The organism is Thermus islandicus DSM 21543, from assembly GCF_000421625.1.
GTDB classification, from domain to species: Bacteria; Deinococcota; Deinococci; order Deinococcales; family Thermaceae; genus Thermus; species Thermus islandicus.
Map to the genome: position 1 here is coordinate 1 of NZ_ATXJ01000003.1, position 53,737 is coordinate 53,737.

The window sequence follows — 53,737 nt, forward strand, 5'->3', positions numbered from 1 at the left end:
TGGGTGGCCACGGGGAGGTCCGGGTTCACCCGGAGGAGGACCCGGGCCCCCGGAAGGAGGCGGGCTACCCGCAGGAGGTCGCCCTCGGAATCCAACACCACCCAAGGGGCCTTCTCCCGAAGCGTTCCCAGGGCTTCTTCCGTCTTCACTGGGCCGTTCCAGAGCACCTCCTCGGGGCCAAACCCTGCCCGGTACGCCCGGAGGACCTCCCCCAGGGAGACGGCCTCGGCTCCCAGGCCCAGGGCGCGCAGGCGGCGTAGGAGGCCCAGACGGGGGTTGGCCTTGAGGGCGTAAAAGAGCCTGGCCTCGGGGAAGGCTTGCCTGAGCCTCTTTACCTGGGTGGCGATGCGGGTCCAGTCGTAAGCGTAGAACGGGGTGGGAAAGCGCCCTAGGGCTTCCCGAAGGGCCGCTTCAAAGACGGGGTTAAGGGGCTGCACCTCCTACCTCCCCCGGGGGTCCAGGGCATCCCGCAGGCCGTCTCCTATGAGGTTGAAGGCCAAAACCGTGAGGAGGATGCCTACCGCCGGAACCGTGGCCGCCCAAGGGGCCTCGGCCATGTAGTTCCGGGTCTCGGCCACCATGGCCCCCCATTCAGGGGTGGGGGGCTGGGCCCCGAAGCCGATGAAAGAAAGGCCTGAAGCGGTGAGGATGGCCGCGCCCACCTCGTAGCTGGCTTGGATCAACACGGGGGTTAGGCTGTTGGGTAGGAGGTGGCGCAGGAGGATACGGCCCCTTCCCGCGCCCAGGGCCCGGGCCGCCTCCACAAACTCCCGTTCCCTGAGGGCGAGGGTCTGGGCTCGCACCAACCTGGCGTAGATGGGCCAGGTAACCAGGGCTACCGCGAGGACCGTGTTGGTGAGATTGGGCCCCAAGGCGGCGGCGATGGCCATGGCCAAGATGAGGGAAGGGAAAGCAAAGAAGACGTCGGTGAGGCGCATGAGCAGGTTGTCCCAAGCCCCACCCAGCCCCCCGGCCAAGAGGCCCATGCCCACTCCCAGGAGGACGGCCAGAACCACGACTCCGAAGCCTACCCCCAGACTGATCCGCGCTCCATGGACCGCCCGGGCCAAGATGTCCCGCCCCAATTGGTCGGTTCCTAGAGGATGGGCAGGCCCCGGGGGTTGTAGGCGCGCCTCTAGGTTCTGGGCCAGGGGATCCCCCACGAGAGCTGGCCCTAGGAGGGCCACCAAGAGGATGGCTGCCAGAAGGGCTAGTCCCAAAAGCCCCCCGGGGTTTCTTAAGAAGCGGCGGAGGGGCCTAGGCATAGCGGATCCTCGGGTCTAGGAGGGCGTAGAGGAGATCCACCACTAGGTTGAGGAGAGCATAGATCACCCCTACCAGCAGGGTTACCCCCATGACCGCAGGGAAGTCTAGGCTGGTGGCGGACTGGGTGACGTACCGCCCCAGGCCCGGCCAGGAGAAGACGGTTTCGGTCAGGACCGCCCCCGAGAGGAGGCCTCCCAAAAGCCCACCCAGGAGGGTTAGGACGGGAAGGGCGGCGTTCTTGAGGACATGGCGGAAGACCACCTGGCCTTCGGAAAGCCCTTTAGCCCAGGCAGTGCGCACGTAGTCTTGGGCCAGAACCTCCAATACCGCTGCCCGAACCATGCGGGCGAGGAGTGCGGCTGAGGCCGAGCCCAGGACGAAGGCAGGGAGGAAGAGGTGGGCCAAGGCATCCTTAAGGGTGGTCCAATCCCTGGCGAGAAGCGCGTCTAGGCTCATTATCCCGGTGACGCTCTTCGGGGGTATAAGGAAGGGGTCAAGCCTGCCAGGGCCGGGCAGAAGTCCCAGCTTGCGGTGGAGCAAATCCAAAAGCAGCACAGCCAGAAAGAATACAGGAGTGGAGCCAAAAAGAAGGGCCAAGAGGCGCACGGCGAGGTCGGGAATCCGGTTTTGGTGCAGGGCGGCCCAGAGGCCTGCGGGAAGGCCTAGGGCCAGGGCCACCACAAAGGCGGCTAGAGCCAGCTCTAAGGTGGCGGGAAAGAACTCTTTCAGGTCCTCCACCACCGGTCGGCCTGTGCGCAGGGAGCGGCCGAGGTCCAGCTGAAGGAGCCGCTTGAGGTAGAGGGCGTACTGAACGGGGAGGGGTTCGTCCAATCCGTACCGCTCCCGAAACTCCCGAATCTGCTCCTCTCGGGCGTTTTCCCCTAAGGCTGCTACCGCCGGGTCTATGGGGATGACTTGGGCGATGAAGAAGGTGACAAAGGTTACGCCCAAGCCCACAAGGAGGACATAGAGGAGGCGCCTAAGCAAGTAACCCGCCACGGTAGGCCTCCGGACCTGCCCTGCCTTAGGGCACTTTGCTCACCTGCCAGAAAGGAGAGGACATCATCGGGTTTTTCAGGAAACCCTCCACCTTAGCTGAAAGGGCGATAGGCTGGGTGGGTTGGTAGAGGACCACGTAGGGGCCATCCCGGAGCACCTTTTCCGTGAGTACCTTGTAGAGGGCCTTCCGCTTGGCCACATCGGGCTCGAGGGCCGCCTGCCGGGCCAGCTTGGCCGCTGTTTCATCTACGTAGCTGTTCCTCCACGCCAAGGACCGGGCACCGTAGTCCGCCCATGGGGTGGCGTTGCCGTCGGGATCGGGGAAGTCCGGACTCCAGCCGGCCAGGACCATCTGGTGGTTTTGGGCCCGGTAGGTGTTGAGAAGCTCGGCGTTGGCGATGGTCCGGATCTTGGCCCTAAGCCCTGCTTTGGCCATGTCCGCCTGGAGCTTGGCCGCCACATCCGAACAGGGCACGCCGCCGCCGCAGATGCCCGTGCTGGCCAAAAGCTCAAACTCCAAGCCCTGGGGGTAGCCGGCTTCTGCCAGGAGCCTCTTGGCGCGAGCGGGGTCATACCTATAGGGGGTTGCCGGGTTGTACCCCAGAAGCCCCTTGGGGATAAAGGTCTGGATCTTAAGGGCGTTGCCCTGAAGAAGCGCCTCAATGAGCTCGTCCTGGTTCACCGCCCAGCGCACTGCCTCCCGCACCTTGGGGTTGGCAAAGGGGCTTCCCGCCTTCATGTTCATGCCCAAGTACTGGAGGCGCAGGGTCTCGGCCCGGATTACCTTGAACCTTGGGTTGTTCGCCAGCGCCCTCAGCGCCTCGGGGGTCAGCCCCTCGGCAATGTCTACCTCCCCGGACTCCAAGGCGGTGCGGAGCACTGCGGGCTCCTGGATGTAACGGAGGACCACCCGGGGGAGTTTGGGCTTTACCCGAGCATAGGGGTTGGCCTCGAGGAGCACCTGGCTCCCCCGGTCCCAGCGGACCAGCCGGTAGGGTCCGGAGCCCGCCGAGGCGTTGGCGAGGAAGTCCTTTCCGTAGTCCCCGCTCTTAGCGTTCTTCTGCACCTCCTCGGAGTCCACCACACCGCCGAGGGTGAAGGTGAGGATGGAGAGAAAGGACTGGGGCGAAGCGGTCTTGGGCAGGCGCACTTCCACGGTATAAGGGTCCAACGCCTTGGTGGCTCCAGGCCTGAGCTGGGCGATTTCCGTGAAGAGGAAGGAGCCGGGGCCCTTGAGGGCCAGGGCTCGTTCAAAGCTATAGACCACATCCTTGGCCGTGACCTCACGCCCTGTGGAAAAACGGCTCCCTCGGCGGAGCTTGAAGGTGAGGACCCAGGCGTCTTTGCCCCGTTCCACACTCCAGCTTTCTGCCAACCCTGGGCGCAGGGTGGAAAGGTCGTTCCCCTCAAAGCGCACCAGGGTTTCATAAAGGTTGTCGGCGATCATCACCCCGCTGAACTCATAAACCAGCTGGGGGTCCAGGGTGATGAGGTCGGTTAGATCCCCACCGTACACCAGGACCTGGGTGCGATCCTGGGCAAGGGCGGGGACAAGGGCAAGGAGTCCAAGGACTAGAGCCTTATGGATCGTCCACCTCATGACCATCCCTCCTTTCCTAAAACTATCATCCCTTCAGGCTTCCCAGGGTCAGGCCCTGGATAAAGTACCGCTGGGCCAAGAGAAAAACCAAAATGGGAGGAAGGGTTCCCAAGGTGAGGCCAGCCATGAGGACCGTCCATTCCGTGGAGAACTGGCCCTGAAATACGGCAAGGCCCACGGTCAGGGGGCGCATCTCTAGGGAGTTGGTGACGATAAGAGGCCAAAGAAAACTGTTCCAACCAGCCAGAAAGGTGAAGGTGCCTAAAGTGGCCAAGGCAGGGGCTGCTAGGGGAAGGGCCACCTTCCAGTAGATCTGCCACGGGGTAGCCCCGTCCACGATGGCGGCTTCCTCCAGCTCCCGGGGAAGCTGGAGGAAGTGCTGCCGCATGAGGAAGATGGCGAAGGCATCAAAAAGCCCAGGAAGGATCAAGGCGTAGTAGGTGTCCACCCAGCCCAGGTTCCGCATGAGGATGAAGAGGGGAATGATGAGGACGTGGACGGGGATCATCAGGGTAGCCAGGAACAGGAGGAAGAGCAGGGCCTGTCCCCGGAAGCGGAAACGAGCGAAGGCGTAGCCTGCCATGGCCCCGCTGGTGAGATTGAGAAGGGTAAGCCCGAGGGCCAAGATCAGAGAGTTCAGGTACCAGCGCCCGAAGGGCACGGTCGTGAGGACCCGGGAGTAGTTTTCCCAATGGAGTTCGCTGGGCCAGAGCTGCACGGGGAGATCAAAGACCGTACCTGGGGCCTTGAGGCTGGTGGACACCATCCAGAGAAAGGGGACGATCATGGTAAGCCCTCCGAGGAGGAGGAGCAGGAAGACCACGGCGTCCCAGAGTTTGGTCCAGAGCTTCACGCTTCCTCCAAAACCCAACGTCTTCTGAGGACCCACTGGAGGTAGGTGAGGGTGAAGAGGAGGAGGAAGAGAACCCAGGCGATGGCTGAGGCGTAACCCATTTCAAAGGGGAAGGTGCCGAAGGCCTTGCGGTACAGGTAGAGCATCAGCACGTTGGTGCTGTCCAAGGGGCCGCCCCCAGTCATGGTGTAGACGAGGCCGAAGACCTGAAACCCCCCGATCATGGCCAAGAGGGTGTTGAGGAAGAGAGTGGGGGAAAGAAGGGGGAGGACCACATAGAGGAACCGCTGGAAGGAGCTGGCCCCGTCCAAGCTCGCAGCCTCCAGGTATTCCCGATTGATGTTTTGAAGCCCAGCCAGGAAGATGAGCATCCTCAGGCCGACTCCTGCCCACACGGAGGCGAGGATCACCCCCCAAAGGGCCCAACCGGGGTCGGCGAGCCAACCTGGACCCTCACGGGCCAGCCAGACCACCCAGCTAGGGGCTTCGGCCCCAAAGCGGTGCCAAAGACCTTCCAGTTGCTGCCCAAGGTAGCGGAGGAAGAGGTTCACGGGCCCTACTGTAGGGTTCAAGACCCAGCGCCAAAGGAGGCCCACCGCGACCACGCTCGTCACCGTAGGCAGGAGGTAAAGGGTGCGCAGTATCCGTACACCCCGCCAAGGGCGGTTCAGGCCCAGGGCCAGGAGAAGAGCCAGGAGGATTTCTAAGGGTACCGCCACCCCCACGTAGAGGAAGGTGTTCCAAAAAGCCCGGTGGAAGCTCGGATCCTCTAAGAGGCGGTGGTAGTTGGCCAACCCGACCCAATGTTCCCTAAGGGTTTTTAGGGTGAGGGGCTCTAACCCATCATAGGAGACAAAGGAGAGGAGAAAGCTTACCAGAATGGGTCCAAGGTTAAAGGCCAGGAAGCCCGCTAAGGAGGGGAGGAGGAAGAGAATAGGGAAGCGAAAGTAGGCGCGCATAGGGGCTCCTGGCCTTTGGGCTAGCGGCGTTTCCGCTCGGCCTGTACCTCCTCCAGGATCTTTTGCACCTGGGGGGCCACCCCGTCCAGGGCGGGTTTCAGTTCGGCCTTACCCTGCCAAACAGGCTCCAGGGCCTTGTTGATGAGCTGAAGAGCCTCGTTCCAGCGCTCGAAGGTTTCGGTGGGACGGGCAGTCTTGTTGACTGTAAGGAAGAAATGCTGGTTCTTAGGCGGTGGGGGGACAAAGAAGCTCTTGAGGCTTTGCAGGCTTTTTTCCACATTTTTGACGTCCACGCCCCGAGCAGGGATAATAAGGCCGGTTTTGGTGAAGATTTGGCTGGCCTCGGGGCCTGCGAGGAACGCGAGGAGTTTCCAGGCTGCTTCGGGGTTCTTGGTGTTGGCCGCCATAACCCAGCCGGAGCCGTCGATGTCCACGATGCTCCCGGCCTTGCCTCGGGGGAAGGGTACCACATCAAAGTCAAACTTGGCCCGGGCCTTCAGGGTGGGCACTCGCCAGCGGCCATCCACAATCATGCCCGTCTGGCCATTGAGGAACATGGTGAAGGCCCCGCGGTCCTGTGCCTCTTCGGGGGTCGGTGCCACGTGATGCTTGTAGCGGAGGTCCAAATAAAACTGCAATCCCTCCAGAGAAGCTGGGCTATTCAGAAGGAAGCGGGAGTGATCTGGACTGTAGAAGCGCCCCCCTGCCGACCATACCCAAGGTTGCCAGAACAAGTAGAAGGTCTGGAAGGAAACCCCCCACTGGATCCGGCGCCCGTCTTTCTCCACGGTGAGGGCTTTGGCGTACCGCAGGAAGTCGTCCCAGGTCCACTCAGGTTTGGGATCGGGCAGACCGGCCTTTTTGAGCAGGTTGCGGTTGTAAAAGACCACCAGGTTGGATACGTCGCGCGGCAGGCCGTATTGGGCCCCGTTCCACTGGAAGGCCTTTAGGATGCCAGGGAAGATGTCCCCCGTAGGGTAATTGTCACGTTTGAGGAAGGGCTCCAAAGGCTTGAGGACCCCCCTCGAGGCCATCCCTGGGAAGTCTATGTTGTTCAGGAAGAAGACGTCTGGAGGGGTACCTGCGGCGATCATGGCCGTGATCTTGGTCAGGTACTCGCCTGAGGGGATGTTGATGTACTCCACCTGGATCCCCGGGTTCCGCTCCTGGAAGAGGCGGATCACCTGCTGATAGGCCTGAATCTCCTCCTGGCTGCCCCAGCTCGCTAAGACCAGCTTCTGGGCTGTAGCGAAGGCCATGAGTACCCATAGGACGCTCAACCACCTTCTCATGGTACACCTCCAAAGACCCATTGTCCCCGGGGGGTATATTTCCCCGCCAGGGCCTCCAACGCAGCCCGTACTTGGACCGCGCGGTGGCCGTGGGTTGCTAGGTAGCCTTGGGGCCGCCCGGGCAGGAGCCGCAGGTCATCTGGATTGCCCAGAGCCACCACGTAAAGGGGCTTGCCCGTTTCAGCAAGCCGTTTGAACAAGGCCTTCTGCCCCTCTTTGAACCCCCCTAGCCAGCGGTAAGTGGAAAGGACCACCCGTTCTGCCCCCATCGCTAGGTAAGCAGCCCGGTCCACTTCCTCCAAGGTGGGGTTCTCGGAAAGGTTGAACCCCTGGCTTCCTGGGAGGTGGGTGGGGGCGAGGTCGGCAAGGGTGGGCTCGGCCCCATAACGATCACTGATCCTTAGGCCCAAAACCAGGGTGCCGGGCCCGGGGAGGGGGAGGCTTCCGAAGAGATGCACCACTCCCCTCCGGGCGGCCTCGAGGGCCAAGGCTTCTTCCTCCTTAGGGGTGAAGGGGCAATCCCCCTTATGAGCCAGCAGGGCCAAGGCGCGGCGCCGCGCCGCCTCAGCCCGCTCCCTGCCGATCTCCTGGCCCAAAGCCCGGGCCAAGCGGGCATGCACCTCCAGGAGAGCCCTTTCGTCGGGCTCCACTAAGAGGAGGTCCGCTCCAGCCTTTACCGCCAAAAATGCGGCCTCCCCGGCGCCAAAGTTCTTCTTGATGGCGCCCATGGCCATGTCGTCGGTGAGGATGGCTCCCTGGAATCCCATCTCCTTGCGCAAAAGACCGGTAAGCACTCGCTCCGAAAGGGTAGCGGGGAGGACCGGATCCAAGGCAGGGAAGAGGATGTGAGCGGTCATGAGGGCCGGCATCCCCGCCGCCACATAGCGGCGAAAAGGGAGGAGCTCCGCCTGCTCCAGGGCCTCCCGGGGTTTGTCTACCCTGGGAAGGTCCAGATGGGAGTCGGTGGCCGTGTCCCCATGGCCGGGAAAATGCTTGCCTACCGGCTTGGCTCCTGAACGCAAGATCCCCCGGGCAAAGGCCAGACCCATGCGGGCCACCCGTTCCGGATCCGCCCCAAAGGAGCGAAGGCCGATGATGGGGTTTTGGGGATTGAGGTTGACGTCCAAAACCGGGGCCAGGTTCACGTCAGCCCCCAAGCGGCGCACCTGGCACCCCAGCGCCCAGCCCACCCGCTCCACCAGACCCTCGTCCCCACTGGCAGAAAGGGCCATGGCCGAGGGGAAGCGCACCACCCCCTCGCGGTAGGTGGTAAAGGGGCCTCCCTCCTGGTCCAGCATCACCACCAGCTGAGGGTCAAAAGCCTTCAGGCGTCGTACAAGGTCCACAGGATCCCGGCGCAGGTTGGATGGGTAGAGGATCACCCCGCTGGGCCGGACCCGGCGCAAAAGCTCGTAGGGAACCTCTTCTCCCTTAAAGCTCATCACCAGAAAGCTTCCCGCCTGCGCCGCTGCTGTACCGAGGCCCAGGGCTAAGGCCAAAAGCCTCACCTCCTCACCTCCTGGAGGGCTTCCCGTACACCTTTTTCCTCTAGAAGCCGCTCGGCCTCTTCAGGGGGAAGGCCTAAGGCCACCAAGGAGGCCAGTGCCGGGTCGGGATGGACCTTTAGCAAACGGAGGGCCTCTTCCTCCGATACACCCGCCATGGCCTCCACCATCTGGGCTCCCCGCTTACGCAGCTTCTCGTTCTCTGCCCGCATGCGGGCCATAAGGTTTCCATAGGTGCGACCCAAAAGGAGCATGACCAGAGTGGAGAAAAGGTTCAGCGCCGCCTTCTGAGCCGTTCCTGCTCCCAGACGGGTGCTCCCAGCGAGCACCTCGGGGCCGGTATCCAGCAGGATGGGGTGGTGGGCTTCTTGTAGGAGGGGGGTCTCGGGGTTGTTGGCCATGGCTATCGTGAGGGCCCCTGCTTCCTTGGCACCCCGGAGGACCCCAAGGGTGTAGGGGGTGCGGCCGCTGGCGGCCACCGCCACCAGGACATCCTGAGGATCCAGGCCTGCTCCTAGGCGATACCCTTCCTCGGCCCGGTCCTCCGCTCCCTCTAGGGAGGAAAGGAGTCCCTTCTCCCCTCCAGCCAGGAAGAAGCGCACCCGCGCGAAGCTGAAGGTGGGCCAGAGCTCCACCCCGTCGGCTACCGCTAGGCGGCCGCTGGTGCCCGCTCCAGCATAGACGAGGTAACCGCCCCGGCGGAGGCGTTCCGCCGCCCCCCTGGCGGCGGCCTCGAGGGAGGGCAGGGCCGCTTTGAGGGCAGAGAGGGCGCGGAGCTGGCCCTCGTATAGGGCTTCCAGCGCTTCCCTGGGAGGCCAGCGATCCAGGTCTTGGTAGCGGAACGCTTTCTCCTCCGTCATGATACCTCCGCAGCCAGCGTGTTGCCCACGGCCCGCCGCAAGGGAGCGATAGAGGGGCGGTGCCGGGTTGGGTGCACAGCGTTGGTAAGGAGGGCCCAGGCATACCCCCGTTCGGGGTCCAGGAACACGCTTACGCCGGTGAACCCCGTATGGCCGAAGGAGCCCCCTGAGGCCAGGCTTCCGCCGTGCCACCCAGGATGCTTTCGCTCCCATCCGAGGAACCGCTCGCCGTGAGGCGTGAGCATTTCCTCCCAAGCGGCCCGGGAAAGCCAGCGGCCCTGGAGGAGGGCTTGAAGCTCGCCCAGGACCCCCTCCAGCGTCCCAAAAAGCCCCGCGTGCCCCGCGGCTCCGCCAAGGGCAAAGGCGTTTTCATCGTGTACCTGCCCCCGCAACACTCTTCCCCGCCAAGGGCATCGCTCCGTGGCTGCGCTCTGCTCTGGGGGTGGGGAAAAGGTGAGGCCAGGTGGTAGGGCGAACTCCCCCAGGGGTTTGCCCCGAACCCGCTCCAAGAGGATGCCTAAGAGCATGTACCCAATGTCGGAATAGGTGGGCCGCCCCAGGGGCCAGGGGTATTGGAGGAGGCGAGCCTTCAACTTCTGCCCTTCCCCCCAGGTGTACACAGCCTCCCAGGCGGGGAGGCCTGAGGTGTGGGCCAGGAGCTCCCGTATGGTTTTGCCCTTAAGAGGGTGGTCCTTGAGCCAAAGGAGTTCAGGAAGGTGGAGGGAGAGGGGATCGTCCAGATCCAAAAGCCCCTCCTCCACGGCCCGGAGCACCTCCTTTAGGGTGAAAAGGGGCTTGGTCAGACTGGCAAGGTCGAAGAAGGTACCAGCCTCCAAAGGGACGGGCTCGGGCTCCTTTTGGGCTAGGCCCAGATGGAGGCTTTCCCGGCGACCATCGGCAAAGACCACTCCGAAGGCCGCTCCGGGCACTGTACCCCTTGCTATAGCCTCCTCGAGGATGGCCCTTACCCGCATGCCTCTGAGTCTAACCTGTAGGCGATTGGTATGCAAGTGGTATGCTAAGAGGGCCGGCACCCTGGGTAGGTGGTCCTTCCGGAGGTGTTCCGCGGAAGGTGCTCCTGGGGCCCGGACGGAGGTTGGCGCTTGGGCCGTTCAGGACCTAGGTACATCTTGGTGGCGGAGCGCTTGCGGGAGGGGCTTTGGCGCAAGGAGTACGGGACAAGCCTTCCCCCCGAAAGGGAGCTGGCCCGGATCATGGGCGTATCGCGGGATACCCTTCGCCGGGCCCTGGAGGTTTTGGAGGAGGAGGGGCTCGTCTACCGGCGGCAGGGGAGTGGAACCTTCGTGGCGCGGAGGGCCACCTTCCGTGCCCGCCTTTTAGGGTTCACCGAAGAGATGCGGGCCCTAGGCCTGATTCCCTCTTCCCGCTTCCTTGGGGGGGGACGTGGCCCGGCTACGGCGGAAGAGGCTTTTCAGCTCCGCCTCTCCCCTGGAGAGGAGGTGCTCCGCCTGGAACGTTTGCGCTTAGCCGATGAGGAACCTATGGCCCTGGAGCGGGCCGCCCTACCTGTTTGGGCTCTGGAGGAGATTCCCGAAGGCTCCCTCTACCAGGCCCTCGAGGCCCGCGGGCTTCGTCCTGTGCGAGCGCTTCAGCGGTTGCGGGCCGTGGTTGCTCGGGAAGAGGACCGCCTCCTTGGGGTGGAGCCTGGGGCCCCGCTCCTCTACCTTGAACGGGTGAGCTTTCTCCCAGACGGCCGCCCTGTGGAGTTCGTGAAGAGCCGCTACCGGGGGGACCGGTACGAGCTCCTGGTGGAACTCTTCTGCGCTACTCCCGGGCCCCCCTGATGGGGGGAGCGTGGGGTGTGGGAAAGGAGGCGTAATCCAATGAGGGTGCTCGGGCTGATGTCCGGTACCAGCGCGGATGGGGTGGACCTCGTTCTGGCGGAGTTTTATGGGGGAGGGAGAGAGCTTCGTTACCGCCTTGTTGGCTACCAGGAGGTGCCCTATCCTGCGGATCTGCGCCGGCGGATCCTGGCTGCCATGCGAGGCGCAGAAACGCGGGAAATTGCTCTCCTGCACCACGATCTAGGCCGGTTTTACCGCCAGGCGGCGGCCGGGTTCCAGGGTCAAGCCCAGCTGGTAGGGCTTTCGGGCCAGACCGTCTGGCACGAACCGCCGGAGGCCACCTTCCAGTTGGGGGAGCCCAGCTACTTGGCCGAATCCCTCGGGGTTCCCGTGGTCTACGGCTTCCGGGCGGTGGACCTGGCGGCGGGGGGGCAGGGGGCACCCCTGGTGGCCTACCCAGACCTCCTTCTTTACGGGGAGGAGGGCAAGCGAGTGAGCGTGCACAACCTAGGGGGGATCTCCAACCTTTCTGCTTTTCAGGGGCGGGATCCCGCCACGCTGATCGCCTTTGACACCGGCCCCGGGGTCTGCCTCTTTGACGAGGCGGTGGCGGCCCTGGGCCTCACCCTGGATAAGGCGGTGGAGTTGGCCGAGGCGGGGAGGGTGGATCAGGAGGCTCTTTCCCTATGGCTTGGCCACCCTTATTTCCAGCTTCCCCCACCTAAGACCACGGGCCGGGAGGTGTGGCGCCTCGAGGCGCTCCCCTCGAGGCCCCACGACCCTCCTACCCTCCTCAGGACCCTCCTCGCCCTTACGGCCGCCAGTATCCGCCTGGCTTATGAGCGGTTCGTGGGTCCGGTGGACCGGGTGCTCCTGGCCGGGGGTGGGGCGAGAAACCGTCTCCTGGTAGCCCTTTTAAAGGAGGTCCTTCCCATAGAGGTTATGGACAACCCCAAGGTGCGGGAGCCTTTGGCCTTTGCTCTACTGGCCTACCTTTACGTTCGGGGTGAGGTGAACGTCTTGGGGCGGGCCACGGGGGGACGGGATGTGCGCGCAGGTCAGGTGGTAGAACCCTTTTGACGGAGGCACCATGACCTTGGAAGGCCGAATCCTCACGGAACGAGGTTTTGTGGAAGGGAAGCTGTACTTCTCCTCTCACATCGAGGCCTTGGAGGAGAGGGAGGTGGGGGGACCCTATGTCCTTCCCGGCTTTTTGGACCTTCATGTCCATGGGGGAGGGGGGGCGGACGCCATGGAGGGCAAAGAGGCCGTCTTGGCCATGGCCCGCTTCCATCTCCGCCACGGCACCACCGGTCTGCTTCCCACCACTGTCACCGCTCCGATAGGAGACCTAAAGCGGGCCCTAGAGGGACTGCGCGAAGCCATTGGGGCCTGCCAGGCCCTTCTTGGGGTTCACCTGGAGGGTCCTTTCCTCAGCCCGAGGCGGCTTGGAGCCCAGCCCCCCTTTCCCCGCTTACCGGATCTGGACCTCATGGAGGAACTCCTGGCCCTGGCCCCGGTGCGGGTGGTTACCCTAGCCCCTGAGCTCCCCGGGTCCTTAGAGCTGGTCCGGTTTCTGGCGGAGAGGGGAGTGCGGGTCCAGCTGGGCCATACCGCCGCCAGTTACGAGGAGGGTCTAGCTGCCCTAGAGGCCGGTGCCTCGGGCTTTACCCACCTCTACAACGCCATGACCGGCCTGCACCACCGGGAGCCTGGGGTGGTGGGGCTTGCCCTGGAACGGGGGATGTGGGCCGAGGTAATCCCCGATGGGTTGCATGTGCACGTGGCGGCCCTCCGCTTGGCCCTGAAGGCTATTCCTGGCCTTTACTTTGTCAGCGATGCGGTGGCGGCAGCGGGGATGCCAGACGGGTTCTACGCCTTGGGGGCCCATCGGGTGGAGAAGCGGGGGGAGGGGGTGTGGCTAGGGGAAAGCCTGGCGGGGAGTGCCCTTACCCTAGACCAGGCTTTAAGGAACCTGGTGGCCTGGGGTTTCCCTCTGGAGGAGGTGGCCCGGAGGCTTTCCACCTGGCCTGCCCGGTATCTTGGCCTTAAGGATAGGGGAGAGATTGCTTTGGGGAAGCGGGCCGACCTAGTGGTGCTGGACGAGGGGCTTAGGGTACAGGCGGTTTACCTGGCGGGGAAGCGGGTAGCCTAATATCACCCCATGGGGGCCCCGGTAGAAAGTCCCGGAGGGGTTATTGGAGCTTAGGAGCGAAAGTTGTTCTTGGGCTCACAAGGTTGGCTTTTGTTAGCCCCTTGACTTAAAGGAAATCCCCTTGATACACTCGGGGCTGGCACTTGGAGAGGTGCCCGAGTGGCTGAAGGGACACGACTGGAAATCGTGTAGGCGGGCTTAAACCTGCCTCGCGGGTTCGAATCCCGCCCTCTCCGCCAAGCTTGCCCTCGGCCCTGGTGCCGGGGTTTTTTGCTGAGCGGGGAAAGGCCCCCACCTCGAGGGGGATATCATGGGGAGCGTGGTGCGCTTCCGCAGGGAAGGCCTGCGCCTGGACCAGGCGGTGGCCGAGGTCTGCGGCGTGAGCCGGGCCAAGGCCCAAGACTGGATCGCCCGGGGCCTGGTGCGGGTGGGGGAACAGGTGGTGGTCAAACCCGCCTATCGCCTGAAGGGCGAGGAGGTGGTGGTGAAGCCCCTGGAGGAGCGTCCCCTGGTGGTGCCGGAGGACTTCGCCTTGCCCGTCCTTTACGAGGACGAGGACCTCCTGGTCCTGAACAAACCCCCGGGGCTCTTAAGCCACCCCGCGCCGGGGGTCTACACCGGCACGGTGGTGAACGCCCTCTTGGGGCGCTACTTCCCCCCTCCCGAGGGCGAGATGCCCCCCGAGAGGGTACGCCCGGGCATCGTTCACCGCTTGGACAAGGATACGAGCGGGGTTCTGGTGGTGGCCAAGGGCCCTGGGGCCCTCGAGGCCCTTTCCCGGGCGTTCCGCGACCGGATGGTCATGAAGCGGTACCTGGCCCTCACCGAAGGCCATCCCAGGGAGGGCACCCTCATCGCCCCCATCGGCCGTCACCCCGTGGAGCGGCACAAGATGCACGTGGGCGGGGTGGCCCCCCGGTATGCGGAGACCGAGTTCCAGATCCTGGGCCGGGCCGGGGCCTACGCCTTGGTGGAGGCGAGGCCCCACACGGGCCGCACCCACCAGATCCGGGTTCACCTCAAGTACCTAAGGGCCCCGGTCCTGGGGGACGAGCTTTATGGGCGGAAGAGCCCTTACATTCCCCGCCAGGCCCTGCACGCCTACGAGCTCCGCCTTCCCCATCCCCGCACGGGGCGCGTCCTGGAGTTCTTGGCCCCCGTGCCCCGGGACATGGTGGAGGCCTGGCGCGCCCTCGGGGGGGAGTGGCCTGAGGGGGTCGCGTTGGCAGAAGACCCCGTATAATCGCTCCTAATGAGGCACTCTCCGGTTCCTCCGGCGCAGGGTACGGGTAAAGTCCGTGGTCCGGACCCGTCCCTGGTGGCCTCCTACGCCCTCCACATCGGGGACGCCCGTAAGGTTCTCGCCGAGCTTCCCGAGGCCTCCGTCCACCTGGTCCTCACCTCGCCCCCCTACTGGACGCTCAAGCGCTACGAGGACACCCCGGGCCAGCTCGGCCACATTGAGGACTACGAGGCCTTCCTGGACGAGCTGGACCGGGTGTGGCGGGAGGTCTTCCGCCTCCTCGTGCCCGGGGGCAGGCTCGTCATCGTGGTGGGGGACGTGGCCGTGGCGAGAAGGCGCTTCGGGCGGCACCTGGTCTTTCCCCTTCACGCCGACATCCAGGTCCGGTGCCGCAAGCTTGGGTTTGACAACCTCAACCCCATCATCTGGCACAAGCACACCAACGCCCGCCTCGAGGTGGAGGGGCGAGGCGTCTTCCTGGGCAAGCCCTACGAGCCCGGGGCCGTCATCAAGACGGAGATTGAGTACATCCTCATGCAGAGGAAGCCCGGGGGCTACCGCAAGCCCACCCCTGAGCAGCGGGAGAAGAGCCGCCTTTCCAAGGAGGACTTCCACTGCTTCTTCCGGCAGATCTGGGACGACATCCCCGGGGAGAGCACCCGGGCTCACCCCGCGCCCTTCCCCCTGGAACTCGCCGAGCGCCTGGTGCGCATGTTCAGCTTCGTGGGGGACGTGGTCTTAGACCCCTTCGCCGGGACCGGGACCACCCTCGTGGCCGCCGCCAAGTGGGGGAGGAGGGCCCTCGGCGTGGAGCTCGTCCCGGGCTACGCCGTTCTCGCCCGGGAGCGCTTCGCCCGGGAGGTGCCCGGGGAGGTGCTGGAGGTCGTGGAGGACTAGATGGAGCTCCGGCGGGCCTTGGAAGCAGCCCTTCGGGAAGGGCTGGCAAAGCCAGCCCAGAGCAAGAGGCGTTGGGACCTTTTGGCGGACTACTGTATTGCCCGGTTGGAAGCCCGGGGCCTTAGAGGCCTTCTGGGAGGAAGCCGGGGTGAGGTGAGCGTCCGGGGTTTTCCCCGGGAGAAGAACTGGGACGTGGTCCTGCTCGCCCCCCTCCTCGCGGGCGGGGGAGGTTCGCGCATCCAGCACCCAGGGGAGAAGCCCCGCCTTCTTCTTTCCCTCAAGTCGCTCCTCCGCAATCCCCTGGGTTCCCTCCCCAACCGGTTGGACGACCTTCTCGGCGAGGTTTCCTCTGTCCAGATGCTCTACCCGGAGGTGGTCATCGGCTACGCCGTGGTGTTGGACCACGGGGCCTTTGGCAAAAGCACGGGGGGGAAGGCCGCTAAGGCAGGAGGAGAGGAGTGGGAGGAGGGCTACAACCGCTTTAAGGACTGGCTGGACGACTTGACCCAGCGGCGGCCTCCCTTGTGGGCCCAGGGCCTCATTGAGGGGCACTGGGTCATTGAGGTGGGCAGTCGGACCCCCGGCCTATTCCTGGACCTCGAGGCCACCCTGGAGGCGGGGGAGGCCTTCTTTGACGCCCTCGTAGGGGCCCTGAGGGAGCGGGAGCCTCTCCTCTTCCTAAACCCAGGTCAAAAGCCCCTTTAGCGCCCGTCCCAGGCGGCGCACGCCCTCCTGGATCCCCTCCCGGTCCAAGGTGGCGTAGGAGAGCCTCAGGGTGTTCTCCCCGCCTCCATTCGCGAAGAAGGGCCCCCCGGGCACGAAGGCCACGTTCTCGGCGATGGCCCTTTGGAAGAGGGCCTCGGCGGAAAGCCCTTGGGGAAGCTCCATCCAGACGAACATCCCCCCCTTGGGCCGGGTGTAGCGCACCTCCTTGGGCATCTCCCGGTCTAGGGCCTCGAGCATGGCCTCCGCCTTCTCCCGATAGGTCCTGCGGATGAGCCGTAGCCTGGCCTCAAAGCCCTCCTTCACCAGCTCGTGCACCAGGATTTGGTTCAGGACGGGGGTGTGCAGGTCCGTTCCCTGCTTGGCCTGGACCAGCTTCTGCAGGGCCTCCGGGTGCCCCACGGCAAAGGCCACCCGGAGGCCAGGGGCCAGGACCTTGGAGAAGCTCCCGAGGTAGATGACCCCGGGGTAGCCCGCCTCCCGGGCGAGCTCAAAGAGGCTCTTGAGGCGGGCCTCGCCGAAGTAGAGCTCCCGGTAGGCATCGTCCTCCACCACCACGAGGCCCCGCTCCATCACCCGCTCCAAGAGCCTCTCCCGCGCGGAAAGGGGCATGAGGCCGCCCGAGGGGTTCTGGAAGGAGGGGATGAGGTAGAGGAAGCGGGGGCGTTCCCGCCGGAGTACCTCCTCCAGGGCGGAAAGGTCCGGTCCCTCCTCCCCGGCGGGCACCGTGAGGAAGCGGGGTCCGTAGGCCCGGAAGGCTTGGATGGCCCCCATGTAGCTGGGGGCCTCGAGGAGGACCGGGGCGCCCTCGTCCAGGAAGACCTTGCCGAGAAGGTCCAGGCCCTGTTGGCTTCCCGTGGTGATGAGGACCTCCTCCGGGGTGACCGAAAGCCACTCCGCCACCCACGCCCTTAAGGGGAAATACCCCTCGGTGGGGCCGTACTGCAGGGCTACCTCGCCTTTTTCCCGCAGGATCCTTTGGGCCTTCTCCGCTGCCTCCTCCTTGGGGAAGAGCTCGGGGGCGGGGAGCCCCCCGGCGAAGCTGAGGATCCCGGGCCTCTGGGTAAGCTTGAGGAGCTCCCGGATGGTGGAGGCCTGGATCCGGGCCGCCCGCTCACCGAACAGGGTGTTCCAGTGCAGGGTTTTCACCGAAACATTCTACCCCCGTAGCCCGGGGTCCTCAGGGGAAAAGCCGCCGGTACGCCTCCAGGGCGAAGCGGTCGGTCATGCCGGCCAGGTAGTCGCAGACGGCCCTCTCCAGGCCCTCCTCCGGGATCCTGCCCTGCACCTCCTTGGGCAGGATCTCCGGGTGCCCCACGTAGGTGGCGAAAAGCCCCTCCAGGACCATCTCCGCCTTGCGCCTCTCCCTCAGGACCTCCGGGTGCTGGTAAAGCCTTTCCCGGAGAAAGGCTTGAAGCTCCCGGTGCGCCCTTTCGGCCTCAGGGGAGAGGGCCGCCAGGCGCTCGGGGTGGCGGCGCACCTCCTCGGCGCTCCTCACCCTCCTTCCTTCCACCCTCCGGTGGGTGGCCTCCGTGGCCTCGGCGATGAGGTAGCCGAGGAGCTGGCGGATGAGGACCCGCCGCCCCAGCTCCGTGAGGCGGGAGAGCTCCAGCCCTTCCTCCTGGGCCAGGGCCCGCAGGAGGGGGACCTCGGCGAGCTCCTCGGGGCGGAGGAGCCCCGAGCGGAGGCCGTCGTCCAGGTCGTGCGCGGCGTAGGCGATGGCGTCGGAGAGGTCCACCACCTGGGCCTCGAGGGTCCCTTGTCCGGGGTAGTCGGGCTTGAAGCCGGGGGCGTAGGCGGCCTCGTGGGTGGCGATGCCTTCCAGCACCTCGTAGGTGAGGTTCAGCCCCTTGAAGCCCGGGTAGCGCTCCTCCAGGTGGGTGAGGAGGCGCAGGGCCTGGGCGTTGTGCTCAAAGCCTCCGTGGTCTTGCATGAGGGCGTTCAGGATCCGCTCTCCCGTGTGGCCGAAGGGGGGGTGGCCCAGGTCGTGGGAGAGGGCGATGGCCTCGGTGAGGTCCTCGTTGAGTCCAAGGGCCCGGGCGATGGAGCGGGACACCTGGGCCACCTCCAGGGTGTGGGTGAGCCGGGTGCGGTAGTAATCCCCGGCCCAGTTGGGGAAGACCTGGGTCTTGTACTCCAGGCGGCGGAAGGCGGTGGTGTGGAGGATGCGGTCCCGGTCCTTCTGGTAGGGGGTGCGGTAGGGGGATTCGGGCTCGGGGTGTTGGCGTCCCCGGGTGTCCCTGGCCTTTTGGGCGTAGGGGGCGAGTCGGGTGGCCTCCAGCTCCAAAAGCTTTTCCCGCGGGAAGAGCATCCCCTAGACCCGCTTGAAGAGGAGGACGGCGTTATGGCCGCCGAAGGCGAAGGAGTTGGAGAGGGCGTAGTCCACCCGCGCCTCCCGGGGCTCGGGCACAAAGTCCAGGTCCAGCTCGGGATCGGGGTCCTCGAGGTTGATCGTGGGGGGGATGATCCCGTGGTAGAGGGCCTGGACCGTGGCGATGGCCTCCACCGCCCCCGCGGCTCCTAGGAGGTGGCCGATCATGCTCTTGGTGCTGGAGACCATGAGCCTTTTGGCGTGTTCCCCGAAGACCTGCTTGATGGCGAGAACCTCCGCCCGGTCCCCCGCAGGGGTGGAGGTGCCGTGGGCGTTGATGTAGCCTACCCGTTCCGGGTCCACCCGCGCATCCTCCAGCGCCCGCCGCATGGCCAAGGCCGCCCCCTTGCCCTCGGGGTGGGGCTCGGTGATGTGGTGGGCGTCGGCGCTGCGACCGAAGCCCACGAGCTCGGCGTAGATCCGGGCCCCGCGCTCCTTAGCGTGCTCGTACGCCTCGAGGACCAAAACCCCCGCCCCCTCCCCCATCACGAACCCGTCCCGGGAGAGGGTGAAGGGGCGGCTTGCCTTGGCGGGCTCCTCGTTCCGGGTGGAAAGCGCCCGCATCACCGCGAAGGCCCCTATGGCCATGGGGGTGATGGCCGCCTCCGTTCCCCCGGCGAGGACGACCTCCGCCTCCCCCAGCTGGATCATGCGCAGGGCCTGGCCCAGGGCGTCCGAGCCCGTGGCGCAGGCGGTGACCGGGGTGGTGGAGGGCCCCATGAAGCCGTAGCGCATGGCGATCTGGGCCGAGGCCATGTTGGCGATCATCATGGGGATGAAGAAGGGGCTGATGCGGTTCGGGCCCCTTTCCAGGAAGACCCGGCTCTGGGCCTCCCAGGTCTCCATGCCCCCAATCCCTGTGCCCACCAAGGTGCCCACCCTCTCGGGGTCCAGCTTCCCGGGCTCCAGCCCCGCGTCCTCCAGGGCCAGGTGGGCGGCGATCAGGGCGTACTGGACGAAGCGGTCCAGGCGACGAAGCTCCTTCTTGTCCAGGTAGTCCTCGGGGTTCACCTCCACCTCGGCGGCAATGCGCACGGGGAGGGCCGAGGCGTCAAAGCGGGTGATGGGGCGGACCCCGCTTTGGCCCGCAAGCTGGGCTCGGTGAAAGGCCTCCTGCCCCACCCCTACGGGGGTGAGGGCGCCTAGGCCGGTAACCACCACGCGTCGCATGGGCGTAGTATAACCTGGGAAGGCGGGAGCCTCGCGGGCGGCTTCCCCGGGGAAAGGGGCCTGTCCTAGCCCACCTTGGCCTTGATGTACGCCACCGCGTCCTTGACGGTGCGGATCTTCTCGGCCTCCTCGTCGGAGATCTCCAGGCCGAACTCGTCCTCCAGGCCCATGATGAGCTCCACGGTGTCCAGGCTGTCCGCTCCCAGGTCCTCCACGAAGCGGGCCTCGAGGGTCACCTTCTCCTCCTCCACCTGGAGCTTGTCCGCGATCACCGCCTTGACCTTTTCAAAGATCTCCTGCTCCGTCATAAAAACCTCCCTGGGGGATTCTAGCACGACCTCAGTGGGGGGTGAGGCCCCCGTCTACGCAGAGGGTTTGGCCGTTGATGTACCCCGCCTTTTCGGAGACGAGGAAGGCCACGGCCTCGGCCACTTCCTCGGGGCGGCCGAACCGCCCGGCGGGGATCTCTTTCAGGTAGGCCTCCTTCACCTCCTGGGGAAGCCTCTCGGTCATCTCGGTTTCAATAAAGCCCGGGGCCACGGCGTTCACCGTGATCCCCCTTTGGGCGTACTCCTTGGCCACGGCCCGGGTGAAGCCGATGAGGCCGGCTTTGGAGGCCACGTAGTTGGCTTGGCCTGGGTTGCCCAGGATCCCCACCACGCTGGTCACGTTCACGATGCGCCCGAAGCGGGCCTTCATCATGAGCTTGACCGCCTCCCGGGTGGTGCGGAAGGCGGCGGAGAGGTTGGCCTCCAGGACCGCCTCCCAGTCCTCGTCCCTCATGCGGACGAGGAGGGTGTCCCGGGTGATCCCGGCGTTGTTCACCAGGGTGTCCAGGCCCCCGAGGGCCTCCGCCGCTTGGTGGACCAGGGCCGTGGCGGCCTCCGCCTCGAGGAGGTTCGCCCCCAGGACCGCCACCAGGGGGCTTCCCCGGCGCCTCGCCTCCTCGGCCACCTCCAGGGCCTTCTCCCGGTTCTGCCCGTAGTGAAGGGCCAGGGCGAAGCCGTCCTCCGCGAGCCTCAGGGCGATGGCCCGGCCGATGCCGCGGCTTGCGCCGGTGACCAAGGCTTTACGCATGCACCACCTCCAGGGCCCTTTTCAGGCTTTCCGGGTCTTGGACGCTCTGGGCCAGGGCGCCCTCCAGGGTGCGGAGGACGAGGCCCTTCAGCACCTCCCCGCTCCCGAACTCCAAAAAGCGCTTGAGGCCACGCGCCTCCATGTCCCTCAGGATCTCCAGCCAGCGCACAGGGGCGGTGATCTGCTGAAGGAGCAGGTCCCGGATCCGCTCGGGGTCCTCCTCGGGCCTCGCGGTAACGTTGGAGTAGACGGGGAAGCGGGGCCTCTTCAGCTGAACTTTTTCCAGGTCCTGGGCGAGCCTCTCCCGGGCCTGGGCCATGAGGGAGGAGTGGAAGGGGGCGGAGACGGGAAGGAAGACCACCCGGGCCCGCCTGGACTTCAGGCGCTCGGCCGCCGCCTCCACTGCCTCCTTCCTCCCCGAGATCACCGTCTGCTCGGGGGCGTTGAGGTTGGCGATCTCCACCCCGGCCAGGCCCTCCAAGGCCGCCCGGACCTCCTCCAGGGGGAGCTTCAAGATGGCGGCCATGGCCCCTTCCCCCGGGGGGACGGCCTCCTGCATGTACCGCCCCCGGAGGCGCACCAGGCGCAGGGCGTCCTCTAGCGCCAATGTCCCCGCGGCCGCGTGGGCCGTCCACTCCCCCAGGGAGTGCCCGGCGGCCAGGGCGGGCAGGGGCCCTCCCAGCTCCAAAAAGGCCCGGTAGGCGGCGTAGCCCACGGCGAGGAGGGCGGGCTGCTGGTTCTCCGTGAGGGTGAGGGCCTCCTCGGGGCCCTCCCACATGAGTGTAAGGAGGCCTGGCAAAGCGGCCTCCGCCCGGTCCAGCGCCTCCCTCGCGGCCGGGGAGGCCTCGTAGAGGGCTCGTCCCATCCCCACCCTCTGGGAGCCTTGGCCGGGGAAGAGGGCGGCGTACATCAGGCCCCTCCCCAGGTAAGGACGGCGGCAGCCCAGGTGAGGCCGGCCCCGAAGGAGACCAAGAGGACGTGGTCCCCCTCCCGGATGCGCCCCGCGTCCACCGCCTCCTTGAGGGCCAGGGGGATGGAAGCGGTGGAGGTGTTGCCGTACCGGTCCACGTTCACCACCACCCGCTCCCAGGGCAGGCCCAGGCGCTCCCGGGCGGCGTCAATGATCCTTAGGTTCGCCTGGTGGGGGACGAAGGCCTTGATCGCCTCCGGGGTGAGGCCCGCCTTCTCTATGGCCTCGAGGGTGGCCGTGTTCATCACCCGTACGGCGAACTTGAAGACCTCGCGGCCGTTCATGTAGAGGCGGTTTTTCATGGAGGTGCCGTCGGGAAGCCTTGGGGCCACGCAGGCGTGGAAGAGCTCCTTGGCCCCGGTCCCATCCGCGCCCAGGACGAAGGACCGGAAGCCAAACCCCTCCCGCACCCTGCCCACCACGGCCGCCCCGCCCCCGTCCCCGAAGAGAACGGCCGTGGCCCGGTCGTTCCAGTCCACGATTTTGGAGAGGGCCTCGGCCCCCACGGCGAGCACCTTTCGGGCGAGCCCCGCCTCCACCAAGGCGTGGGCCTGGGCGAGGGCGTAGATCCACCCCGGGCAGCCCGCCAGGAGATCGTAGGCGAAGGCCTGAAGCCCGAAGCGGGCCTGCACCAGGGCGGCGGTGTCGGGGAAGAGGGCGTCCGGGGTGTTGGTGGCCACGATGACGGCGTCCACCCCCTCCAGGGCCCCGGGATGCCGCGCCATGAGGTCCTCCACCGCCTTAAAGGCGAGCTGGGAGGTGTACTCGTCCTCCGCGGCGATGCGCCTTTCCCGGATCCCGGTGCGGCTTACGATCCACTCGTCGGAGGTGTCCAGGTAGGCCTCAAAGTCCTCGTTCCGCAGGACCCTTTGGGGCACGTAGGCCCCCAGGGCCAGGATCCCGCTCATACCTGTCCTCCCGTCATGGGCCTCACTATACCCGGGCGGCCGGGAAAAGGGTTAGGTCCCAGGGTCCGGGATCAGACCTCTAGCACCTTGCGCCCATCGTAGTAGCCGCAATTGGGGCAGACGGTGTGCGGGGGCCTCATCTCCTTGCACTCGGGGCAGGGGACCAGGGTCGGGGGGGTTAGGGCGTGGTGGCTCCTGCGGGCATCGCGCCGCGCCTTAGAGGTTTTCTTCTTGGGTACCGGGTGCTTGGCCATCTGCGGTCCTCCCTAGGGGGGCGTGCCCCCGCTAAACCCCTGGTAGTATAGCAGAAGCCCTAGAGTTCGGAAAGCAGGTCCTTTAGGCCCAAAAAGGGGTGGGGCGGTTCCACCCGGTGACCGCAATCCCCCAGGTTACGGTCCGCCCCGCACACGGGGCAAAGGCCCAGGCAGCCCTCCTCGCAGAGGACGGTAAAGGGCATTTCGCTCACGAAGGCCTCGGTGAGGAAGGGGAGGAGGTCTAGGTCGGGTAGGCCGAAGGCGTAATACTCGTCCTCCGCCTCCTCGTGGAAGACCACCTCCGTAAGCCCGGGCTCGTAGCGGAGGAGGTGCTGGAAGTGGGCGTGGACGTGGGTAGGGGTGGGCTTGAGGCAGCGGCGGCACTCCATGAGGACCACCCCCTCCACCTCTCCGGCAAGCCAGTACTCGTGCCCGCCCACGGCGGAGACGCTCACCCTCCAGGAGGCCTCGCCCTCGAGGGGGAAGCGCTCCTGGCCCACGTAGAAGGCCTCCTGCACCGCCCCCGAGGCCCGAACCGTTCCCCCTTCCCTTAGGAGGCGGGCCAGGTTGATGCTTGCCACCTCGCGGTAATCCATCCTTACAAGTATAGCGCGCCCCTCGCCCTTTTCCTAGGGGCATAAACTTCCCGAGCAGCGCATAGGGCTTTCTGCTACCCTCTAGCCCATGGAACGCGTGGCCGTGGTGGGCGTGCCCATGGACCTGGGGGCGGGGCGGCGGGGGGTGGACATGGGTCCTTCCGCCCTGCGCTACGCCCGGCTCCTGGAAGAGGTGGAGGCCTTGGGCTTCGCGGTGGAGGACCTGGGGAACGTGCGGGTGCCCCTGGCGGAGACCCTAAGGGGCCGGAAGGGGCCTTACCTGGAGGAAATCCGCCAGGCGGCCCTAGAGCTCAAGGAAAGGCTCCTCTCCCTGCCGGAGGGGGTCTTCCCCATCGTCCTCGGGGGGGACCACTCCCTGGCCATGGGCTCGGTGTCCGGGGTGGCCCGGGGGCGGGTGGGGGTGGTCTGGGTGGACGCCCACGCCGACTTCAACACCCCGGAAACCAGCCCCTCGGGCAACATCCACGGGATGCCCCTGGCGGTGCTGGCGGGCCTGGGCCATCCCCACCTGACGGGGGTCTTCCGGGCCGTGGACCCCAAGGATGTCGTCCTCATCGGGGTGCGGAGCGTGGACCCCGGGGAGAGGCACCTCCTCCTGGAGGCGGGGGTGAGGGTCTACACCATGCACGAGGTGGACCGCCTGGGGGTTGCCCGCATCGCCGAGGACGCCCTGGACTACCTGGCGGGGCTTCCCCTCCACGTCTCCTTGGACGCAGACGTCCTGGACCCCACCCTCGCCCCCGGGGTGGGGACGCCGGTGCCGGGGGGGCTCACCTACCGGGAGGCCCACCTCCTCATGGAGGTCCTGGCCCAGTCGGGCAGGGTGCGAAGCCTGGACCTGGTGGAGGTGAACCCCATCCTGGACGAGCGGAACCGCACCGCGGAGATGATGGTGGGGCTGGCCCTAAGCCTTCTCGGAAAGCGCATCCTCTAGCCCGCGGCCAGGGCGGGGAGCAGCGCCCCGGGGAAGAGGCCCAGGAGGAGGAGGAAGAGGGCCACGAGCAAGGCCACGCTCCGGGCTAGGGGCTTGGGCCTGGCCTCGGCCTCTCCTCGCCCGAAGACGGAAAGCCCCAGGGCCAGGTAGTAGTAGGCGCTTATAGCGCTCGTGAGGAGGGCGAGGACCAGAAGCCCCCACTGGCCTGCCTTGGCGGCTTCGGCGAAGACCAGGTATTTGCCCCAGAAGCCGGCCAAGGGCGGTAGCCCCAGGAGGGAGAGGGCGGAGAGGAAGAGGGCGAGGCCCAGGAGGGGGTCGCGGTGGAAGAGACCCCTCAGGCGTTCCAGGGGGACGCGGTCTGGGGAGATTTCCGAGAGCACGGCGAAGGCCAGGCCTGTGCCCAGGACGTAGGTGAGGAGGTAGAAGCCCAGGGCCTGGGCGTTTCCGGTGTAGAGGGCGAGGGCCATGTAGCCCGCGTGGGCGATGGAGCTGTAGGCGAGGAGGCGCTTGGCCTCCTTCTGGCTCAGGGCGGCCAGGTTCCCCAGGACCACGGAAAAGGCGATGAGGAGGGCAAGGGCATCGGGCGCCCCAGGGGCCGCCACCCGGAGAAGGGCGGCGAAGGCGGCGGCCTTCACCGAGGTGGCCATGAAGAGGACCACCGGGGTGGGGCTTCCCTGGTAGACGTCCGGGGTCCAGAAGTGGAAAGGGGCGAGGGCCACCTTAAAGCCCAGGCCCACCAGGAGGAGGCCGAGGGCGAGGGCGTAGAGGGGGCCTTCCCCGGGGGTGCCCGCGAGGAAGCTCCCCGTAGCCCCGTAGTGGAGGGCAGCGCCATAGAGGAAGAAGGCGGCGGCCAGGGCACCTAGGAGGAAGTACTTGAGGGCCGCCTCGAGGCCCTGACCCCTGCGCCAGGTGGCCAGGGCGTAGAGGGGAAGGGAGAGGGCCTCGAGGGCCACGAGCATCAGGACGAGGTGCCGGGTGGAGGCGAGGAGGTGCATGCCCAAGGCGGCGTAGAGGACGAGGAGGTAGAACTCAAACCGCCCCGTGCGCACCAGGCCCACCGTCCAGAGGGCCCCCAGGAGGGCGAGGAGGGTGAAGGCCTGGGATACGGGGTCCGCCTGGTAGGGCCCGAAGGCGAAGGGCCTTCCCCAGCCGACGAGGAGGGAGAGGAGGCCCAGGGAAAGCCCCAGGATCACCAGGCGCTTGAAGAGGGGGACGGGGACGAAGAAGCCGAGGAGGGTGAGGGTTACGGAGAAGAAGGCCAGGATCAAGAGGGTCATGCGCCACCTCCGAGCGTCCGGAAGAAGGCCTCCGCCAGCGGCCGGAGGCCCTTCAGGAAGAAGCCGGGAAAGAGGCCCATCACGAGGAGGGTGGCCACGGCGAGGGCCGCGAAGCCCCACTCCGCTCCCCTCAGGTCCTCCACGGGCCTAGGGCCCTCTTCCCAGAAGGTCTTCTGGAAGGCGGTGAGGGCGTAGGCCACGGAGGCCACCACCGAGAGGAAGGCGAGGGCGGCAAGCCAGGGGCTCGCCTTGTAGGCCCCGAGGAGGGTCAAAAGCTCCCCGGGGAAGCCGGAAAGCCCGGGCAGGCCCACCATGGCCAGGAAGAGGAAGAGGGCCAGGGCGGCCATGCCCGGAGCGCTTTGGGCAAGGCCCCGGTAGGGCCCGATCTCCAGGGTCCCCACCCGCTCGTGAAGCCTCCCCGCGAGGAGGAAGAGGGCCCCGGTGTAGACCCCGCTTGCGGCGAGGAGGTAAAGCCCGCCCAAGGCGCCCTCCTCCGTGCCGGAGAAGACGCCTAGGGCCGCCACCCCCATGTGGGAAAGCCCGGCGTAGGCCAGGAGGGTCTTGAAGTCCCTGGCGGCGAAGGCGAGCCAGGCCCCGTAGAGGGCGGAGAGGGCCGCAAGGAGGAGGAGGAGGCCCTGGACCTCCTGGAAGCCCTCGGGGGCCAGGGGGATGGCGAAGCGGAAGAAGGCGAAGACCCCCACCTTGTAAAGGGTCCCCAAGGCGTCCGCCAGGCCCGAGGGGTGGTTCTCCTGGTGGAAGGGGGGAAGCCAGGCGTGGAGGGGGAAGAGGGGGGTCTTGATGGCGAAGGCCAGGGCGAACCCCAAGAAGACCCAAAGCGCCGCCCCTCCCTTCACCGGGTGGGCCAGGAGGTCCTCCAGGAGGAAGCTCGGGCTTCCCCCCAGGGCCTTGGCCGCCAGGATCGCCGCCAGCATGGGCAGGGAGCCTGCCAGGGTGAAGAGGAGGAAGGTGTAGAGGGCCCGCACCCGCCCCTCCCCCCCGTAGAAGAGGAGCATGAGAAGGGCGGGGAGGAGGGCGGCCTCAAAGAAGAGGTAGAAGACGAGGAGGTCCCGGGCGGCAAAGAGGCCGAGGAGAAGCCCCTCCATGAGGAGGGCGAGGCCCAAAAAGCGCCCCTCCACCCGGGCCACCAGGGCCCCCAGGAAGACTGTGAGGGCCACGGTAAGGAAGAAGAGGGCGGAAAGCCCGTCCAGCCCGAAGGCCCAGTAGATCCCGGCCTGGGGCAGGAGGGGGGCCTGGACCGCGTGGGCTACCCCGCCCGGGTGCGCCAGGAAGAGGTAGAGGTTGAGGAGGAAGGAAAGCCCCGCCCCTAGGACCCCCAGGCCTCGAGGGAGCCCCACGAGGAGAAGCGTGCCCACAAGGATGGGTAGGAGAATAGCCGCGATTACCACCGCATCACCCCCAAGACGAGAAGCACCCCCAGGACGAAAAGCAGGGCGTAGACCCTGAGGTAGCCCGCCTGGAGCCGGGCAAGGAGGCCGCCCGCTCCCCGCACCAGGCTCCCCAGGCCGAAGTAGCCCCGCAAAAGCCCCTGGTCCCCGTAGAGGAGGGTTTCGGAAAGGGCCTTCAAGGGGTTGACCACCAGGGTGTTGTAGACCTGGTCCGCATAGAATCCCTCCCGGCTCCAGGCCTCAAAGGCCAGGTACCAGGCAGGGAGGACCTTGCGCTGGAAGAAGGTGTAGCCCAGGTACAGCCCCAAGAGGGCCACGGCCGCCGAGAGGGCCACAAGCCCCCACTCCGCCCCGGGCCCCAGGGGGTGTGCCTCCACCTCTGCTAGGGCTGGCTTTAGGAAGGGTTCCAGGAGGTTGGGCAGGGGGTGGGGCAGGGCCAGGTAGCCGGCGAGGACCGCTCCTAAGGCCAGGAGGTGGTTGGGCCAGAGCATCACCGGCGGGGCCTCGTGGGGGGGGGGGGGACCCTTTTCCTCTCCCAAAAAGACCAGGACGAACCAGCGCATGGCGTACAGGGCGGTGAGGACCGCCACCAGGAGGCCTCCCAGGTAAAACCCCACCCCGCCGAAGGGGTAGGTGAGGGTGGCGGCCAGGATGGCGTCCTTGGAGAAGAAGCCGGAGAGGAAGGGGAGGCCACCTAAGGCCAGGGCCCCGATGAGGGCGTGCCAGCGGGTGACGGGCAGGTGTTTCCAGAGGCCCCCCATCCTTCGCACGTCCTGCTCCCCTCCGAGGGCGTGGATCACGCTCCCCGAGGCCAGGAAGAGGAGGGCCTTAAAGAAGGCGTGGGTGAGGACGTGGAAGAGGGCCACCCAGTAGGCCCCCACCCCCGCCGCTAGGAACATGTACCCGAGCTGGCTGATGGTGGAGTAGGCGACGATCCGCTTGATGTCCGTCTGGCCGAAGGCGGAGAGGGCCCCGTAGAAGGCGGTGAGGAGGCCGATGACGGCGATGGCGTAGGAGACATCGGGGAGGACGCTATAGAGGAAGGAGCTCCGGGCCACGAGGTAGACCCCAGCGGTCACCATGGTAGCGGCGTGGATGAGCGCGGAGACGGGGGTGGGGCCGGCCATGGCGTCGGGGAGCCAGACCATGAGGGGCACCTGGGCGCTCTTGCCGATGGCCCCGAGAAAGAGGAGAAGGCCCGCCAGGGCGAGGAGGCTGGGGTTCCTCAGGGGTCCCTCCAGGGCCTCCCTGAGCTCGCTGATGGAGAGGGTGCCGTAGAGGGCCCAGAGGATGGCCATGCCCAGCATGAAGCCCAGGTCGCCGATGCGGTTCACGAGGAAGGCCTTGCGGGCACTGTCGGCGTACTGGGGGTTCTTGTACCAAAAGCCGATGAGGAGGAAGCTCGCCAGGCCCACCCCCTCCCAGCCGATGAACATCACCGGGTAGCTGTCGGCGAGGACCAGGGTGAGCATCATGGCGATGAAGAGGTTGAAGTAGGCGAAGAAGCGGCTATAGCCTGGGTCTTTGTGCATGTAGCCGATGGCATAGACGTGGATGAGGAAGCCCACCCCGGTGACCACCATCAGCATGAGGCCTGAGAGGGGGTCCAGGAGGAGGCTGAAGGGGATCCCGGGAAGCCACGCCGCCTCAAAGCGGGCCCCGCCCGAAAGGAGGAGCCTCACCCCCACCAGGAAGGAGGCCAGGACGAGGACCGAGGCGATAACCCCGGGGAGGGGCTCTTGCAGCCTCCGGCCGAAGAGGCCCAGGAGGGCGAACCCCAGAAGGGGAAGGAGGATGGGAAGAAGGAGCGCCATCTTTACCCCCTAAGCTCCGAGAGATCGTCCACGGCGGTGCTCTCCCGGTGGCGGAAGATGGCCACGATGAGGCCGAGGCCCACGGCCACCTCGGCGGCGGCGATGGCGATCACCATGAGGGCGGCCACCTGGCCCTCGAGGCCATGGGCCCGGGCGAAGCCCACCAGGGAGAGGTTGGCGGCGTTGAGCATAAGTTCTATGGAAAGGAAGACCAGGATGGCGGTCCTCCGGGTCAGGACCCCGTAGACCCCGAGGGCGAAGAGGAGGGCGGAGGCCCAGAGGAAGCTCACCGCGCCACCTCCTTCGCCCTCTCCTCAGGCCTCAGGGCATCCAAGGGCCGGCTGGGCTGGACCAGGGCCACGGCCACCACCGTGGCCGCCATCAGGAGGAAGCCCACCGCGAGGAGGACCAGGAGCCAGTCCCCGTAGAGGAGGGGCCCCAGGGCTTGCGGCAGCCCCCCCTGGAGGTCCTTGCCCAAGGCCAGCTTCAGGCCCCCGAGCCCCGAGAGGAGCGCTCCCGCCACCCCCAGGGCGAGGAGGGCGGCGAGGGGCCTGGAGCGCACCAGGGGGTCAAAGCCCACCTCCCCCTGGGCGGCGAAGAGGAGCATGATCACGAAGAGGAAGAGGACCACGATGGCCCCCGCGTAGACAATGATCTGGATAAAGCCCAAAAAGCGGGCATCCAGCGCCACGTACACCCCGGCCAGGACGAGGAAGTTGAGGATCAGGGCCAAAGCGGCGTGGATGGCGTTCCGAAGGGTCACCACCAGGGCCCCGCTCAGGAGGAGAAGGGCCACGGCTAGGCCTTCCCAGAGGCTCATCGCTTCCCCCCTTCTGTGGGCGCCTGGAAGCCCTCCAGCTCGGGGCGCACGTAGGGCACCGTGTAGCCTACCTTCACGGGCTTTCCGGTCCTCTTGGCCTCGCGGCGCTGGGGCTTGGTGCCCACCACGTCCACCAGCATGTCCTCCTTGCCGTAGATGAGGTCGGAGTACTGGTAGTCCGCCATCTCAAAGTCGTACCCCAACACGATGGCCCCCGTGGGGCAGGCCTCCTCGCAGAGGCCGCAGAAGATGCACCGGAGCATGTTGATCTCGTAGACCTTGGCGTACCGCTCCCCCGCCGAGACCGGGTTCTCCGGATCGTTCTCCGCCGGCTCCACGTAGATGGCGTAGGCGGGGCAGGCGGCGGCGCAGAGGGAGCAGCCGATGCACTTCTCCAGGCCGTTGGGGTGGCGGGTGAGGACGTGCCGCCCGTGGAAGCGGGGCTTGAGGGCCACGGGGGCGTCGGGGTAGGGGACGGTCACCGGCTTGGAGAAGAGGTACTTAAGGGTGATCCCCAGGCTTTGGGCGAGCGCTTTCAGGGTCATGCGGCACCTCCTTTGCGCGCAGGCTTGGGGCTGAGGAAAAGCCCTGCCAGGAGGGCGAGGAAGCTCAGGGCGGAGAGGTAGAGGAGGTAGGTCCTGGGGAGGTCCAGGGCCACCACCAGGGCGGTCAGGAGGAACCAGAGGAGGGCCACCGGGAAGAGGAACCCCCAGCCGAAGCGGAGGAGCTGGTCGTAGCGCAGGCGGAACCAGGTGGCCCGGATCCAGATGAAGAGGAAGAGGAAGAAGGCGATCTTGAGGAACATCCAGAGGTAAGGCACCCCCAGGAAGGGCATCGTCCAGCCCCCGAGGAAGAGGGTGGGGATGAGGGCGCTGGCGGTGATGAGGTGGATGTACTCCGCCATCTGGAAGAGGGCCCACTTGATGGAGCTGTACTCCGTGTGGTACCCGCCTACGAGCTCCTGCTCCGCCTCGGGGAGGTCAAAGGGGGTGCGGGCGGCCTCGGCCATGCTGGCGATGAGGTAGACCAAAAAGGCCGGGAAGGCGTAGAGGAGAAGCCAGCCGTTTTCCTTTTGCCAGTTGACGATCTCGTTCAGGTTGAGGCTCCCCACCAGGAGGACGGGGGCGAGGAGGGCGAGGCCGAGGCCGAGCTCGTAGGAGATGAGGCTCGCTGAGGAGCGAAGGGAGCCCAAGAGGCTGTACTTGCTCCCCGAGGCCCAGCCCGAGAGGAAGATGCCGTAGATGGCCATCTCGCTCACGGCGAAGAGGTAGAGGATCCCGAGGTCCAGGTTGAGGACCCAGGGGCTAAAGCCGAAGAAGCTCCCCGGGGGACCGAAGGGGATGGCCCCGAAGGCGAGGAGGGCGAAGACCACGGAGATGAGGGGGGCGAGGACGAAGAGGAGCCTGTCGGCCTTGGCCACCACGATGTCCTCCTTGAAGATGCTCTTGATGGCGTCGGCCAGGGGCTGGAGGAGCCCCATGGGCCCCACCCGGTTCGGGCCCAGGCGCACCTGGAAGCGGGCGAGGAGCCTGCGCTCAACGAGGGTCATGAAGGCGAAGGCGGTGAGGAGGCCCACCACCACCAAAAGGGCCTTGAGGGCCACCATCCAGTAGGGGTCAAGGGGGTAGTTCACGCCTCACCTCCTGCGGGCACCAGGACCCGCCCCTCCACCAGGAGGCCCGCGGCGGGCCCCAGGGCGGAGAGGTAGAGGAAGCCCTGGGGGAGGTCTTCCCGATGGACCACCCGGGCCTCGAGGCGGCCCAAGGGGGTTTCCACCGCCACCCGGGCCCCCTCGGGGAGGGCCTCGGCCCTGGCCGTCTCCGGGTGGGCCCATAGCTCGGGGCCCGCCGCCTCCCGGGCCTTGCCCACCGCCTGGTGGGCCTTCCACATGGTGGGCCTAAGGTAGAGCCGGCCCGCCTGGGCCTTGGGCCTCAGGGCCTGGGTGCGGAAGGCGAGGAGGCCCATGGCCCCGGGCACCCGCCTCCCCCTAAGCTCCCGCTCGGCCTCGAGGTGGAGCCGGAAGGGGGGGCGCACCCCCAGGGCCTCGGCGAGGAGGGCGAGGACCTGCAAGGCCCCCTCCGCCTCCCCGCTCTCTATGGGGGCGGGGCTTAGGGGAAGAACCCGGCCCTCCAGGTTCACCAGGTGCCCCCGCTTCTCGTAGGGGGTGGGGGCGGGGAAGACCACGTGGGCGTACCGGGCGGCCAGGGGGTGGAGGTGGCTTAGGTGCAGGGCCACGAAACGCTTGCCCTTGAGGGCCCCTTCCGGGGGCACGAAGCCGTAGTAGGCGTAAGGAGGCCCCGGCTCATCCCAGGCGGCGCCCCTTTCCCCGGGAAAAACCCCCATGGCCTCGAGGCCCCGGGCATTCGCCGCCGGGGTCATGGCGAGCACCTTGGCCCCCTTGCGCTCCGCAAGAAGCCTTGCCCTTTCGGCCGCCACGGCATCCTGGAGCACCCCCGCCCCCAGGATGAGGACGGGGCGGGCCGCCTTCTCCCAGGCTTCCTTCGCCTTCCTGACCGCCTCGCTCCCCTCCCTCTCGCCCAGGAGGGCGAGGAGGATCTCCCGCTCCTCGCCGGGGGCGTGGACCTCGTGGACGGCCGCCCACTTCATGAGGGATGCCCGGTAAGGGGCGAAGAGGGCCATCTTGTCCGTGCGGCGGGGCATCCTCTCCTTGATGGAGAGGTCGGCGAAGGGGGTGCCGTGGGCGAAGCGGTAGGGGGGCGTGAGGCCCCGGACGAACTCGGAGAGGCGGAGGTGGAGGAGGGGGGCCTCCTCCGTGGGGTCGCCGAGGACCAGGGCGAAGTCTGCCTGGAGGAGGTCCGCCATGGTGGCGGGCGGGAAGAGGCTCGCCGGGGCGGCGGTGCGGCCCTGGAAGTCCAGGTGGGGGGTCTTGAGGGCCTTGGCGAGCTCAAAGGCCATCAGGCCCTCCTCCAGGGTGGCGTCGTGGGCGAGGTAAAGCCCCACCTCCTCGCCCCTCGCCCCCTTAAGCCCCTCCTTCAGGGCCAGGAAGGCCTCCTCCCAGGTGGCCTCCACGAGGCTTCCCCCCTTCCGCACCAGGGGGGTTTTGAGGCGGTCCTGGTCCGCCCACTCGTGCCCGAAGCGGCCTGCGTCGCACAGCCAGATCTCGTTCACCTCGGGCACCTCCCGGGCCCGGATCCTCAGGAGCTCGCCGCTCCGGGTGTCCGCGGTGATCCCGCACCCCACGGCGCAGAGGGCGCAATGGGTGGGCGTCTCCTCCATCTCCCAGTTCCGGGCACGGAAGCGGGCGGTGAGGTCCAAAAGCGCCCCCACCGGGCAGATGTCGGTAATGTTCCCGGAAAAGCCCGAGGGCAGGCCGAAGTCCATGGTGCCAATGAAGGTGTGCACGCCCCTTTCAATGAAGTCCAGGACCTCGTCCCCGGGGATCTCCTCAAAGTAGCGGACGCACCGCTTGCAATGGATGCACCGCTCCCGGTCCAGGACCACGAAGGGGGAGAGGGGGTGGTGCTTGTCCTCGTGGCGGCGGGTGAACTCAAAGCGGGTGTAGACGGGCAGGGAGAGGGGGTCCTTCTGGTAGTACTTCTCGTAAAGCCCGTACTCCACGGTGCGGTCCTGGAGCTCGCAGGCCCCGCCCTTGTCGCAGGTGGGGCAGTCCAGGGGGTGGTTGAGGAGGGTGAACTCCACCATCCCCGCCTGGGCTTCCCGCACCACGTCCGAGAGGGTGTCCACCACCATGCCCTCTGCCACCGCGGTCACGCAGCTTGCGGCGAGCTTGGGCTGCCAGGCGATCTCCGGCTCTCCCTGCTCGGTGAGCACGGGCTTTCCGTCGGGGCCTTTCTTGGGCAGGCCGATCCTCACCAGGCACATGCGGCAGGCCCCGATGGGGGAGAGGTAGCGCTCCGAACAGAAGAGGGGCACGTCGTACCCCGCGTGGAAGACCGCGTCCATGACGCTGGTCCCCGGGGGTACTTCCACCACGCGGTCGTTGACCTTGACCCTGACCACCTTCACCTCCAGAGGGTAGGCCTAGGCACGGGCCTCTTCTCCCGGGCCAAGGCCAGGTACTGGTCCTTGAAGTGCTTCAAAGAGCCCTTCACCGGCCACACCGCTGCGTCCGCCAGGGGGCAGAAGCTCCGGCCCTCAATGAGGGGGAGGAGGGCCTCGAGGGTCTCCACGTCCTTCTCCTCGCCCTCGCCCCGGCCGATCTTGGCGAAGAGCTCCACCATGAACCCCGCCACCCCTTCCCGGCAGGGGGTGCACTTGCCGCAGGACTCGTGGGCGTAGAAGCGGGTGATGTTCCACATGGCGTCCACCATGCTCACCCGCTCGGGGATGAGGATGACGCCCCCCGTCCCCAGCATGGACCCCTTGGCCTGGAGGTGCTCATAGCTCATGGGCGTGTCCAAGACCTCCTCGGTGAAGGGCAGGGGCGGGGTGGAGGACCCCCCAGGGATCAGGGCCTGGATGGGCTCCAGGGGCCCTCCCGCCCACTCGTAGAGGAGCTCGCGGAAGGTGGTGCCCATGGGCAGCTCATACACCCCGGGGCGCTTCACGGGCCCGGAGACCTGGTAGAGCTTCATTCCCTTGGACTGCTCCGTGCCCATCTGGGCGAACCAGTCCGCCCCCCGTTCCAGGATGGGCACCACCGCGGCCAGGGTCTCCACGTTGTTGATGGTGGTGGGCTTGCCCCAAAGCCCCGACTGGGCGGGGAAGGGGGGCTTGAGGCGGGGGTTGGCCCTTAGGCCCTCCAGGGAGTTCATGAGGGCCGTTTCCTCCCCGCAGATGTAGGCCCCGGCCCCCCGGTGGACGTGAACGTCAAAGGAGAAGTCGGTGCCGAAAAGGTTTGTCCCCAGGTAGCCCCGCGCCCGGGCCTCCCCTATGGCCGCTTCGAGGCGGTCCGCCGCCCTGCGGTACTCCCCCCGGACGTAGATGTAGCCCACCGTGGCCCTTATGGCGTACCCGGCGAGGATCATCCCCTCCAGGAGGAGGTGGGGGACGTCCTCCATGATGTAGCGGTCCTTGAAGCTCCCGGGCTCGGACTCGTCGGCGTTGCAGATGAGGTAGTGCTGCTTTCCGTCCTTGGGCATGAAGCTCCACTTGACCCCAGTGGGGAAGCCCGCCCCGCCCCGGCCCCGTAGCCCCGAGCGCTTGACCTCCTCAATAACCTCCTCCGGGGTCTTCTCCTTGAGGACCCTCCTCGCCGTCTCGTACCCCCCGTGCTGGAGATAGTAGTCCAGGGTCCAGGACCCTTCCTTGCCCACGTGGGCGTAGAGGGTCCTTTGGAAGCGGGGGTCTAGTCCAGAAAGAATCGGCCCGGTCATCCCTCCACCTCGTGCACGTGGTGGCCGCACTTCCCAGGAAGCGGGATCTCCTCCAAGCGCTTGCCCGCCCTTAGGCCCTCGAGGAGGGCCTCAAGCCTCGCCCGGGTCACGCACTCCACGTAGGGCTCGTCGTTCACCTGGACCACGGGGGCGGTGTGGCAAGACCCCAGGCACTCCACCTTCTGCACGCTGAAAAGCCCGTCCGGGGTCACCTCCCCGGGGCCGATTCCCAGGGTCTCGGTGAGGTAGTCCCAAAGCTCGTCCGCCCCGGCGAGCTTGCAGCTCAGGGTGGCGCAGACCTGAAGGTGGTACTTGCCGGTGGGCACGAACTGGTAGTAGGAGTAGAAGCTCGCCACCCCCAGGACCTCGGTGGGCGTGGTGCCCACGAGCTTGGCGATCTCCTCTATGCGCTCGGGCCGGATCCAGCCCTCCTCCTGCTGCACCCGCCTGAGGAGGGGCATGAGGGCAGCCCGGCGCCCTTCCGGCGGGTACTTGGCGAAGGTCTCTTCCAGGAAGTCCTGCTTGTCGTCAAAGAAGCCCATCTTCCCTCCTAGCGGTCCACGTCCCCCATCACGGGGTCCAGGCTGGCGATGATGGCCACCATGTCCGGCACCTGCTCCCCCTTGCAGGCGTAGGGGAGGCTCTGGAGGTTGACGAAGCTCGGGGCCCGCACCTTGACCCGGTAGGGCATGGAGCCGCCATCGGAGACGATGTAGTAGCCAAGCTCCCCCCGGGCCGACTCCGTGGGCACGTAAACCTCCCCCTTGGGGGGGTGGAAGCCCTCGGTGTAGTGCTTGAAGTGGTAGATGACCGCCTCCATGGAGGTCTCCAGGAGGGGCCTTGGAGGCGGGGTGATCTGGGGATTGGGGTCGCGGATGGGCCCGGGCTCCAGGCGCTCCAGGGCCTGCTGAATGATCTTCACCGATTCCCGCATCTCCCGGATGCGGAGGATCATCCGGTCAAAGACGTCCCCGTGCTCCCCCAGGGGCACGTCAAAGGCGTAGGTCTCGTAGCCCGAGTAGGGGTAGGCCTTGCGCACGTCGTAGTTCACGCCGCTCGCCCGCAAAGACCCCCCGGTGAGACCGAGGTGGATGGCCACCTCGGGGGGGATCACCCCCACGCCCCGGGCCCGTTCGTAAAAGATGGGGCTTTCGGCGAAGAGGGCCTCGTACTCGTCAATCCGGTGGGGGAGAACCTCCAAGAGTTTTTTGAGCTCGGGGACGAACTCCTCAGGGAGGTCCTCCTTGACCCCGCCGATGCGGATGTAGTTGTGGTGGAAGCGCTGGCCGGTGACCCACTCAAAGAGGTCCAGGATCGCCTCCCGCTCCCGGAAGGCGTAGAAAAAGGGGGTGAGGGCCCCGAGGTCCAAAAGCCCTGTGCCCAGGAAGACCAGGTGGCTCGCCAGGCGGGAGAGCTCGTTCAGGAGGACCCTTATGGTCTCCGCCCGGGGGGGCACCACCGCGCCCACCAGCCTCTCCACCGCCAAGGCATAGGCCAGGTCGTGGGCGAAGGAGTGGAGGTAGTCCATCCGGGGGGTGTAGGTGAGGTTCTGGAGGTAGGTGCGGTACTCCATGGTCTTCTCAAAGCCGGTGTGGAGGTAGCCGATGTGGGGCACCACCTCCAGGACCTCCTCCCCGGAAAGGGTCACCACCAGGCGCAGCACCCCGTGGGTGGAGGGGTGCTGGGGGCCCACGTTCAGGGTCATGACCTCGGTGCGGAGCTCCCTGGGTTCCTCGGGGAGGGGGGCGTCCAGCTCCAGGTAGTCCTTCATTTGACCTCCTTGGCCTTGGCCAGGTCCGCCCACAGGGCGCGGTAGCCCTTACGGCTCCCTCCCCGGTAGAAGGTGAGGCCGGTGTCCTTCCCCGTCAGGCTCGCGCGGAACTCGCTGGGGAGGATGTACCGCCCCTCCCGGAAGAGGGTGGGGGTTTCGCCCAGGGGGAAGTCCTTGCGCAAGGGGTGGCCCTCGAGGTCCTCCGGGGTGAGGATCTTCCGGAGGTCCGGGTGGCCCTCAAAGACGATGCCGAAGAGGTCGTAGACCTCCCGCTCCAGGAAATTGGCGCTCCCCCAAAGGTCGGTCACCGTGGGGAGCCTGGGGTCCCCCTCGGGCACGAAGGTCCTGGCAAAGAAGCGGCTCCCGTCCCCGTCCTTCCAGCCCGGGAGGGAGACCAGCTCGTAGACCACGGCGAAGCGCTCGGGGCGGGGGTCGGGGTACTCCAGGTAGTCTATGCCCACGATGTCCGCCAGGTAGTTGAAGCCCATCTCCTTGTACCGGGCCATCTCCTCCTTGAGGCGCTCCCTCGGCAGGACCACCCAGAGGTTGCCGAGGCCGTTGTCCTCAACGGGGTACCCCTTGGCCCGGGCCTCTTCCAGGACGCGCTCCAGCCGCATGCCTCACCCCCTAGCCCGCCGCCAGGCGGCCACCGGGGGAAGCCTCTCCCCCCGCTCGTTGTAGGCCTCCCCCCGCACCTTCTTCTGGAGCTGCATCACCGCGTAGATGAGGGCCTCGGGCCGCGGGGGGCACCCGGGCACATAGACGTCCACCGGCACCACCGAGTCCACGTTCTGGACAATGGCGTAGTTGTTGAACATCCCTCCCGAGCTGGCGCAGGCTCCCATGGAGATCACCCACTTGGGGTCGGGCATCTGTTCCCAGACCCGGCGCATCACCGGGGCCATCTTCTTGGAGAGCCTCCCGGCCACGATCATCACGTCCGCCTGGCGGGGGCTTGCCCGGAAGACCTCGCTGCCGAAGCGGGCCAGGTCGTTCCGGGCGTCGGTGGAGGCCATCATCTCAATGGCGCAGCAGGCGAGGCCGAAGGTGGCGGGCCAGAGCGAGTGGCTCCGGCCCCAGGCCACGAGCTTCTCTAAGGTGGTGAAGAGGATCCCCTCCCGCTCCAGCTCCTGGACGTCCTTCTCAAACAGATCCTTTAGTGCCACCGCATCACCCCCTTCCACCACTCGTAGAGGAAGCCCACGAAGAGGAGGAGGGTGAAGCCCAAGACCCCGAGGAAGCCGTAGAGGCCGAGGCCCTTGGCGCTCACCGCATAGGGCCAGAGGAAGGCCACCTCCACGTCAAAGAGGATAAAGAGCATGGCCACCACGTAGAAGTGGACGGGAAAGCGCCTGACCTCCCCCGCGGGGTCGTTGCCCGACTCGTAGGGCATGAGCTTGGCCCGGCCCGGCTTCTTGGGGCCGAGGAGGGCCCCCACCACCAGGGCCGCCGTCCCCACCAGGAGGGCGACCCCCAGGTAGACCAGGATGTTCAGGTACTCTTGAATCGGCGCCAAGGTTCCCTCCTTTCGTGCATCTCTTCACGAGGTGGGTCCCCAAAAAACCCCTCGTCTCCTGCCCATCTTACTACCCCGTCCTTGGGCCATGGGGGGTCGGGCCTACCGTCAAGGGGATGGGCCGCCCTGCTTCTGAGCCAAGGCGTCCTTGAGGCGACGGAAAGCCTCGAGGTCCAGCTCCTCCGCCCGCACTTCCTGGGGCAGGCCCAGGCCGACCAGGGCGCGTTCCACCGCCTCTTTGGGGTAGCCCGCCCCCACCAGGGCGTTCTTTAGGGTCTTGCGCCGGTGGGCGAAGGCGGCCTCGAGGAGGGCGAAGAGTTCGGGATCGTCGGGCACCCCCTTGGGGGTGAAGCGCACCAGGGAGCTCTGCACCCTGGGCGGGGGGAAGAAGGCCCCCGGGGGGAGGTCCAAAAGCCGCTCCGCCCGGGCGTGGTGGGCCACCCTGAGGGAGAGGAGGCCGTAGGCGGGGGTCTTGGGGCGCGCGGTCATCCTGTCGGCCACCTCCTTTTGCACCAGGAAGACGAGGCGGGCGAGGCGGCCCCCTTTCAGGAGGCGGGTGACGAGGGGGGTGGCGATCTGGTAGGGGAGGTTGGCCACCAGGAGGCTTCCTTGCGGCACCTCCTCCCAGGGGAAGGCCAGGGCGTCTTGGAAGTGGAGCGTGGCGCGAAGCCCGGCCAGGGTTTCCTCCAGGACCGGCCGGAGCCGCTCGTCCTTTTCTATGGCTGTGACCTCCGCCCCGGCCTCGAGGAGGGCCCGGGTAAGAACGCCCAGGCCCGGCCCTACCTCGTACACGGGCCCGGTGAAGGGCTGGGCCGCCTCCACGATGCGGCGGAGGTGGGCTTCGGAGGTCAGGAAGTGTTGGCCGAGGCGTTTGTCGGCGAAAAGGCCGTGCCGGGCCAAAAGTTCCCGGACGCCTTTGGGCGAGGTGAGGGGGTTAGCCATAGGGAAGGCGCTTCACCCTAGGGCAGAGGGGCTCTTCCTCGGGGAAAAGTTCCAGGTACTCCCCGAGGTCCAGGGCATCAATGAGGGCAAACCGCTCCTTGAGCAGGATCCCCCCCTTCATGGGCACGTGGCCGTAGACCCCGTAGCGGTAGCCCATGCGCTCCACGTAGTCGGGGGTGCGGAACCACCAGGTCTTGGGCTCGCTTTGGGCGTAGAAGAGGTCGTCGTACTCCTGGAGCCAGGGCACGGGGCCCACGTGGGCGAAGTGGATTCCATGCAGAATGAGCTCGCGCGGGAAGCCCGCCATCCAGGCCTTTAACGCCTCGGGCAGGGCTTTCCCCCCGTGCTCGGGATGGAACTCCAGGTGCTTGAGGTGCTGGTTTCCCAGGATGGGCTCGCCCTTTAGGGCGGCCTCGTCGTGGTTTCCCAGGAGAATCGTGGCGTGGCCCCCCGCGTCCTCCTGGAAGGCTTTCAAACGGAAGAGCTCCCGGATCTGCGCCCCCGCTGCCAGGCGCAGGTGCGCAGGGTCAAGGGGATCGTAAGGGGAAAGCCCCGTCAGGCGCTCGTAGTCCTTGGGGGTTTTGGGGTGGACAAGGTCTCCCAGAAGGACGAGGCGGACCCTTCCCGAGCGCAACCCCGCGGTGGGGCGGAGGGAGGTGTCCGCCAGGCCCTCGGCCTTGAGGAGGCGCCACAGGGCGGGAAAGTTGCCGTGAAGGTCCCCGACGGCGATGACCCTCATCCTTTAAGAAGGGCCCGGAGCTCCCCGTAGAGGCGGCGGGTTTCCTCAGGGGTCTTGCCGTACCCCCCGTACTTCGTGACGATCCTGGCCGCCTCCTTGCCCAGGCCCCTCTCCTTCAGGCGCTCCAGGAGCTGGTCAATGAGGCGATACGCCTCGGGCTTCTCCGCCTCTTCGGGCGTCCCCTCGAGGCCCTCGGGCTCCGGCAGGCTGGGCGGGGTGAACCGGCCCCTCTCGGCGTCGTAGTCCACCCACTGTTTCTCCAGGCGGTAGAGGTACCGCCCCACGCCGAACTTGACCGCGGCCCGCTTCAGGGCGTCGGAGAAAGCGGCCTTCAGGGAATCCCCTTCCCCCACGTCCTCCTTGCTCACCCCCAAGACGGTGAGGCGGCACTTCACCTCCACCACCCGTTCCCGGCGCTCCCCCCGCTCGTCCTTAAGGGTCCTCTCCTGGTCCGAAAGCACCTCGTAGGCGTCGTGCCAGCCCTCTGGGCCCACCACCTTGTCCAGCCGGTCCAAAACGGTGCGGGCGTCCACGTAGGGGACCACGAGGGCCCGCTTGCGGTCCTTGGAGACCGCCTCAATCCGCCACTGGACCTCCTGGGGCGGGAAAGGCTCGGAGAGCTTTTGCCAGACTTCGTCCATAGGGTTAATTGTACTTTAAGCCCCTCTCATCCGAAAGGCGGCCAGGGGTTTAGGATGGAGGCATGAGGCGGATGCTGGCCCTAGGAATTTTGGCGGCCTCGGCCACGGCCCTGGCGCTGGAGCTTTCGGTGACCGCCTCCTTGAGCGTGAACCTTTTCCCCCAGGCGGTGGTGGTGGAGCGCGCCCCCGAGCCCCAGGGCCTCGTGGTGGTCTACAACTACTCCCGTCCGGAAGCCGTCTTCCGCTATCACGATGAGGACCTGCGCCGTCGGGGCTGGGTGCGGGTGAAGTATGAGGTCAAGAAGGGGGAGTGGAAGGCGGAGTACCGCAAGGGCAAGGCCAAGGCCAAGCTCTCGGTGAAGGACAAAAAGGGTCAGGTGGAGGTGCGGCTCAAGGAAGGGGACTAGACAAGGCCCGGACCCCCCGCTACCATATAGGGCGCGTGGGGCCGTGGCGCAGCTGGGAGCGCGCCTGAATCGCACTCAGGAGGTCACGGGTTCGAGTCCCGTCGGCTCCACCAGAAACCCCCCGCCCCTAGGGCGGGGGGCAAACCTTACCGCCCTACTGCCCCGTAGACGAGCCGGGGTTCAGGAGCGGGGTAGGCGCTTGCGGGGCGATGACCGTTCGCTGGGGAAGGGCCAGGGTCAGGGGAAGAGGGGTGGGGTCAATGGTGGCTACGGCCGAAAGCACCTGGGTGTTGGTGGAGTCGTAGTAGAGGGGGTAGTCGTTGGGCCCGGGCACCAGCACCGAGGAGCAGGCGATGGTCACGTTGGTCATGCCCTGGGTGATCTGGTGGGGGCGGAGGGAGGCCTGGTGCAGGATGTTGTAGCCGCAGTCCACGGCCTGCCCGGTGTTGGTCATCACCGCGCCCATCTTGCCCAGGAAGTCGTTTTCCAGCGTGATGGCGTCGTAGTAGCCCTGCCACTCCCCCACGAAGACCACCCGCCCGCCTTCGCTGGCGAACTTTTTCAAAACGTTGATCTCGGCGTTGGTGAAGGTCTGACGCGGGTTCCAGAGGAAGATCACCTTGGCCTCGGGCGCCAGCGCGGTGATGGAGCCTTGGGTGGAGTTCAGCTCCTCTATGGTGAACCCCTCGCCCTGGATGACGCTCCGGAAGGTGGAAAGGCTTTCGTCGGAGCACTCCCCGGTGCCCGCGCACTTGGAGTTTCGCCCCCGGTCAAAGAGCACCTTGGTGCCGCTGCCCCTGGGGCCGGAGGTGGAGTAGTTCACCAGGTTGCGGGCCATGAGCTGGTTGTTGGGGTTGCCCATGCCGTTATTGTCAAAGGGGTTGATGTCGTTGAAGACCACGATGTCCTTGCCGGGCGGGGGCGGGGCGTTCTTGCAAGCCTGCACCGTGTACTCCAGCCGTCCCTGGGCCTCGGCGAAGCTGTAGCTCGGGCTCAGGAGGAAGGCATGGCCGGCCACCTGGAGGGTGTCGCCGGGGTTGGCCCCCAGGTCGGCCAGGGAGAAGGCGTAGGTGAAGGTGTTCACGTAGGGGTCATGTACCGCCCGGGCGGGATAGCTCCACCAGCCACCCGGGGGAAGGGTGCCTGCGTAGGCGTGGCTTTCCGTGAGCTGGTAGGGGGAAACGCCCGAAAGGCGCACGAAGAGGGTGGAGGAGGTGTTCCACACCAGAAGGCTGCCGTTTTGCCCCATGGCGACCTGGGCCACCTTGCCGCACGCCTGGGCGGGGTCCCCTCCCGCATCCTCCCGGGGTCCTGGGGCCGCCATGTTGGGCTTGACGCCCTGGGGGCTGGAGCAGGCCCCGAGGGCCGCCACCAGCGCCAACGCACCTAAACGCCAATACCTGGGAATGCCCATCCGAATCCGCCTCCAATCTGGTCCCGTGAGACCAGGATTAGTGTAGGCGGTCTTGGGCGTTACAAGGCCGTTACGCCGTTACAGCCCCAGGATCCATTCCACGAAAGCGTTCACCACGTCGCTTTCCCCGAGGAGCTCGGGCGCCTCGAGGACCGCCTGGTAGAAGGTCCGCACCAGCTCGGGGGTGGGGTTTCGGAGGAGCTCCTGCACGGTTTTGCCCGCATAGGGGCCCTTCTTCAAGGGGGTGGTGAAGCGGGCGTCGGTGGCCAGGGGGGCGGCCTCCTTTAGCGCCGCGAGGGTCCGCTCCACAAGGAGCCTGTCCCCCTCTTCCCCCAGGGCCTCCTTGGCGGTGAGGAGGGGGCTTCCCGAGAGGTCCCGGGCCTCGAGCCCCAGGGCATAGAGCCTGCGGGCGAGGCTGGGGAGGCCCACCTCCAGGGGGAGGAGGGCCTGTGCCCCCCCGTAGCGGACCTCGAGGGTGTACCGTCCGGGCTCCTTGGGGGTGACGGCCGGGGCGGTTTCCACGAGCCCCACGGTGAGGGGGGGGATCCCGAGGCCCTTGGCGGCCTCCACCACCTTCTGGCCCTCCTTGTAGAGGGCGACCTGCAGGGCGTCCCGGCGAAGGTAGGGCTCCCCCTCGAGGCGCACCTGGGCGAAGATGGCCTCCCCAGCGCGGAAAGGCCTCGCGTCCCGATCGCCGGGGATTAAGGAGAGCCGTTCCACACTCAACGCCACCTTCCCGCCCGACAGGGCCTTCAGGGCCCTTCGGGCTTTGGCGGCGAAGGGATGGTGGGGGCTTTCCCGGAGGAAGGCCTGGTAGAGGGGGGCGGCCTCGAGGCCCGCCCGCTCTGCGAGGTAGCCGCGGAAGAAGAGGGCGAGGGGCTCCTTGCGCGCCTCGAGGTCCTTGAGGGCGGCCTCCACCTCCGTCCCCGCGTCCAGCCTCAGGGCCCGGTCGTAGGCTTCCTTGGCCCCCAGGAGGTCCCCGTAGAGGGCCCGGAAGAGGCCCAGGTTGTAGTAGGCGGTGGGGTTGGGGGAAAGGCGCACCGCCCGTTCTGAGGCCAGGATGGCCCGGGGCAGGTCCCCCGTGAGGTAGTAGGCCCAGCCCAGGTTGGTCCAGTAGAGGGGGGAGTCGGGACGGAGCTTGACCGCCCTGAGAAGCGCCTCCCTGGCCTCCTCCCCGCGGCCTTCCTCAAAGGCGGCGAAGCTCACCTCCTCCCAGGCGAAGGGGACCTCGGGGGCCTTCTCGGCCAGGGTGCGGGCGAGGGCCTTCCAGCGGGGGTTTTCGGCGATGCGGTAGATGAGGAGGGCCGCGATCTCGTCCAGGAGCCCGCCCTTTTCCAGGGCCTGGGCCTCCTTTAGGGCCTCCTCCCGCCCTTCCTGGGAGAGGCGGCTCAAGGCCTGGTAGGCAGGGGGGAGCTTCTCCTGCCAGAGGAGGAGGGGCTTGGGGAGAAGGCCTTCCAGGAGGCCCGCTCCCCGGCCTGCCTTCAGGTCCAAGGCGGAGCGGTGAAGGGGGTCCGGTTCCTCCCCCTGGGCCAGGGCCCGGAGGCGCGCCTCGGGGAGGCGGGGAGTGGGGAGGGCGCTCAAGCGGGGGGCCAGGCCCTCCTTCTGGAGCCAGAGCCAGGCCAGGGCGGGGGTGGCGAAGAGGCCCTCTTGGACCCCCTCCGCCCGGGCCAGGTAGAGGCGGAGCCCCCGCGCCTCCTCCTTCCCCAAAAGCAGCCAGTCCGCCCCGGTGATCTCCCGGGCCAGGCGGGCCCCTCCCGGGCTGTAAAGCCCGCCCACCAGGTCGTACCCCCCCTGCCACGGGGGTTCGGGGAGGAGAAGGGCGAGGAGGGTGGGGGGCGGGGCCTTCAGGCCCTCGGCGAAGGCCTGGGCCAGGCTGTATCCCCTGGGCCCCTCAAAGGGCAGGACCAGGCCCTGGGCCAGGGCCGCACCCAGAAGCGTAAGGAGGGCAAACCAGCGCATGCGCGCATTCTACCGTCCTTCCCTTAGAACCATGTAAAGGAACCGCCAAAGCCTCGGGGCCCGGCGCCAGCGCCTGGGGTCCAGGCCCACCCGGAGGAGCCACTCCAGGCCCAGGCGCTGCGCCCAAAGGGGCGGGCGCTTGGCCTCCCCCGCCAGCACGTCCAGGGTGCCCCCTACCCCCACGGCCACCCGGGCGCCGAGTGCGGCCTTGTGCCGGTGGATGAAGGTTTCCTGCCTCTCCCCCATGCCCACGAGGAGGAGGTCGGGGGCCGCCCTCCGGATCGCCTCCACGACGGGCCCTTCCTCCCGGAAGTAGCCGTGGTGGTGCCCCACCACCGTGGCCCCCAGGCGCTCGGCCTCCCGGGCGGCCCGTTCCGCCACGCCCGGCTTTCCCCCCAGAAGGTAAACCCTTAGGCCAGGGAAGCCCTGGAGGAGGGCCAGGGTGAGGTCCACCCCCGTGACCCGCTCCTTCAGGGCCACCCCGTGGAGCCGGCGCACGGCCCAGAGGATCCCCACCCCGTCCGGCGTAACCAGCTCCGCCTCGAGGATGGCCCGCCTCAGGGCCTCGTCCTCCCTCGCCCGCACGGCGATCTCCGGGTTTAGGGTCACCACCTGGTGGGTTTTTGCCTCTTGGAGGAAGCCCTGGATCCGCCTTAGGGCCTCCTCCATGTCCACGGGGTCCAGGGGAAGGCCGAGGACCTGGAGCCTCATGGCACAAACCTCTGCGCGTAGCGGTCCTGGGTGAGGCCGTACCGCTCCTTGGGGAAGAAGCGCACCTCGGCGAGCCTGGGCACCACGGGGTCCACCCCGATGAGGCTGGCCCGGGCCAGCTCCTCCGTGCGGCCTTGACGGTGCAGGGCCTGGCCCTCGGGGCTTTGGAAAAGGGCCTCCTGAGGATCGGGGAAGGCCTTGAGGAGGAGGGTGGCGAGGCTGGGGGGGGCCTCGGGGCTGAGGCGCCTCTGGAGAAAGCCTGCGGCCACCACCGCGGAGGGGAGGGGCTCCGGAGCCCCGGCGGGGCGGAGGGTGGGGGCCTTCAGGCCTTGGGCCAGGCCCAGGGCGGCCTTGGCGTTCCTGAGGTTGGCCAGGTACACCTCCTCCTCTCCCGGGAGGAGGCTCCCGTTTAGGAGGGGGGCCACCAGGACCGCCCTTTTCCCCTCCACCCCGGCCCTTTCCAGGTCCACCAGGGAGAGCCTCCCGTGGAAGCCCTCGGGGGGGAACCCCTCCACCTCGCCGAGGAGGAGGGCTTCCCGGCCCAGCTCCTCCGCCAGAAGGCGGGCCACCTTGGGTCCTGGGGCCACCCAGGCCTCCTGGGCACCCCGGGCGAGGAGGAGGGTGAGGACGCTCCCCGCGGGGAGGACCTCCACCAGGAAAAGGGGCCCGGAAACGGGCCTCAGGCACAGGTCAACCCGGCACACCCCGCCATGATACCTTAGCCTGGAGGCATGCGGCTTAGGGAGCTTGGGGAGCGGGCGCTATTGCGGAGGCTCGCCCCCTTGGGGTACCCGGAGGAGGCCCCCCTTCCCCCGGGGGACGACGCCGGGGGGGTGTGGGTGGGGGAGGAGGCTTGGCTTCTCAAAACGGATGGGTTTCTCTACCGGGAGGTGGCCTTAAGGGGCATGGGGCCTTCGGAGGTGGGCTTCCGGGGGGTGGCGGCCGCGGCCTCGGACCTCCTCGCGAAGATGGGCCGTCCCCTGGGCTTCACCTTGGGCCTCTTTCTGCCAGAGGACCTGGAGGAGGCCTTCGCCGTGGACCTTGTGCGGGGCGCGGCGGAGGCGGCCTCGAGGCTCGGGGCCTTCCTCCTCGGGGGGGACACGAACCGGGGGGAGGAGGTGGCCCTCGTGGTCTCCGGCTTTGCCCTGGCCTCGAGGCCCCTTCCCCGGGAGGCCCTTCCCGGGGACCTCGTCTACCTGGCCGGGGACCGGTGGGGGAGGACCGGGGCGGCCATACGGGCGCACTACGAGGGCCGCTCCCTGGAAGGGTTCCCGGAGATCCGGAAGGCCGCCTTCTACCCCCTGCCGCGCCTTGGGCTCCTCGCCCTGGCTGGGCTTCCCCGGGGGAGCCTAGACTCCTCGGACGGCCTCGCCGAGACCCTTTGGCAGCTCTCCGAGCTCGGGGTGCGGGTGGAGCTGGAAGGCCTTCCCCTTTACCCGGACGTCCTGGCCTTCGCGGGAAGCCTGGAGGAGGCAGAAGGGCTCGTCCTTTTCGGGGGGGAGGAGTTTGAGGCGGTTCTCCTCCTGCCCCCTGAGCGGGAGGCCGAGGCGCTAAGGCGGGCGGAGGCGGCGGGGCTTCCCCTCTTCCGGGCCGGCCGGGTGGGGGAGGGGGAGGGGGTGTGGCTCCGGGGGGAGCGGGTGCCCCGGCGGGGGTACGCCCACTTCGGACCCCGGGAGGGCCTCCTCCCGGGGTAAGGGGGGCTGGCCCTCAGGTACCCGGTTACCTTCTCCTGGAGGCCCAGGGTCTTGGGAGCATGCCCGAGCAGGGCCTCCGCGGGTACGGGAAGCCCCAGGGGGCGCTTCGAGGTCTGAGGCCTCCAAGAGGAGCACCAGGTCCAGGCCGCTTCCTACCCCGGGGTTCGGGCGTAGGAGCCAAAGTAGCCCGGGGATGGGGTCCAAGCCCTAAGAGCCTCCTCCACCTCTTCCCGGCTAGGCCATCTGAGCACGGACGAACCCAAGCACCTCACGGGCATAGGCCACCCTTCCCTCGCTCTGCAAGGGCCCGTGGTGCTCCGCCGAAGGCATCGGGGTAGCGGGCCTTTTCCACCAGCTCCTGGGGCACCTCCAAGGGGAAGCTTCTTCTGGGCAGCGAAGCAGGCCCACTCGTGCCTCCTGGCGTTCCGGGCGATCTCGGCCATCTCCAGGTCCTTCTCTGCCTGGAGAAGCCCGTGCTTTATACTCGGGGCATGCGGGCCTTCAAGGCGCACCTCCGGGGCCTTGCCCCTTACCCCTACAAGAAGGAGGAGGCCCCGGTGAAGCTGGACCAGAACGAAAGCCCCCTGGACCTCCCCGGGGGCCTCAAGGAGGAGGCCCTGAGGCGCATGGCCCGCCTCCCCTGGAACCGCTACCCGGAGATTCATGCGGAAGGCCTTAGGAGGAGGCTTTCCGCGCTTTTGGACTGGCCGGAGGAGGGGATCGTCCTGGCCCCGGGGTCCAACCTCCTGATCCTGGCCTTGAGCCTAGCGGCGGAGGAGGTTTTGGACCTCGTCCCCTCCTTCCCCCACTACGCCCACGCCGCCAAGGTGGCGGGGACGCCCTATAGGGCGGTGCCCCTCTTAGAGGGCTTCGCCCTCCCCCTGGAGGCCCTCCTTTCCGCCTTTACGGGGGGGGTGCTCTTCCTCCCCAATCCTCACGCCCCCACGGGGGCCCTCTTCCCAGAGGAGGCCCTCTGGGGCCTGGCGGAGAGGGCCAAGGAGGTGGAGGGGCTTTTGGTGGTGGACGAGGCCTACCGGGAGTTTGCCGGCACGGACTTTAGCTTCCTCGCCCGGCAAAACCCCCACGTGGCCCTCCTTCGCACCTTCTCCAAGGCCTTCGCCCTGGGGGGCATCCGGGCGGGTTACCTCCTGGCCTCCCCGGAGGTGGCGGGGGTGGTGCGGGAGGTCTTGCCGCCTTTTGTCCTTCCCGCCCACACCGCGGCCATCCTGGAGGTGGTCCTGGAAAATCCCGGCTATGTGGAGAAGGGGGTGGCCTTGGTGCGGGCGGAGCGGGAGCGGGTCTACGGGGAGCTCCTCCGGCACCCCACCTGGCGCCCCTACCCAAGCCGCACCAACTTCCTCCTGGTAAAGACCCCGGATGCGGAGGAGGCCTTCCGCCACCTCCTCGCAAGGGGGGTCCTGGTGCGCAGGCAGGACCGCTACCCGGGGCTTGAGGGGTGCCTTCGGGTCACCATCGGCCGGAAGGAGGAGATGGACGCCTTCCTCCGGGCGGCCTTCGGGGTGGCCTATGCGTGAGGCCCTGGTGGAGCGGGCCACGGCGGAGACCTGGGTCCGCCTCCGCCTCGGTCTGGACGGGCCCACCGGGGGGAAAGTGGCCACGGGCCTGCCCTTCTTGGACCACATGCTCCTCCAGCTTCAGCGCCACGGCCGCTTCCTCCTGGAGGTGGAGGCCAAGGGAGACCTCGAGGTGGACGTCCACCACCTGGTGGAGGACGTGGGCATCGCCCTGGGGATGGCCCTTAGGGAGGCCCTCGGGGACGGGGTAGGCCTGGAGCGCTACGCCGAGGCCTTTGCCCCCATGGACGAGACCCTGGTGCTTTGCGTTTTGGACCTCTCGGGCAGGCCCCACTTGGAGTACCGCCCCGAGGCCTGGCCCGTGGTGGGGGAGGCTGGGGGGATGAACCACTACCACCTCCGGGAGTTCCTGCGGGGCCTCGTGAACCACGGGCGGCTCACCCTCCACCTGAGGCTCCTTTCGGGAAGGGAGGCCCACCACGTGGTGGAGGCGAGCTTCAAGGCCCTGGCCCGGGCCCTCCACCGGGCGACCCGCCTCACGGGGGAGGGGCTTCCCAGCACCAAGGGGGTGCTTTGATCTCGTTCCAGGCGAGAGGAAGATGAAGGCGCTTCTCATAGACTACGGTTCGGGGAACCTGAGGAGCGCGGCCAAGGCCCTCGAGGCCGCGGGCTTCGCCGTGGCGGTTGCCCAGGACCCCAAGGCCCACAAGGAGGCGGACCTCCTCGTCCTCCCAGGTCAGGGCCACTTCGGCCAGGTGATGCGGGCCTTCCGGGAAAGCGGCTTCGTGGAGCGGGTCCTCCAGCACCTGGAACGGGGCCTTCCCTTCCTCGGCATCTGCGTGGGGATGCAGGTCCTCTACGAGGCGAGCGAGGAGGCGCCGGGGGTGAAGGGCCTCGGCCTCTTCCCCGGGGAGGTGCGCCGCTTCAGGGCGGGGAGGGTGCCCCAGATGGGGTGGAACGCCCTGGCCTTCCAGGGGGCTTTTGCGCCCCTTTCGGGCCGCCACTTCTACTTCGCCAACTCCTACTACGGCCCCCTGACCCCCCACTCCCTGGGGGTGGGCACGTACGAGGGCACCCCCTTTACCGCCCTCCTCGCCCGGCAAAACCTCCTCGCCCCCCAGTTCCACCCGGAGAAGAGCGGGAAGGCGGGCCTCGCGTTTTTGGCCCTAGCGCGCCTTTACTTCCAGGTCCTCTAGGCGGAGGAGCCGGCCTTGGGCCCCCAGGCCCGTGGCGGCCAGGGCCCCCGCCAGGTTGGCCAGGCGGCCGGCCTCGAGGGGGCTTCTCCCCGAGAGGATGGCGTGGGCAAAGGCGGCGGTGTAGGCGTCTCCCGCCCCGGTGGAGTCCACAATGTCCTCCACCGGATAGGGCTCCAGGAGCTCCTCCCCTTCCGGGGTGACCAGGATGGAGCCCATGGCCCCCACCTTGATGGCCAGGTGCCGGAAGCCCTCTTCCCGGAGCCGCGCTACCCCCTCGGAGAGGGAGACGGCCCCGGTGAGGGCCAGGAGCTCGGCCTGGTTCATGAGGAGCCAGCTCACCCCCCGGAGGTGCTTGAGGAGCTCCCGTCCCGCCGCCCGCACCGCCCCCGTGCCCAGGTCGGCGAAGACGGGCATCTCCCGCCTCCTCGCTGCCTCGAGGACCTCCGCGGCGTAGCTCCGGGAGGGCCCTCCCACCAGGGCGTAGGCGGAGAGGACCACGGCGTCCGCCTGGTCCAGGAAGCGAGGCTTGAAGAGGGCGGGGTCCAGGTGGCGGCTTGCCCCCTCGGCGCTCACCATGGACCGCTCCCCTCCGGGCACCACCAGGATGAGCACGGAGCTCGTGGTGTGCTCCGGGTCCTCCTGGAGGTACCTGAGGTCCACCCCCACCTCCCGCACCCGGCTCAGGGCGAGATCGGCGAAGGGGTCTTGGCCTACCCGGCCCGCCAAAAAGACCCGGTGGCCGAGGCTGGCGAGCTGGGCCGCCAGGGTCCCCCCTGCCCCCCCGGGCTTCATGAGCGCCCTTCGGGCGGGAAGCTCCTCCCCGGGTTCGGGGATGCGCTCCACGAAGAAAAGCAAATCCACGGAAACGTCGCCCAGCACGAAAAACCGCATCTTGCCTCCTTCTGCCCAAGACGCAGGGTTTGCCCTCACTATACCGCAAGGGCCCCTTGGCTTTGGCGGGAGTATACCCCTGCTGGATGAGAGAAGAATAACAAGCGCCCCGCCGCCCTCCCTTCCGCGGGCGGGATCAGAACCTGCGGTCCACCACCAGGCCTCCCTCTAGCTCGCCCACCAGCTCCACCTCATCCACCTTGAGTCCGGTGGCCCTCTGGACCGCTTCCATGAGCCCGGGCGGCACCCTCTCCGCCTTCAGGCGGAGGACGAGCTTGTCCGTGCCCTCCAGTTTCCTCTCCACCACCACCTGGAAGCCCCTGGGGTCCAGGCCGAAGCCCGCGAGGAGCGGGCCGAGCTCCGTGGGGTAGAGCTTCACCCCCTTCACCTTCACCATGGCGTCCGTCCGGCCGAAAACCCCCCGGGGGAGGAGGGTGAGCCCTCCCCGCCTTTCGGCCACGGCCAGGTCCCCGGTGCGGAAGCGCACCATGGGCATGAGGGTCCGGCTTAGGGCGGTGACCACGAGCTCCCCCTTCTCCCCGTCCGGCACGGGCCTGAGGGTCTCGGGGTCTAGGACCTCGAGGACCGCCATCTCCGGAATTTCCCAGAGGCCCTCCTTCCCTAAGCCCTCTCCAGCCACGATGCCGAGCTCGCTGGTGCCGTAGGCGTCCAGGGCCACCCCGCCCAGGGCGGCCTCCACCCTTTCCCGGAAGCCGGGCACGGAGGTGAAGGGCTCCCCTCCCGCCAGAAGGAGGGGAAAGCGCCCTCCCGCCTGGCCCACCTTGAGGGCGAAGGAGGGGTTGGTCACCAGGACATCAAACCCGTAGGTCCGCCCGATCTCGGCGATGCGGGCCGCTTCCCCGGGCCCGTGGGGCAGGACCAGGTTCCCTGCCCTCACTAGGGCCTCGTGGAAGAGCCACCCCCCGGCGAACACGTGGTAGCTGAAGGCCACCAGCACCCTCTTGCCCACCAGGCCGAGCCTGCGGTAGTGGGCCGCCAGGGCCTCCGCCTGGTAGCGGAGGTCGTCTTGGGAGAGGTACTCGGGCATCCACCCCAGGAGGGGGCTTGGGGTGAGGTGCATGAGGCTCGCCCCTTCGGGGGGCCTGGGGTTTTCCTTCAGAAAGGCCACCCATTCCTCCCGGGTGGTGAGGGGAAGGCCGGGCAGATCCTCCAGGGCGAACCCCTCCGGGTCCACCCCGCGGAGCTTCTCCTGGTAAAGGGGATGGGCCTGGGCCGCGCGCAGAACTTCTTTGAGCCTGGCCAACCTTTCCATGTGGGCCTCCTTGCCGGGGATTATACCCTCGCGGGGACTTTCCACCGGGGCTTATACGGCGGGGGCCTGGGCCAAGAAGAGCAGGCGGGGCAGGGCCTCCTCCAGGTCTTGTGGGCGATCCCGCCTCAGGGTGATGTGGCCCACCTTCCGCCCGGGGCGCACGGACTTCCCGTACCAGTGGAGGTGGGCCCCCTTTAGCCTCAGGACCTCTCCGAAGTCGGGCTTCTGCCCGATGAGGTTCACCATGGCGCTGTACCCTCGGGGTGCGGTGCTCCCCAAGGGGAGGCCCAGGAGGGCCCGGAGGTGGTTTTGGAACTGGCTCGTCTCCGCCCCCTCTATGGTCCAGTGGCCAGAGTTGTGCACCCTGGGGGCCATCTCGTTGAAGAGGAGCTCCTCCCCCACCTGGAAAAACTCCAGGGCAAGAACGCCCACGTAGCCCAGGGCGGCAAGCGCCCTCCCGGCGTAGTCCTCCGCCTTCCGCTTTAGGGCCTCGGAGACCCCGGGGGCCGGGGCCAGGGAGAGGCGGAGGATGCCCCCGTGGTGGCGGTTTTCCACGAGCGGGTAGAAGGCCACCTCCCCTCCGAGCCCCCGCACGCTAAGGAGGGAGACCTCCCGGTCAAAGGGAACGTAGCCCTCGAGGAGAAGCCCCTGGCCTCCCAGGGCCTTCAGGGCTTCCCGGGCCTCTTCCTCCGTGCGAAGGAGGGCCTGCCCCTTGCCGTCGTAGCCCCCCTGCCTCACCTTGAGAAGGGCGGGGAGGCCCACCCGCCTGAGGCCCTCCTCCAGGTCCACCGGGCCCTCCACCGGGTGAAAGGGCGGCGTGGGGACGCCAAGGCTCTGCATGAAGGTCTTCTCCAAAAGGCGGTCCTGGGCCACCGCCAGGGCCTCGGGCGGGGGGTAGACGGGGAGGTGGTCCGCCAGGAAGCGGACCGCCTCCACGGGGACGTTTTCAAACTCGTAGGTGACGAGGGAAAGCCCCTCGGCGAAGCGGGCGAGGGCTCCTTCCTCCAGGAAGCCCCCCACCACGAGCTCCCCCACCTGCCCGGCGCAGGCCTCGGGGGAAGGGTCCAGGAAGCGGAAGGAAAGCCCCAGGGGATAGCCCGCAAGGGCCAGCATCCGCCCGAGCTGCCCTCCGCCCAAAACGCCGATCCTCACGCCTCCTCCCGGGGGTCGGGGTGGGCGAGGACGGCCTCGGTCTGGGCCCGGCGGTAGGCCTTGAGCCTTTCCATGACCTCGGGGTGCGTGAGGCCCACGATGCTCGCGGCGAGGAGGGCGGCGTTCACCGCCCCCGCCCTCCCGATGGCCAGGGTGCCCACCGGGACCCCGGCGGGCATCTGGACGATGGAGAGGAGGGAGTCCAGGCCCTTTAGGGCTTGGCTTTCCACCGGCACCCCGAGGACGGGGAGGGGGGTGTGGGCCGCGGTCATCCCGGGGAGGTGGGCCGCCCCCCCGGCCCCGGCGATGATCACGAGGAGGCCCCGCGCCTCCGCGGTCTTGGCGTACTCGGCCATCAGGTCCGGGGTGCGGTGGGCGGAGACCACCCGCACCTCGTAGGGGATACCCAGGGCCTCGAGGGTCTCCGCCGCGTGGCGCAGGGTGGCCCAGTCGGACCGGGAACCCATGATGACGCCTACCAAGGGCCGCATCGTACCGGATTGTACAAGCCTAAGCCCTCTGGTAGAAGGGGAGGGCGATGGACGCCCTTGAGCTTCTCAAGCTGAACCTCCTTTCCCCCATGGTCTTGGCCTTTTTCCTGGGCGCCTTGGCCCGGGGCCTAAGGAGCGACCTGGCCTTCCCCGAGGCCCTCTACACCGCCCTTTCCATCTACCTTCTCTTCGCCATCGGCTTTAAGGGCGGGGTGGAGCTCTCCAAGACCCCTCTGGCCCTGCTCCTCCTCCCCGCCCTGGCCACCCTCTTCCTGGGCCTCTTCCGGCCCCTTTCCGGCTACCTCCTGGCGAGGCGCCTCCTCGGGGTGGGGC

56 protein-coding genes, 2 tRNA genes and 1 pseudogene (1 of these 59 cut by a window edge) are annotated in these 53,737 nt (G+C 67.6%); 15 read left to right on the top strand and 44 right to left on the bottom strand.

The window, feature by feature from the left end; all coding sequences use genetic code 11:
• The 10 genes and pseudogenes from H531_RS0103845 to H531_RS0103890 all read right to left on the bottom strand — a co-directional run.
• Positions 1-437: pseudogene (locus tag H531_RS0103845) on the bottom strand (diaminopimelate decarboxylase); the annotation flags it as partial.
• 3 nt (positions 438-440) lie between these two features.
• Positions 441-1,265 (bottom strand): ABC transporter permease, encoded by an 825-nt coding sequence (locus tag H531_RS0103850; protein ID WP_022798044.1) that lies wholly within the window; start codon positions 1,263-1,265, stop codon positions 441-443.
• On the bottom strand, positions 1,258-2,265 hold the full coding sequence (locus tag H531_RS0103855; RefSeq protein WP_028490628.1) for an ABC transporter permease: 1,008 nt from the start codon (positions 2,263-2,265) through the stop codon (positions 1,258-1,260). Before H531_RS0103855 ends, H531_RS0103850 begins: the two co-directional genes overlap by 8 nt.
• A gap of 25 nt (positions 2,266-2,290) precedes the next feature.
• On the bottom strand, positions 2,291-3,865 hold the full coding sequence (locus H531_RS0103860; RefSeq protein WP_028490629.1) for an ABC transporter substrate-binding protein: 1,575 nt from the start codon (positions 3,863-3,865) through the stop codon (positions 2,291-2,293).
• Positions 3,866-3,890: 25 nt separating this feature from the next.
• Entirely contained in the window at positions 3,891-4,718 is an 828-nt protein-coding gene (locus tag H531_RS0103865) for a carbohydrate ABC transporter permease (protein WP_022798047.1), read from the bottom strand.
• Complete coding sequence (locus H531_RS0103870) at positions 4,715-5,677, bottom strand: carbohydrate ABC transporter permease (protein ID WP_022798048.1); 963 nt, start codon at positions 5,675-5,677, stop codon at positions 4,715-4,717. The genes H531_RS0103865 and H531_RS0103870 overlap by 4 nt, the downstream gene beginning before the upstream one ends.
• Positions 5,678-5,697: 20 nt before the next feature.
• Entirely contained in the window at positions 5,698-6,969 is a 1,272-nt protein-coding gene (locus H531_RS0103875) for an ABC transporter substrate-binding protein (protein WP_022798049.1), read from the bottom strand.
• Positions 6,966-8,477 carry a glycoside hydrolase family 3 N-terminal domain-containing protein gene (locus H531_RS0103880; RefSeq protein WP_022798050.1) on the bottom strand — a complete coding sequence of 504 codons (1,512 nt, stop codon included), beginning with the start codon at positions 8,475-8,477 and terminating at the stop codon, positions 6,966-6,968. The genes H531_RS0103875 and H531_RS0103880 overlap by 4 nt, the downstream gene beginning before the upstream one ends.
• Positions 8,474-9,334 carry an N-acetylmuramic acid 6-phosphate etherase gene (locus H531_RS0103885; RefSeq protein ID WP_022798051.1) on the bottom strand — a complete coding sequence of 287 codons (861 nt, stop codon included), beginning with the start codon at positions 9,332-9,334 and terminating at the stop codon, positions 8,474-8,476. The genes H531_RS0103880 and H531_RS0103885 overlap by 4 nt, the downstream gene beginning before the upstream one ends.
• Entirely contained in the window at positions 9,331-10,308 is a 978-nt protein-coding gene (locus H531_RS0103890) for a serine hydrolase domain-containing protein (protein WP_022798052.1), read from the bottom strand. The genes H531_RS0103885 and H531_RS0103890 overlap by 4 nt, the downstream gene beginning before the upstream one ends.
• A gap of 159 nt (positions 10,309-10,467) precedes the next feature.
• On the opposite strand from H531_RS0103890, the gene H531_RS0103895 reads away from it, so the two are divergent.
• The 7 genes from H531_RS0103895 (at position 10,468) to H531_RS0103925 (ending at position 16,139) form a co-directional block, all read left to right on the top strand.
• Complete coding sequence (locus H531_RS0103895) at positions 10,468-11,139, top strand: GntR family transcriptional regulator (protein ID WP_245540658.1); 672 nt, start codon at positions 10,468-10,470, stop codon at positions 11,137-11,139.
• A gap of 39 nt (positions 11,140-11,178) precedes the next feature.
• Positions 11,179-12,219, top strand: coding sequence for an anhydro-N-acetylmuramic acid kinase (locus H531_RS0103900; protein ID WP_022798054.1), 1,041 nt, complete (start codon positions 11,179-11,181; stop codon positions 12,217-12,219).
• A gap of 10 nt (positions 12,220-12,229) precedes the next feature.
• Complete coding sequence (nagA, locus tag H531_RS0103905; RefSeq protein ID WP_022798055.1) at positions 12,230-13,294, top strand: N-acetylglucosamine-6-phosphate deacetylase; 1,065 nt, start codon at positions 12,230-12,232, stop codon at positions 13,292-13,294.
• A gap of 145 nt (positions 13,295-13,439) precedes the next feature.
• A tRNA-Ser gene (locus H531_RS0103910) sits at positions 13,440-13,533 on the top strand.
• An 80-nt stretch (positions 13,534-13,613) separates the two neighbouring features.
• Positions 13,614-14,537 (top strand): RluA family pseudouridine synthase, encoded by a 924-nt coding sequence (locus H531_RS0103915; RefSeq protein ID WP_028490632.1) that lies wholly within the window; start codon positions 13,614-13,616, stop codon positions 14,535-14,537.
• A 9-nt stretch (positions 14,538-14,546) separates the two neighbouring features.
• Positions 14,547-15,434, top strand: coding sequence for a DNA methyltransferase (locus H531_RS12790; RefSeq protein ID WP_022798057.1), 888 nt, complete (start codon positions 14,547-14,549; stop codon positions 15,432-15,434).
• Positions 15,435-16,139 carry a hypothetical protein gene (locus H531_RS0103925; protein ID WP_022798058.1) on the top strand — a complete coding sequence of 235 codons (705 nt, stop codon included), beginning with the start codon at positions 15,435-15,437 and terminating at the stop codon, positions 16,137-16,139.
• On the opposite strand, the gene lysN is transcribed toward H531_RS0103925, so the two are convergent.
• The 9 genes from lysN to H531_RS0103965 all read right to left on the bottom strand — a co-directional run bounded on the left by lysN (position 16,113) and on the right by H531_RS0103965 (position 23,503).
• On the bottom strand, positions 16,113-17,306 hold the full coding sequence (gene lysN, locus H531_RS0103930; RefSeq protein ID WP_022798059.1) for a 2-aminoadipate transaminase: 1,194 nt from the start codon (positions 17,304-17,306) through the stop codon (positions 16,113-16,115). The genes H531_RS0103925 and lysN overlap by 27 nt on opposite strands.
• A gap of 31 nt (positions 17,307-17,337) precedes the next feature.
• Positions 17,338-18,468, bottom strand: coding sequence for a deoxyguanosinetriphosphate triphosphohydrolase (locus tag H531_RS0103935; protein ID WP_022798060.1), 1,131 nt, complete (start codon positions 18,466-18,468; stop codon positions 17,338-17,340).
• Between the two features lie 3 nt (positions 18,469-18,471).
• The gene (gene fabF, locus H531_RS0103940) at positions 18,472-19,698 is read right to left on the bottom strand and encodes a beta-ketoacyl-ACP synthase II (protein ID WP_022798061.1); all 1,227 of its coding nucleotides are present in this window, start codon (positions 19,696-19,698) and stop codon (positions 18,472-18,474) included.
• 65 nt (positions 19,699-19,763) lie between these two features.
• A complete protein-coding gene (acpP, locus tag H531_RS0103945; protein WP_022798062.1) occupies positions 19,764-20,006 on the bottom strand; it encodes an acyl carrier protein in 243 nt (80 codons plus the stop codon).
• A gap of 31 nt (positions 20,007-20,037) precedes the next feature.
• Positions 20,038-20,775 (bottom strand): 3-oxoacyl-[acyl-carrier-protein] reductase, encoded by a 738-nt coding sequence (gene fabG / locus H531_RS0103950; RefSeq protein ID WP_022798063.1) that lies wholly within the window; start codon positions 20,773-20,775, stop codon positions 20,038-20,040.
• Positions 20,768-21,685, bottom strand: a complete 918-nt coding sequence (fabD, locus tag H531_RS0103955; protein WP_022798064.1) for an ACP S-malonyltransferase — start codon at positions 21,683-21,685, stop codon at positions 20,768-20,770. The genes fabG and fabD overlap by 8 nt, the downstream gene beginning before the upstream one ends.
• Positions 21,685-22,653: a beta-ketoacyl-ACP synthase III gene (locus tag H531_RS0103960; RefSeq protein ID WP_022798065.1), complete on the bottom strand. Its 969-nt coding sequence runs from the start codon at positions 22,651-22,653 to the stop codon at positions 21,685-21,687. The genes fabD and H531_RS0103960 overlap by 1 nt, the downstream gene beginning before the upstream one ends.
• A gap of 71 nt (positions 22,654-22,724) precedes the next feature.
• Positions 22,725-22,907, bottom strand: a complete 183-nt coding sequence (rpmF, locus tag H531_RS13830) for a 50S ribosomal protein L32 (protein ID WP_084521279.1) — start codon at positions 22,905-22,907, stop codon at positions 22,725-22,727.
• Between the two features lie 59 nt (positions 22,908-22,966).
• Entirely contained in the window at positions 22,967-23,503 is a 537-nt protein-coding gene (locus H531_RS0103965; RefSeq protein WP_022798066.1) for a YceD family protein, read from the bottom strand.
• An 88-nt stretch (positions 23,504-23,591) separates the two neighbouring features.
• On the opposite strand from H531_RS0103965, the gene rocF reads away from it, so the two are divergent.
• Positions 23,592-24,458: an arginase gene (gene rocF, locus H531_RS0103970; protein WP_022798067.1), complete on the top strand. Its 867-nt coding sequence runs from the start codon at positions 23,592-23,594 to the stop codon at positions 24,456-24,458.
• Here rocF and H531_RS0103975 read toward each other — a convergent pair.
• The 17 genes from H531_RS0103975 to H531_RS0104055 all read right to left on the bottom strand — a co-directional run bounded on the left by H531_RS0103975 (position 24,455) and on the right by H531_RS0104055 (position 40,681).
• Positions 24,455-25,735 carry an NADH-quinone oxidoreductase subunit N gene (locus H531_RS0103975; RefSeq protein ID WP_022798068.1) on the bottom strand — a complete coding sequence of 427 codons (1,281 nt, stop codon included), beginning with the start codon at positions 25,733-25,735 and terminating at the stop codon, positions 24,455-24,457. The two genes, rocF and H531_RS0103975, sit on opposite strands and share 4 nt — an antisense overlap.
• On the bottom strand, positions 25,732-27,141 hold the full coding sequence (locus H531_RS0103980; protein WP_022798069.1) for a complex I subunit 4 family protein: 1,410 nt from the start codon (positions 27,139-27,141) through the stop codon (positions 25,732-25,734). Before H531_RS0103980 ends, H531_RS0103975 begins: the two co-directional genes overlap by 4 nt.
• The gene (gene nuoL, locus H531_RS0103985) at positions 27,135-28,955 is read right to left on the bottom strand and encodes an NADH-quinone oxidoreductase subunit L (protein WP_022798070.1); all 1,821 of its coding nucleotides are present in this window, start codon (positions 28,953-28,955) and stop codon (positions 27,135-27,137) included. The genes H531_RS0103980 and nuoL overlap by 7 nt, the downstream gene beginning before the upstream one ends.
• 2 nt (positions 28,956-28,957) lie before the next feature.
• On the bottom strand, positions 28,958-29,245 hold the full coding sequence (nuoK, locus tag H531_RS0103990; RefSeq protein WP_022798071.1) for an NADH-quinone oxidoreductase subunit NuoK: 288 nt from the start codon (positions 29,243-29,245) through the stop codon (positions 28,958-28,960).
• Entirely contained in the window at positions 29,242-29,775 is a 534-nt protein-coding gene (locus tag H531_RS0103995; RefSeq protein ID WP_022798072.1) for an NADH-quinone oxidoreductase subunit J family protein, read from the bottom strand. Before H531_RS0103995 ends, nuoK begins: the two co-directional genes overlap by 4 nt.
• Positions 29,772-30,320 carry an NADH-quinone oxidoreductase subunit NuoI gene (gene nuoI / locus H531_RS0104000; RefSeq protein WP_022798073.1) on the bottom strand — a complete coding sequence of 183 codons (549 nt, stop codon included), beginning with the start codon at positions 30,318-30,320 and terminating at the stop codon, positions 29,772-29,774. Before nuoI ends, H531_RS0103995 begins: the two co-directional genes overlap by 4 nt.
• Positions 30,317-31,381 carry an NADH-quinone oxidoreductase subunit NuoH gene (gene nuoH, locus H531_RS0104005; RefSeq protein WP_156860455.1) on the bottom strand — a complete coding sequence of 355 codons (1,065 nt, stop codon included), beginning with the start codon at positions 31,379-31,381 and terminating at the stop codon, positions 30,317-30,319. The genes nuoI and nuoH overlap by 4 nt, the downstream gene beginning before the upstream one ends.
• Before the next feature lie 23 nt (positions 31,382-31,404).
• Entirely contained in the window at positions 31,405-33,756 is a 2,352-nt protein-coding gene (locus tag H531_RS0104010) for a 2Fe-2S iron-sulfur cluster-binding protein (protein WP_028490633.1), read from the bottom strand.
• Between the two features lie 2 nt (positions 33,757-33,758).
• Positions 33,759-35,072: an NADH-quinone oxidoreductase subunit NuoF gene (nuoF, locus tag H531_RS0104015; RefSeq protein WP_022798076.1), complete on the bottom strand. Its 1,314-nt coding sequence runs from the start codon at positions 35,070-35,072 to the stop codon at positions 33,759-33,761.
• On the bottom strand, positions 35,069-35,614 hold the full coding sequence (gene nuoE / locus H531_RS0104020) for an NADH-quinone oxidoreductase subunit NuoE (protein WP_022798077.1): 546 nt from the start codon (positions 35,612-35,614) through the stop codon (positions 35,069-35,071). The genes nuoF and nuoE overlap by 4 nt, the downstream gene beginning before the upstream one ends.
• Positions 35,615-35,622: 8 nt before the next feature.
• Positions 35,623-36,843 carry an NADH dehydrogenase (quinone) subunit D gene (gene nuoD / locus H531_RS0104025; RefSeq protein ID WP_022798078.1) on the bottom strand — a complete coding sequence of 407 codons (1,221 nt, stop codon included), beginning with the start codon at positions 36,841-36,843 and terminating at the stop codon, positions 35,623-35,625.
• Positions 36,840-37,460 (bottom strand): NADH-quinone oxidoreductase subunit C, encoded by a 621-nt coding sequence (locus H531_RS0104030; protein WP_022798079.1) that lies wholly within the window; start codon positions 37,458-37,460, stop codon positions 36,840-36,842. Before H531_RS0104030 ends, nuoD begins: the two co-directional genes overlap by 4 nt.
• A 3-nt stretch (positions 37,461-37,463) precedes the next feature.
• Positions 37,464-38,009 (bottom strand): NuoB/complex I 20 kDa subunit family protein, encoded by a 546-nt coding sequence (locus H531_RS0104035; protein WP_028490634.1) that lies wholly within the window; start codon positions 38,007-38,009, stop codon positions 37,464-37,466.
• On the bottom strand, positions 38,000-38,359 hold the full coding sequence (locus H531_RS0104040) for an NADH-quinone oxidoreductase subunit A (protein ID WP_022798081.1): 360 nt from the start codon (positions 38,357-38,359) through the stop codon (positions 38,000-38,002). Before H531_RS0104040 ends, H531_RS0104035 begins: the two co-directional genes overlap by 10 nt.
• Before the next feature lie 108 nt (positions 38,360-38,467).
• Entirely contained in the window at positions 38,468-39,301 is an 834-nt protein-coding gene (gene rsmA, locus H531_RS0104045) for a 16S rRNA (adenine(1518)-N(6)/adenine(1519)-N(6))-dimethyltransferase RsmA (RefSeq protein WP_022798082.1), read from the bottom strand.
• Entirely contained in the window at positions 39,294-40,040 is a 747-nt protein-coding gene (locus tag H531_RS0104050; protein ID WP_022798083.1) for a metallophosphoesterase, read from the bottom strand. The genes rsmA and H531_RS0104050 overlap by 8 nt, the downstream gene beginning before the upstream one ends.
• A complete protein-coding gene (locus tag H531_RS0104055; protein WP_022798084.1) occupies positions 40,037-40,681 on the bottom strand; it encodes a Rad52/Rad22 family DNA repair protein in 645 nt (214 codons plus the stop codon). The genes H531_RS0104050 and H531_RS0104055 overlap by 4 nt, the downstream gene beginning before the upstream one ends.
• A gap of 62 nt (positions 40,682-40,743) precedes the next feature.
• Between H531_RS0104055 and H531_RS0104060 the strand changes: the two genes are divergently transcribed.
• Positions 40,744-41,088, top strand: a complete 345-nt coding sequence (locus tag H531_RS0104060) for a hypothetical protein (RefSeq protein ID WP_022798085.1) — start codon at positions 40,744-40,746, stop codon at positions 41,086-41,088.
• A gap of 37 nt (positions 41,089-41,125) precedes the next feature.
• A tRNA-Ala gene (locus H531_RS0104065) sits at positions 41,126-41,201 on the top strand.
• Between the two features lie 41 nt (positions 41,202-41,242).
• Here the strand turns inward: H531_RS0104065 and H531_RS14710 are convergent.
• The 4 genes from H531_RS14710 to H531_RS0104085 form a co-directional block, all read right to left on the bottom strand.
• Entirely contained in the window at positions 41,243-42,460 is a 1,218-nt protein-coding gene (locus H531_RS14710; RefSeq protein ID WP_245540663.1) for an ABC transporter, read from the bottom strand.
• A 120-nt stretch (positions 42,461-42,580) separates the two neighbouring features.
• On the bottom strand, positions 42,581-44,461 hold the full coding sequence (locus tag H531_RS0104075; protein ID WP_022798087.1) for a tetratricopeptide repeat protein: 1,881 nt from the start codon (positions 44,459-44,461) through the stop codon (positions 42,581-42,583).
• Positions 44,462-44,470: 9 nt separating this feature from the next.
• Positions 44,471-45,172 (bottom strand): WecB/TagA/CpsF family glycosyltransferase, encoded by a 702-nt coding sequence (locus H531_RS0104080; RefSeq protein ID WP_022798088.1) that lies wholly within the window; start codon positions 45,170-45,172, stop codon positions 44,471-44,473.
• The gene (locus tag H531_RS0104085) at positions 45,169-45,876 is read right to left on the bottom strand and encodes a 2-phosphosulfolactate phosphatase (protein WP_022798089.1); all 708 of its coding nucleotides are present in this window, start codon (positions 45,874-45,876) and stop codon (positions 45,169-45,171) included. Before H531_RS0104085 ends, H531_RS0104080 begins: the two co-directional genes overlap by 4 nt.
• A 27-nt stretch (positions 45,877-45,903) precedes the next feature.
• Between H531_RS0104085 and H531_RS0104090 the strand changes: the two genes are divergently transcribed.
• The 4 genes from H531_RS0104090 to hisH all read left to right on the top strand — a co-directional run bounded on the left by H531_RS0104090 (position 45,904) and on the right by hisH (position 49,597).
• Positions 45,904-46,866, top strand: coding sequence for a thiamine-phosphate kinase (locus tag H531_RS0104090; RefSeq protein ID WP_022798090.1), 963 nt, complete (start codon positions 45,904-45,906; stop codon positions 46,864-46,866).
• A 491-nt stretch (positions 46,867-47,357) separates the two neighbouring features.
• On the top strand, positions 47,358-48,401 hold the full coding sequence (locus H531_RS0104095) for a pyridoxal phosphate-dependent aminotransferase (RefSeq protein WP_022798091.1): 1,044 nt from the start codon (positions 47,358-47,360) through the stop codon (positions 48,399-48,401).
• Positions 48,394-48,978, top strand: coding sequence for an imidazoleglycerol-phosphate dehydratase HisB (gene hisB / locus H531_RS0104100; RefSeq protein ID WP_022798092.1), 585 nt, complete (start codon positions 48,394-48,396; stop codon positions 48,976-48,978). Before H531_RS0104095 ends, hisB begins: the two co-directional genes overlap by 8 nt.
• A gap of 22 nt (positions 48,979-49,000) precedes the next feature.
• Positions 49,001-49,597: an imidazole glycerol phosphate synthase subunit HisH gene (hisH, locus tag H531_RS0104105; RefSeq protein WP_022798093.1), complete on the top strand. Its 597-nt coding sequence runs from the start codon at positions 49,001-49,003 to the stop codon at positions 49,595-49,597.
• Here the strand turns inward: hisH and H531_RS0104110 are convergent.
• The 4 genes from H531_RS0104110 to purE all read right to left on the bottom strand — a co-directional run bounded on the left by H531_RS0104110 (position 49,568) and on the right by purE (position 53,404).
• Entirely contained in the window at positions 49,568-50,488 is a 921-nt protein-coding gene (locus H531_RS0104110; protein WP_022798094.1) for a carbohydrate kinase family protein, read from the bottom strand. The two genes, hisH and H531_RS0104110, sit on opposite strands and share 30 nt — an antisense overlap.
• A 136-nt stretch (positions 50,489-50,624) precedes the next feature.
• Positions 50,625-51,761 (bottom strand): phenylacetate--CoA ligase family protein, encoded by a 1,137-nt coding sequence (locus H531_RS0104115; RefSeq protein WP_022798095.1) that lies wholly within the window; start codon positions 51,759-51,761, stop codon positions 50,625-50,627.
• A gap of 51 nt (positions 51,762-51,812) precedes the next feature.
• On the bottom strand, positions 51,813-52,913 hold the full coding sequence (locus tag H531_RS0104120; RefSeq protein ID WP_022798096.1) for a 5-(carboxyamino)imidazole ribonucleotide synthase: 1,101 nt from the start codon (positions 52,911-52,913) through the stop codon (positions 51,813-51,815).
• Positions 52,910-53,404, bottom strand: a complete 495-nt coding sequence (purE, locus tag H531_RS0104125; RefSeq protein ID WP_022798097.1) for a 5-(carboxyamino)imidazole ribonucleotide mutase — start codon at positions 53,402-53,404, stop codon at positions 52,910-52,912. The genes H531_RS0104120 and purE overlap by 4 nt, the downstream gene beginning before the upstream one ends.
• A gap of 47 nt (positions 53,405-53,451) precedes the next feature.
• Here purE and H531_RS0104130 point away from each other — a divergent pair, with 47 nt between their 5' ends.
• Positions 53,452-53,737 carry the start of a sodium-dependent bicarbonate transport family permease gene (locus tag H531_RS0104130; RefSeq protein ID WP_022798098.1) on the top strand. Its footprint extends 668 nt past the window's final position, so the window shows 286 of its 954 coding nt (coding positions 1-286); it begins with the start codon at positions 53,452-53,454; the stop codon falls past the right edge of the window.

What these genes read in the sequence shown, in the direction of transcription:
- H531_RS0103850 (WP_022798044.1), bottom strand. Translation starts at nt 1,265, where the DNA reads ATGCCTAGGCCCCTCCGCCGCTTCTTAAGAAACCCCGGGGGGCTTTTG.
- H531_RS0103860 (WP_028490629.1), bottom strand. Translation starts at nt 3,865, where the DNA reads ATGAGGTGGACGATCCATAAGGCTCTAGTCCTTGGACTCCTTGCCCTT.
- H531_RS0103870 (WP_022798048.1), bottom strand. Translation starts at nt 5,677, where the DNA reads ATGCGCGCCTACTTTCGCTTCCCTATTCTCTTCCTCCTCCCCTCCTTA.
- H531_RS0103875 (WP_022798049.1), bottom strand. Translation starts at nt 6,969, where the DNA reads ATGAGAAGGTGGTTGAGCGTCCTATGGGTACTCATGGCCTTCGCTACA.
- H531_RS0103885 (WP_022798051.1), bottom strand. Translation starts at nt 9,334, where the DNA reads ATGACGGAGGAGAAAGCGTTCCGCTACCAAGACCTGGATCGCTGGCCT.
- H531_RS0103890 (WP_022798052.1), bottom strand. Translation starts at nt 10,308, where the DNA reads ATGCGGGTAAGGGCCATCCTCGAGGAGGCTATAGCAAGGGGTACAGTG.
- H531_RS0103900 (WP_022798054.1), top strand. Translation starts at nt 11,179, where the DNA reads ATGAGGGTGCTCGGGCTGATGTCCGGTACCAGCGCGGATGGGGTGGAC.
- nagA (WP_022798055.1), top strand. Translation starts at nt 12,230, where the DNA reads ATGACCTTGGAAGGCCGAATCCTCACGGAACGAGGTTTTGTGGAAGGG.
- H531_RS12790 (WP_022798057.1), top strand. Translation starts at nt 14,547, where the DNA reads ATGAGGCACTCTCCGGTTCCTCCGGCGCAGGGTACGGGTAAAGTCCGT.
- H531_RS0103925 (WP_022798058.1), top strand. Translation starts at nt 15,435, where the DNA reads ATGGAGCTCCGGCGGGCCTTGGAAGCAGCCCTTCGGGAAGGGCTGGCA.
- H531_RS0103935 (WP_022798060.1), bottom strand. Translation starts at nt 18,468, where the DNA reads ATGCTCTTCCCGCGGGAAAAGCTTTTGGAGCTGGAGGCCACCCGACTC.
- fabF (WP_022798061.1), bottom strand. Translation starts at nt 19,698, where the DNA reads ATGCGACGCGTGGTGGTTACCGGCCTAGGCGCCCTCACCCCCGTAGGG.
- acpP (WP_022798062.1), bottom strand. Translation starts at nt 20,006, where the DNA reads ATGACGGAGCAGGAGATCTTTGAAAAGGTCAAGGCGGTGATCGCGGAC.
- fabG (WP_022798063.1), bottom strand. Translation starts at nt 20,775, where the DNA reads ATGCGTAAAGCCTTGGTCACCGGCGCAAGCCGCGGCATCGGCCGGGCC.
- fabD (WP_022798064.1), bottom strand. Translation starts at nt 21,685, where the DNA reads ATGTACGCCGCCCTCTTCCCCGGCCAAGGCTCCCAGAGGGTGGGGATG.
- H531_RS0103960 (WP_022798065.1), bottom strand. Translation starts at nt 22,653, where the DNA reads ATGAGCGGGATCCTGGCCCTGGGGGCCTACGTGCCCCAAAGGGTCCTG.
- rpmF (WP_084521279.1), bottom strand. Translation starts at nt 22,907, where the DNA reads ATGGCCAAGCACCCGGTACCCAAGAAGAAAACCTCTAAGGCGCGGCGC.
- H531_RS0103965 (WP_022798066.1), bottom strand. Translation starts at nt 23,503, where the DNA reads ATGGATTACCGCGAGGTGGCAAGCATCAACCTGGCCCGCCTCCTAAGG.
- rocF (WP_022798067.1), top strand. Translation starts at nt 23,592, where the DNA reads ATGGAACGCGTGGCCGTGGTGGGCGTGCCCATGGACCTGGGGGCGGGG.
- H531_RS0103975 (WP_022798068.1), bottom strand. Translation starts at nt 25,735, where the DNA reads ATGACCCTCTTGATCCTGGCCTTCTTCTCCGTAACCCTCACCCTCCTC.
- nuoL (WP_022798070.1), bottom strand. Translation starts at nt 28,955, where the DNA reads ATGGCGCTCCTTCTTCCCATCCTCCTTCCCCTTCTGGGGTTCGCCCTC.
- H531_RS0103995 (WP_022798072.1), bottom strand. Translation starts at nt 29,775, where the DNA reads ATGAGCCTCTGGGAAGGCCTAGCCGTGGCCCTTCTCCTCCTGAGCGGG.
- nuoI (WP_022798073.1), bottom strand. Translation starts at nt 30,320, where the DNA reads ATGACCCTGAAAGCGCTCGCCCAAAGCCTGGGGATCACCCTTAAGTAC.
- nuoH (WP_156860455.1), bottom strand. Translation starts at nt 31,381, where the DNA reads ATGGTGGCCCTCAAGGCCCTTTTGGTGGTGGTGGGCCTCCTCACCGCC.
- nuoF (WP_022798076.1), bottom strand. Translation starts at nt 35,072, where the DNA reads ATGACCGGGCCGATTCTTTCTGGACTAGACCCCCGCTTCCAAAGGACC.
- nuoE (WP_022798077.1), bottom strand. Translation starts at nt 35,614, where the DNA reads ATGGGCTTCTTTGACGACAAGCAGGACTTCCTGGAAGAGACCTTCGCC.
- nuoD (WP_022798078.1), bottom strand. Translation starts at nt 36,843, where the DNA reads ATGAAGGACTACCTGGAGCTGGACGCCCCCCTCCCCGAGGAACCCAGG.
- H531_RS0104030 (WP_022798079.1), bottom strand. Translation starts at nt 37,460, where the DNA reads ATGCGGCTGGAGCGCGTCCTGGAAGAGGCCCGGGCCAAGGGGTACCCC.
- rsmA (WP_022798082.1), bottom strand. Translation starts at nt 39,301, where the DNA reads ATGGCTAACCCCCTCACCTCGCCCAAAGGCGTCCGGGAACTTTTGGCC.
- H531_RS0104050 (WP_022798083.1), bottom strand. Translation starts at nt 40,040, where the DNA reads ATGAGGGTCATCGCCGTCGGGGACCTTCACGGCAACTTTCCCGCCCTG.
- H531_RS0104055 (WP_022798084.1), bottom strand. Translation starts at nt 40,681, where the DNA reads ATGGACGAAGTCTGGCAAAAGCTCTCCGAGCCTTTCCCGCCCCAGGAG.
- H531_RS0104060 (WP_022798085.1), top strand. Translation starts at nt 40,744, where the DNA reads ATGAGGCGGATGCTGGCCCTAGGAATTTTGGCGGCCTCGGCCACGGCC.
- H531_RS0104075 (WP_022798087.1), bottom strand. Translation starts at nt 44,461, where the DNA reads ATGCGCTGGTTTGCCCTCCTTACGCTTCTGGGTGCGGCCCTGGCCCAG.
- H531_RS0104080 (WP_022798088.1), bottom strand. Translation starts at nt 45,172, where the DNA reads ATGAGGCTCCAGGTCCTCGGCCTTCCCCTGGACCCCGTGGACATGGAG.
- H531_RS0104090 (WP_022798090.1), top strand. Translation starts at nt 45,904, where the DNA reads ATGCGGCTTAGGGAGCTTGGGGAGCGGGCGCTATTGCGGAGGCTCGCC.
- H531_RS0104095 (WP_022798091.1), top strand. Translation starts at nt 47,358, where the DNA reads ATGCGGGCCTTCAAGGCGCACCTCCGGGGCCTTGCCCCTTACCCCTAC.
- hisB (WP_022798092.1), top strand. Translation starts at nt 48,394, where the DNA reads ATGCGTGAGGCCCTGGTGGAGCGGGCCACGGCGGAGACCTGGGTCCGC.
- hisH (WP_022798093.1), top strand. Translation starts at nt 49,001, where the DNA reads ATGAAGGCGCTTCTCATAGACTACGGTTCGGGGAACCTGAGGAGCGCG.
- H531_RS0104110 (WP_022798094.1), bottom strand. Translation starts at nt 50,488, where the DNA reads ATGCGGTTTTTCGTGCTGGGCGACGTTTCCGTGGATTTGCTTTTCTTC.
- H531_RS0104115 (WP_022798095.1), bottom strand. Translation starts at nt 51,761, where the DNA reads ATGGAAAGGTTGGCCAGGCTCAAAGAAGTTCTGCGCGCGGCCCAGGCC.
- purE (WP_022798097.1), bottom strand. Translation starts at nt 53,404, where the DNA reads ATGCGGCCCTTGGTAGGCGTCATCATGGGTTCCCGGTCCGACTGGGCC.